The following is a 57,671-nucleotide window of genomic DNA, read 5'->3' as shown; positions in this document are numbered from 1 at the left end:
GTGATGACTCTCAAATACACCCTTGCCTCCTGGTGTGGTCATGACTGGAATATCGAATATCTCGGCTAACATTTTCACTTCTCGATATGCCCTGCTCGAATGCACGCCTTTGCCTAAAAATATAACTTTTTTGCCAGGACGGTTTATCAAATCTGCACACTTATCCAAGTTTGGAGCAACAGGATGGATAACCTCCGGCAAGTCCATTTCAAACTCAGTTATAGGTTCAGCCAAAACGTCTGCAGCTATAGATAGATGAACCGGGCCTTTCACTCCTGAGCAGGCTTTTTCTATGGCATGCTGAAAATAAGACTGAAACGTATCCGCTCTCTCCACTCTGGCGCTAAACTTTGTCACAGGCTCAAACATTTTCACAAGATCTGTACCGAACATCGTTGAGTCTTGACCTAAAGCTTTACCTGAATCTTGGATAGAGGGATGTCCGGTAATAAATAAAACAGGAAGATGAGAGGCTTTGGCCTGACCGGCAGACGTTAACAGATTCGTACCGCCTGGGCCAGATGTTCCAATCGCAACGGCCAATTTATTATTCATTAATGCATAGCCGGCTGCCTCGAATCCAGCCCCGGTCTCATGCTTGGACAACACGAACTCGATACCATTATGATGCAGATCAAGAATGAGTGGAGTGACTGGCTTTCCTGGTATGCCAAATACGTGGTTGATCCCCCATTTTTTAAAATGGACTGCTAATATCTCGGAAATCTTTTTCATGTTAACCACCTATTCCGTTTGACGATTTGATTTCTATTTCGTCGTTTAGTTGATAAAACGATTTTTCAAATTCATCGACAGAAAGAGGCTTGCTAAAATAATAGCCTTGAACAACATCGCATTTTTTCGTTTGTAAAAACATGAGTTGATCTTTTGTTTCTACTCCTTCTGCTACAACATCCAAATTTAAATTATGTGCCATCGAAATAATGGTACTGACAATATTTAAATCATTTTGATCTAACATGATATCTCTGACAAAGGATTTGTCAATTTTTAAAGTATGGATAGGGAATTTCTTTAAATAATTCAAGGAGCTGTATCCAGTCCCGAAATCATCAATGCTAATCCTTACTCCCAAAGCGTTTAATTGACCTAAAACGTTTATCGCACGCTCAACATCCATGGTCATCGTCTCTGTAATTTCCAGCTCCAAATAATTCGGATCCATTCCTGTTTCCATTAAAGTTTTGGAAATGACTTCAACCAAGTTATCCTTTAAAAATTGCTGAGAAGAAAGATTAATGGCTACTCTAAGCTTAGGAAACCCCATTTCAATCCAACGTTTCCTTTGAACACAAACCTCACTTAATACCCATTCACCAACTTGAGAGATTAATCCGTTTTCTTCTAGGATGGGTATAAATGTATCAGGCGCTACAATGCCATATTCCGGACTATTCCATCTTAGAAGGGCTTCCAAGCCAATAATGTTCTTATGAATTAAGTCAACCTGCGGTTGATAGTACACCATAAATTCTTTATTTTCCAAAGCCTCTCTTAATGCAAGCTCCAATGACAATTTATTTTTTTCATTTGAATGGGACTTCATATTTGAATCGAATAAGGTATAATTATTTCTTCCCAATGATTTCGACTTATACATTGCATTATCAGCATATACCATGAATGTTTCAGCGTCAGTCCCATCATTGGGATAGATGGCTATACCGATACTCGAAGTTACATGGAACTTGGAACCGTTAATGGTAAAGGGGGTGTTGAATAAGTCATTAATTTTCTTGCCTGTTTGAATGACCTCTGTGCGCTCACTTAGGCCATGGAATAGGAAAATAAATTCATCTCCGCCCATTCTGAATACTTTCCCTGTGTCCCCCAAAAATTGTGCCAGCCTAGCGGAAACTTGCTTTAACAGAATATCGCCATTGGAATGTCCAAAAGCATCATTAATGGTTTTAAAGTGGTCTAAGTCCAAGAACATGAGTACCAGATCAATATTTTCTCCAGAGGTTAGAGAGGATGAAATAAGATTATTTAATGTTTCATGAAGAGAGCGTCTATTTGGCAAGGATGTCAATTCATCATGATAGGCCAAATAATTGTGCCGTTCTTCATTTAAATAACGTTCCGTAATATCTCTAAGCTGAGAGTATGCACCAATAAAGCTGCTGGTTTCATCATAGATGGGTTGAGCGTCGAATAAACAAACTACTTTTTGATGATCTACGGTTATTAAAATCATTTGCACATTATCAAAACAAGATTTGTTTTGTATAACTTGTTTCATATGGTTACTTATTAGACATTCCGGGTTCTGCAGACTTCTATCCATGATGTTGGCGTCTTTGAGAATACCGAAGGAGTTGACCACAAAATCGTTTACTGAAGTAATGATACCATCGGCATTGGTAATGATAATGCCATTTCTATTTTTATTAACCATAATCTGATTTAACATATTTAGCTTTCTATTCTGTTTCCTAAGTAATAGCTCTCTCTCAATAGAGTCAACTACTGTAGACAACATGGTTAAGAAAAAGGGGTTATGCAACTCCGTTGCTGTCATAATACATATACTTCCGAGCAAATCGTTGTTATCTGTATAATGAAAGGCCACTCCATAGCATGCTGTGTCATGAAGAACCTTATGGTAATGATTTGAACCTACAAGCTGAACAGGATGACTTTGTTGAAGAGATAAGCTGATCACATTCGTGCCCATATCTTCTTGAGTAAATTGTGCGCCAACTTCTATACCTAATTGTTGAATTGTATTTCTAATGGTTTCATCGCCAACCATATGCAGCAAATATCCATTTGCATCAGATATGACAATAAGTACAGGCGTTCCGCTTAACGAGTTTAAAATCTTTTTTGAGAAAAAATCAACAACGGATAAAATCTCACTGTACGTGTTTCTTTTTTCCAGCAATTCTTGCTCTGACATAGAGCGTTTCGGTTTTCTAATTTCATTTGGATCCATTCCTGCTTCGACACATTTTCGCTTAGACTGAGTAATATAGTCCTGTTCATCGGTCGGTTGTATCATTAAATAATCACCCCCCAATTGCTTTTTATATTAGCAAAACTATTTTTCGGAAATTATAAGCTTTTCTAATCATTATCCTCACTATTATTCGACAAAAGGAGACTTTACCCTGCAAAACTGAAATCCGAATTTATGGACTCTTGTGATAAATGAGCCCCTCGGCTATTAGCCGGAGTGCCCGCTATTTCGGCTTTTCCTTGCTTTAAGTACAGTGAAGGGATACAATCGCAACATTTTTGATAAATTGCAGGTGAAAAGGCGGACCGAAGCGATCGCCCGTGCCAGAGAGCTCGGGCTGATTTGATCTGCAGTCTGTTCCGGTCTCAAGCAATGCCTAAAAACGCTGCTGAGGATCTTTTTTTATTTCAAAACATACTTAAGTATCTACACGGCCATCCTTTGCGGCAAATATACTAAACTCATCATCAAAGGCACTCTTTTGAGAAGATTCTGGAGGAAAGGAGTGATCATCATAAAATCAAACAGAAAAACGGCGGTCTTGCTGGGGCTGCTGTTCATATCCAGCTTTGTCTTTGGAATCCTTAGTTCTGTTCCTGCGTTGGAACAACCGGATTATCTAGAAAAATTGTCAGAGATTGAAGCGCAGGTTTTAGTTGCAACTTTTTTTCAAGCGGCAATGGCCGTAGTATATGCCAGTATCGCAGTTGTATTATATCCAATCGTTAAGACATACAGTAAAGGTTTGGCGGCGGGTTATTTCGGTTTCAGGTTGATCGGAGCGGGATTTCTTTTTGTTGGTATAGGGTCCCTGCTTCTTTTATTATGGTTAAGTCACCATTTTGCAGCTGCAGGCCAAGCCGACTCATCGTATGTTGAACTCATAGCTGAATTGCTCAGACAAGGCAGAGACATTCTGAATCATATTGGAATGATATTGCCCTGGAGTATTGGCGGCTTGATTCTCTACTATTGCCTATATCAAATCAGGCTGGTTCCACGCTGGTTATCGATAGGGGGGATGATAGGCTCTGCCTTTACTCTCGTGGCTACATTATTATTGATGTTGAATATCATAAAATTAGTGAGTCCGGTCTACTTTATTTTAAACGCACCCATCGCTTTTTGTGAGCTGATTCTTGCTGTATATTTGATCTTCAGGGGGTTCAATTCCATTAATATCAATCCAAACAAAGATGGATAGTTCGGACGATGAAAGCCATCGTTTACGCCGTTTGTTGATTCAATCCCATACGGGGCTCAGCTTGCTTTAGACGGCTGAGCCCCGACGCTTTTGGGTTGTATCTTTATTTTGAAAGCTGAATGGAGCCGATCCGTTCATTCAATTCGGACTGTAATTGCAGATGGAGCTTCTCTACGATCGAAAAATCTGTGGCCGCAACATAGTAGGCCTTAATTTGAGAATCGATAGCTTCGGCTTCCGCCAGATGGGAGGTAGCCTCTTTCATTTTTGCCGAATAGCGTGCTTTGATGTCGGCGATCGCTGCAGCATGAGCTTCGTCTGTCCCAGGAGCTATAGCCAGGGTATACATATCCAGAATCTCATCCCCGTCCCGATCTGGAAAGTATTCATGCGGAGCTGTACTGTCGAAGATAGCTGTTCCAAGCTGCGGGAATATCAGCATATCCAGACTGTTCGGATCAAAGCCGCAATGAAACACTTGAACTTCGATTCCTTTCGTCTCGGCAGCGGAGGCAAGCTTTTTCAGCAAAGTCGATTTGCCAGATCCCGCCCTTCCTTTGATGAAAATCCGTCTTTTCAGCCCAGCGGTTAAGCTTTGAATAAAATCGAATGCCCCCCTTGGAGTCGCAGCTCCAAAAAACAAGTGACGCGAATCGGTGGGCGTATCGCTTTCATGACCGGCGTATAATTGTTGAGTCAAATCCTGCGCTATCTGGTCAGCCTTTGAGAAATCCATATTATCGATATAAAACGTTTCCCACTCGTCATGAATCCGCAATGCCGCTGCGAACGTTTCATACGCTTCAGAATAGGCTCTCTCAAGCTTGCCTCTAAGAGCTTCTATCGTTATGTTGTGTTCGGGTGAAATAAGGCTGTTATTAACCGCTTCCTCGAACTGGACAGATACGATTTCCCCGGCCCCGCTTTCCGAAATTCCCTTGCAGACTCGCCCGTCGACAATACCAACCTTCAATTCCGTTAAAATGACGCCATCCAGTTCGTCGGGACGGAGAGGGGAGTGAAAGCATTGCACATGCAAGCCTTTATCCAGCAGGTTATCCGCCAAGCTTTGAATGACCGTCGATTTGCCCGTACCTTGGGGCCCTGTAAGGACGAATATCTGGTTCAGACCATTAAATGCGGATGTATACAAGAAATGAGCTCCGCGCGCAGTGTTGCCCTGGGCAAAATAGTGAGATGATTTTACTGCCAACTTGAAACACTCCTTTGTGCCTATTCCGGTTCCCAACAGAATAAGCATGATTGGGATAAATGCCTATTCATTTGTATATTCCGCATTGTAAAAAGTGGTGTTCGTCCTCGCCCATGTTTTTCGCTATTTGTGTTGTAAGCCCCCAATGATGCCCGGCAAAAATGTCTTTCACTCCTATAGGAAAACACTACAACACTTCCCAATTATTCATTATAATAGAGGGAATTAAGTGAATGAATGATATTTAATGCCATCTAATTATTCATAACTCCTCGCTGCTCCCAATGAGTAAAGCTGCCTATTAAGATTTCAAGATTAATTACAATTGAGAAACTAGGTGAATAATGAAAATGCTGCTGGAGGAGTTAAACAAAGAACTGGGCAAGTTAAAGGATGATGAAAATTACATCATCAAAATATGTGAAAAATTAAGAGGAGCTGATTCTAAAGCCGCGATAGAAGCCTATGAAGCAGCTACTCAATTTGTAAGAGAACATAATATGTTAACCTGTGCTTACCCATGGATTCTTTATAATAAAGGCTGGTTATCCTTTGATTCCACAGACTTTAAATCGGCGACCACTCTTTATGAAGAGGCTTACTATATTTTCAAAGAAAATAACAATATTGATGGCCAATTGGCGACTTGCAGTGCTTTTGTAAGCGGTTATTCGGTACAACAAAAGCTTTCCCAAGCCATTGAGCATGGTATGGAAGGGATAGAGCTTGCCGAAAAAGTGGGTAACTATGAGCGACTCACGCAAATCAAAGGGAACCTTGCAGCGCTGTATATGGAAATCGATGAGTATGAAAAGGCCAAAGAGCTATTAGACCAGATCGTCAACATACCTCGTGTTTATAGTAATGCGTTTAAAGTGGCTTGTTACACGAATCAAGCTGAATGTTGCAACCATTTGGGCGATCCAGATCAGGCAATCGTGTATATCACGAAGGCGCTTAAGCTAGCAGAAGAATACATTCCCAAAATGGTGCCCAATGTATTAAAAGAAATGGCTCATATTTACGCGACCAAAGGGTGCTACGATACAGCAGAACAATATTTCGTCAAGAGTGTCGAAATGGCGAAAGCGGGAGGAGCGCAGCTCTATCTTCAAGATGCGCTGTTGTACTGGGCAGAGCTGGATTTGGTACAAGGCCGATATAAGGAGACTGTTGCTAAGCTGCAACAAGTCGAAGAGGGGATAGAAAAAGCCAAATCTACAAGAAATTTAAATAAAGTGTATTGGAATATGAGCAAAGCCCTCAAAGGGCTGGGAAATTATGAACAGGCCTATGCGTATTTAGAAAAACATTTGGAATTAGAAAAACAAATGCAGGCTATTCGCAGTGCGGAGAGTATGGAGATGCTGAATCGAAAAAGAGAAGAGGAAGAGGGGAAGATCTACAAGTTTCTCTATAATCAGACTGAAGCATTGAATGGTGTGGGTCAAAATATCCTGTCTAACTTGGACAAGAAAAGTATCTTTAATATTGTTGCTAAGGAAATACAGGATTTGATCCAAGCGGATATTATTCAAATTGGCATTTATAACGAAGAGGAAGGGATTCTTCACAATGAGTTGTCTATCGAAAAGGGGCAACGTTTGGTCGTAGGGCCTAAGTCGATATTAGAGGATAGCTTCTGGGCATATAGTGTCAAACATAAGCAGGATATCTTTATTAAGGATACGGAAAAGGAATATAGCCGTTATTTTGAAGATTTCAAGGAATACTTAGAGAAGGTAAGGAAGAAGAAGGAGTATGTAGTAGAGACAATACCTTATTCGCTTATATTTGTACCTATTATTATGAAAGATAAGGTAATAGGGGTGATAAGTACTCAAGCTTATAAGAAAGATTCTTTTAACTTAAAGGACTTGAGTACGTTAAAGACTCTGTCTAATTATCTGGGGATTGGGTTAGAGAATGCCCGATTGTATATGGAGGTTGAATATGCATCCAAGTATGATGCATTAACCAAAGTCTTTAATCGAAAAGAGTTGTTCGAAGAAACAATCCAAATGTACGAGCAACTTAAAGAAAGCAATAACGCAGAAAAAGCACTATGTATCCTGATGATTGATGTGGATAATTTTAAGAGAATCAATGATGTGTACGGGCACCAGGAAGGAGATCGGGTGCTGGAGCGTGTGGCAGATCTGATTCAAGCTAGTATAGGTGAAAAGGATAAGGTAGGCAGATATGGCGGGGAAGAGTTTATGGTGGCAATCCCCGATGAAACATTAGAGCAATGTATTCAAAAAGCAGAGAGTATTCGATTAAACGTGGAGAAGGCAGCTATAATCTCAGCTCCAGGGATACCCATTCCTATTACCGTAAGTATAGGGGGAGCCAACCTTAATACAAAGAAGCATACCGTAGAGCAAATGATCAATTATGCGGATAAAGAACTATTCAAAGCTAAAAATTCAGGTAAAAATAACGTATGTGTATATCATCAAGATTTTTTGTGAAACGAAAAGCCACCAACACCTTTTCAGAAGGATATTGGTGGTTTTCGTTTTTAGTTTATCTGATTTCGAAGGAATTGAACGTTCGCTTCGTTTCTTTGTTATTTGAAGTAAGTTTAGGCCAGTAATTCTGCAGGCTGCAATTTGTTCCGCAAAACATACAGCATGATTGCGCCAACAAGGAATGCGACGGCATCCGCAATGACGAGCGACCAGACCACCCCGTGGAAGCCGTTCGTCTGATTGGCGATAAACAACACAGGAATCAGGGTCATTCCTTGAATAATTGACATCACAAATGCGGCAGTGCCTTGCCCTGTTGCTTGGAAGATCCCGATAAACAAGGTAGTCAATCCTGTAATGAACAAGGATAAGAATGTCACATGTAGAATGTAGCTGCCCATTTCAATTAATTGCGGGTCCGTTGTAAATAAACCAATCAAGTGGTCGGAAACCAAATAGACGATGATGCCAAACACGACTGCTAATGCCAAAATCGCTTTGATTGTAAATCCAATGGTATTCTTCATGCGTAATTTATTCGCTGTAAAAGAGAAAGCGATCAACGGCACGACTCCCTCGCATAAGCCCATGAGAATAAACTCTGGAAATTGCAGTAACCGTGATGAAATTCCGTAAGCCGCTACGGCCTGATCCCCATATTCAATAAGAAAATGGTTGAGGATGAGCGACATGGCACCCAAGAAGACACTCATGACAAAGACAGGAACTCCGATTTTGAATACATTGACCAGAATGTCCTTGGTTGCCTTGAACCATTTGAAGGAGACGGTTAAGAATTGGCTTTTATGTTTCATATGGAAGGCGTAGAAGACACTCGCAACCAGGTTAGAAATGACCGTAGCGGACGCAACGCCGATTACGCTCCAATGGAAGACGAAGATGACAAGCGCATCGAGTATAATATTCACGACAACGCTGAGAAGCATACCGATCATCGACGTCATTGCTGCCCCCTCCGAGCGAACGATATTCTCCAGCGTGAAGAATAATACGACGAATGGCGAGCCCAACAGCATAACCGTGACATAGTCCTTCGTGAATCCGAAGGATTCAGACGTTGCACCTAAGCCGTGAACGATTGAATCGATCAACGGGAGGCCGACGGCGATCACGATAAGACCGAGAACTAAGCTGCTGTAGAATGCGAATGAAGACACATGTTTGACATCGTCATATTTTTTCTCTCCTAGCAAACGAGAGATGAATGTACCGCTACCGATTCCAATCAAGTTGCCAAGCGCCATAATAATCGCGAATAACGGCAAAGTTAGTGCGAGCGCGGTTAACATGGCAGTATTGTGGAGCGTTCCGAGAAAATAGGCATTCAAGATGGAGTAGATGACACTCATTGACGTGCCTAACATCATCGGTACAGCGAAGTGAGCTACGGCTTTTGCGACCGGTGCTTTTTCAAAGTAATGAAGGTTTTCTGCATCCATACGGGTCACTTCTTTCTTCATTTTGTTTACCTAACAGTGTTAGATTGAACCTTACAGTGTTAGATGATATCATGAAGTTATGAACCTGTAAAGAACAATCTTACACTGTTAGATAAAGGGCGGATATGGATGAAGAAACAGCAGCCTCAAATTTCGGAGGACATGATTCTGGAAGCCTCTTGGGAGCTTCTAGGGGAGGAAGGCATAGAGAAATTCAGTATGAGACGATTGGCCGACCGGCTGGGGATTCAGGCTCCTTCTCTGTATTGGTACTTCAAGAGCAAGCAAGATCTCTACCAGCGTCTGGCCAACCAGGTATCGAAAATCATTCTGGAGGAGTTCCACTCTGATGGGGACTGGAAAGAGCAGCTGGCAGGGCTTGCGGAGACGGTACGGAGCGTGCTTTGCCGATACCCCTGCTCCACGCAGCTTATGATGATGACGCTGCCTCACGAGCCGGATTATATCCGGTTCACCAACCGTACGCTGCTCTGTGTGGAATCGACGCCTCTTGAGCAGGATCAGAAATTTCAAGCCGTTCTTACGCTTTTGAATTATGTCTTCTACTTTGTACTGGACGATTATCAGCATCAGCGCAATGTATCCACTATCCTTAAGGAACAGGGCGTGCTTCCGGGTGACGAGATGATCCGCCTTCTGGACTCCATGAGCGAGGCGGAAGCGGGCTTGTTCCGGAGGATGTTCAATAATGGCTTGTTCGAGCTGATGGGAACCGATGGGGCGTTTGAGTTTGGCCTCAAGCTGATTCTGTCGGGGATTGAGCAGGTAATAAAGGAGCAAGAGAAGTAGCTGAACCGTATCATAAGCAGTCGAAAATTTTTGTTGTGACAAGAATGCTGCTCTAAAAATAGAAGCTTGCTCAAAAGCCCTTCATTACTCTGAGGGCTTTTGTTATTGGTAACGTACATTTAGCGGCGAATGGACAAGGACAAATTGCAAATAATAAATGCAGCCGTCATAGTGTAGGGCAGGACTTATCAGGGAAGTAACTAACGAGGCTCACGGAGGCACACATTTTCTAGATAAGCAGCAAAGCTCTTGATATTCATCCGCATATGCCGATTATTGCCTTCGAGTTTGCTCATCATGATACCGCCCTCCATGATGGAAAGGGAGAAGGTAGCCAGTGCCTCTATATCGAGGTCTGCTTTAAACTCGCCGCTTTGCAAGCCTTGGGAAATGATTTTCTTTAGAGATTGCAGCGTGTCTATTAGCGCTTGCTTGGCTCTTTCACGTAAGCCTGGATGACTGTCGTCGCTATCAATAGCTGTGTTGAGGAGCGGGCAACCTCCAATGAAGGGCGGCGCTTCCACTACTTTCTCGTATACGCGCAAGTATGCCAGCAGCTTGCCGGAGGCCGTTTCTTGTTGACTGATTGCATGGGCAAGCTGGGCCCCTACAACATGGCCGGCATAGCTAAAGGCTTCATACGCAATTTCGTCTTTACTGGAAAAATGGCGGTAGATGCCGCCTTTTTTGATGCCTGTCAACTCTGTTATATCGGATAAGGATGAACCCGAATATCCTTTCTGGTTAAAAAGCTCAGCGGCCTTAGCAATAATAAACTCACGAGTTTTTTCGCCTTTCTCCATCATCATCCCCCTATTTAACGGTATTTGTACACACGTAGTATAACAAATGAATTTCCACCCTTGCAAAGCAATGCATCTGTAGTTAATATTAAAGATACCGATCGGTATCTTTTTTTTGAGTGACAAGGGGGATAAGAGTGGGCGCGACATGGTTTAAGGAATCCAGGCATGCTTGGATTGGATTGGGGTCTCTCTGGATTGTTGGATTTATTGGCGCATTGACCCGATTTAGCATGGCTTTTTTTCAGGTGCAAATATCGGAGGATTTACTCATTAGCAGGGGATTTATTTCAATGGCATGGTCAACCAACTTATTAATAACAGCTATATGCGCACTTCTGGGAGGCTGGCTTGTCGATCGTTACGGAACAAAGGAGGTGCTCTTTTTAAGTGCAATCTTGAGTACTATGGGCACTGGCGTTGTCTTGTTAGGGAACAATCCTATCGTCTTTTTTATTGGATATGGCGTTATCTCTGGATTAGCTGGCATTGGGGCAACGACGAGCTATTTATTGATGTTAGAATGGTTTAGGCATCACCGGGCTAAAGCAATGTCGCTGTTGGCGAGCGCATCTTCTGTAGGGTTAACGATTATTACGCCAATTTTCGTATCCGTTGGATGGCTGACTTGGAAGGATGCTTTTATAGCTTCTTTTGCCTTAGGCATTGTTGTGACATTGCCTGTAATTTGGGTGGGAATCAAGAGCCAGCAACAGAAAGATATGGGGAATCCCCAATCGGATCATGCAATAGAAGTTGAAGAGCCTGATACGCCTCTTACTTTAACTCCATCCTCCAAGACATTCATTCATCTTCCTATCTTTGTTGTGGTCGCATTTGCGCTTTTCACCTGTGGAGTCAATATGGGCTCCGTCGAAATGAATTTAGTAGCCATACATCAACTGGCAGAAGTGTCTCCAAGCATGATCGCGTTATCCATGAGCATACTTGGCATTATGGAAATTACGGGTTCACTCCTTTGCGGTTATTTTCTGGACCGATACAATAAGTTGGTAATGATGTCTATTTTGTATGGCATACGTATACTGGGCTTTGCTTTCCTCTTTATGCACCTGGGAAGTTCACCTATTGTTTTTGCGATAGCGTTCGGAATTACCTACTTAAGCGCAGTGCCGGGGGGAATCCTTGTCATCAATGAATTTGCCAACGGAAAAGGAAAACATGCCGGGATATTACTGTTCTTTCACCAGGGCGGTGGCATTGCGGGTGCATTAATCGGAGGTTTTTCCTTCGATTATTTCCGAAGTTATCAGAATTTGATCCTTGTTGACATCATAATTTGTATCCTTGTCACGCTGGGATACTTCGTATTATTCATGACACATAGAAGGGGTATTAGCATTCAAAATAAGAAGGCTGCAGCAAGCGGGGCTCTTTAACTTAGTGTATGAGAAAAGAAAAGCTCCACCTAAAAGGGGAAGAGCTTGCCATCGTTTTATGCTGATGCAGGATCTTGCCACACATTAAACTTGCTTCCGTCGGGGTCTTTGAATTTGAACTGTAAACCACAGCCGTCATGGTCAACTATGTGCTGCGGCATGTGATAAGTTCTCTCAGAGAACTCATCACATGCCGGATTGAATATTAATTGGGCTTCTTCTTTGGTTTCGGTTCATCATGAATGACGGAGTATTCTACGATATTCCCGTAATGATCGGCTTCGATAGCGCAGCAGCTTGTCATCATCTCTTTTACTAGCTCGCGGCCTCGCTGCACTCTGGATTTCGCTCCCGAATAAGAGATATTCAGATGTTCGCTTAACTGCTTCTGCGACATGCCCTGCAGCTCGGAAAGCTCAAGCGCCTCCCGATATTTATCAGGCATGCGAGTCAGGATGCTCATCATCCCTTCAGCGGCCTCCGAATTACAATCCGCGACTGGTTCTTCTTCGACAATGGTCGCGTTATCCAGAAGTGCCACCGTCTTTTTTTCCTTCCGGAAATGATCAATGATGCTATTTCTTGCGATTTGAAAAATCCATGCTCGTCTCTTTTCATCATCCTGTAGACGGGCCATCCCTTCATAAGCTTTCATAAAGGTCATTTGCACAATGTCTTCGGTATCAGTGTGATGATTCGTTTTATGCAAAACGAAATTCCGGACGTGCTCATAGTGTTCATCCCATAATTGCTCTAAATTCATCAGCGCGGTCCCCCACTCAACGAAATTTATTCAAAAAATGTTTCTCTAATTTGCGTCCATTCCGATTTGACTTCGTCTCCATTAATGTAAACCAAATAATGGAGGGAGTAAAGACGATGAAATACAACTTGCTTGGCAATACGGGAGTGCTGGTATCGGAGATAGGATTGGGAACAATGACATTCGGCGGCGGCGAGAAGTGGGGTGTTTTCGGCGGCCTGGGTGAAAAGGAAGCGGGCATTCTGGTCGATCAAGCGATGGATGCCGGTGTGAATTTTTTGGATACGGCCAATGTATACTCGGTCGGACAATCGGAAGAAATTCTCGGCAAGGCTCTGAAGAACAAAAGGCATCAAGCTTTGATCGCAACGAAGGTCAGAGGACGCACGGGATCTGGTCCGAACGAGCTCGGGTTATCTCGCTTGCATATCATTGGGCAAGTGGAAGCAAGCTTGAAGAGGCTCGGAACGGATTATATCGATCTGTATCAAGTCCATAACCCCGATCAATTAACGGACTGGGAAGAAACGCTTCGGGCTCTCGACGATCTGGTTCGGAGCGGGAAAGTTCGCTATATCGGCAATTCTAATATGACCGGGTGGAACATCATGAAAACTCGGGGTCTCTCGCAGCTTCACGGACTTCACGCTTTCAAGAGCAGCCAATCTTACTACTCTCTCGCCGCGCGCGAGATCGAACGGGAAATCATTCCAGTGCTTCAGGATCAAAATATGGGTTTAATCGTCTGGAGTCCGCTTTCCGGGGGCTTCCTGTCTGGCAAATACACGCGGGATAATCCGGGCAATGACAACGACCGGCATACGAACGTTCCGTTTCCTCCGGTCGACAAGGATAAAGTATTTCCGATTATCGACACGCTTCAGGATATTGCGGCAGTACGCGAGACGACGGTGGCTAGAATCGCTCTTGCTTGGGTGCTGAATCAGAAGGCCGTAACGAGTGTCGTTATTGGCGCAAAACGACCCGATCAACTACAGGAAAACCTTGCGGCAAGCGGGATTACTCTAACAAGCGATGAACTGCTCAGACTGGATGAGGTCAGCCGCATCCCGATCGAGTACCCGGCATGGCCATTCTTGGAGAGCGATGATTCGATCGTGAGGAAGCATGCGAAATACTAAACTAAAGGCAAGACCAAAGAGTTCATCGTAAGATGAGCTCTTTTTTGCTGCTTACATCAATACAATACTTGGGATTTTGCTCTATAGGTGTTACGCTTAGCCTTATAATAAGCGATGGCGATAATTAGGGTGACAAGAAGGATATAGGGATCTGTAGGAGTTATGGATGAGGGCACGATTGGGGTATATCGAGGGTTTTTTATTGGGGGAGTGAAGAATGAAACGTAAGTATGCTGATCTGTCTCATTGGTCCATTAAACCCGCGAAAAAATATACACAATTATATATAGATGAATTAGATTTTAAAGGACATATTTGCTTGATGCAATTTGAAAACGTAAAGAGTCCAATAACCTTTCGGATAGGACAAAATTATGAGCTCATCATTATTGATGATCAATATACATGGCTTGAACATATTCCGGATGAAGGACATCATATTTTGACAACCGTAATAAACAGTAAGGGTGAGGTTATTCAACATTATTTTGATATTATCGCAGAGAGCTCATTGACCGATGAAGGAATACCATACTTTGATGATCTGTATATAGATGTAATACTGCTGCCCAATAATAAAGTTTATATTTTAGATGAGGACGAGTTATTAGCAGCAAACAATGACAAGGTGATATCAGCAGAACAGTATGATCTGGCCATTAAGGAAAAAGAGATCGTTAGAACGACTCTATTGGAGAACAGAAATCGTTTAATTCATAGATGGAACAGAGATTATGAAGTGCTTAAAGGAATGGTTCCATAAAAATAACGAAGGAGGTGGCAGTTGCCAGCTCCTTTGAAGTTTTCACTGTTTTGTCCGTTATGGTGAATTGAAGCAGCAAGACTAGTGCTTATAATGACTTCTTCAATAAGTATTCTGCTAATTGATCGAAGGTGCCAGTGAATCCTTCTTTAACCATGTCTTTTGATTCATTAAAGGTACTGTCCTCTTCCTCAGTCGGGGATACTGGCATTAAAACCACTGTCAGGTTGGTCTTTCCTTCATCCTCAATGAACGTCATAGCAGTCAAGGTTCCCATAGGCCAATTTTCGTCAAAGGGTGCACGTACAGTGTTGCCTTCCTCATCAGCAAAGAAACTAATGTAAATGATTTTCTCAGGTGAGACAATATCACTGTATTCAAATTTAACCCACATTTTGTCGCCGTCTTCGGGCTTCTGGCTATAATGAAAAACCCCGCCCGAGCGGAAATCTGATTGAGAAACCTCAAATGTCCAATCTTTTGGCCCCCACCAGTTCTGAAGGTGTTCGGATTTGGTGAATGCCTCGAAAACGAGTTCACGTGGAGCATTAAAAGTATAAGTAATTTTGATTTGAGTTGACATTGTATTTCCTCCAATTTTACAGGCAGTGGTTTTCGTATTGGTCGTAATATAATTTGATTTTCATTATTTCCAAATTAACGTACTTATAAAGCAGAGTTAAAAAGGAAAGTCCACGGGCAGCATCAGTTGGGGGAGTTGTCAGATTGGAGCAGCAAAAAAAGGGCGGACAATCAGACCCGTCAATGGTCCAAGAAGCACACGCTAGACCTGCATCCTATTGCGCTCCATCCATGCCGTGGCCCAGTCGACCAACGGTCGTTGTTCCAAGAAGCGCACATCGGCGTTTCCTACTTTATGAATCTTCACGTTTTTTTCGTTATCGTATTGCTGCCCTAATTGAATAAAATCTTCGTCATCCACAGCTTGGGTCTTGTAAGTCACCCATTCGCGTATGCCGTTAATCTTCATGGCGCTGCTTTCCTCGGAGAACTTCTTGCCAGGGAAATTGGCCCTTGTTTCCGCCAAGTGCAGCGACGTGTTTTTGTCGTAGCCGACGCCAACCAAAAGCACGTAACCGTTTAGCTGGTACAGCTTATCGAGCGGGGAGCCTTCTCCAAAAATATTGCTCAAATCATGATTTTCCGTTAGGTATGACGCATGCTTGCCTACTGCTGCTATGGAACGCGCAGGGTGGTCGGACCTTTTGGCTCCTGGCCACTTGCGGAACATCTCGGCCACGACGCCCATACCGATTGCCGGGGTAACCTCTTTATCATAAGCGGGCCAGTGTTCTCTAATGGCAGGCCACCACTCTACAGGCTCCTCCCAGTGCACGCCTGTGGACGGGTCGAGATTTTTCCACGTTTGGGATGGCATGACCAGGGTTCCTGTTGCTCCGACGATTTCAAGCAGGGATCGAATGAACGTCTCGGCTCCGCCTACAACAAAACCAAGCTTGCTTAACGAAGTATGGACCATGATGGTTTGTCCTTCCATGAGTCCGCAGTCTTTGAACTTGTCGATGAGGTCTTCTTTGGTTAGAATGGCTTTTGTTTCAATCATAATCGGAATCTCCACCTTGTCATTTTAATGAAGAACAAAAAAACAACCCGGCTACAAGTAGCGGGGTTGTCTCTAGCAAGGCTAGCGAAGCAGTGCCCTAAAATTTCATTACTAACTATATTGTACCAGCCCTTTTTCTATGCGGCAATCATTAGGGAAAAATAAGAGTTGATTAACACATATTTAATTTTTGTTCTCTAAAATGGTATCGTAAGTATCTGTACATGTATGTAAACTGTACTCAAAGTAGCTACGGTTCAAAAATGAATGGGACGTCCATCTGCAGTTTTGCAGAAAAGAAAGGATGTAATTATGTATCAAGGAAAGTTACGAAAAATCACCATTATACTGTTAGCAGTATATACCGTTTTGACCTTATATTTTTTGTATATAGGTTTTAACCGAGCTTCCTTTCTTGAAGATTCTAGCATGCGATATAGTTTAATACCTGAAGGGATACCTTTACACTTTCCAATGGGACGGAGCTTTCAGCTTTGGTTTTTTGAGTTGGGCAACTTTGTAGCCTTTATCCCCTTTGGAATTGTCATCCCACTTCTGTTTCGTTGCCACTTCATTCGATTTATAACTTTATTTATTCTGTCCATTACGATTGTTGAAATCATACAAATGCTTTCTCGTTTAGGATCCTTTGATATTGATGATATCATCATTAATACATTAGGGGCGGCGGTAGGATTTGGGGCACAGCGGTTGGTGCGCCGTGATCGAGATAACTTCAAAGGGATCTGCCGAATCTTCTTAACAGCCATTGTACTTGCGATTGGAGTCATTGCTATTGTTGGTGGCATCAATCATTATTTAGAAAAGGGAGGCGGCGAAGTCGTAGCCCTGAATCAACTCGCATTAAAAGATGGGTCTGTACTGTGGGATGAAACCCTTTCAAGTTTCACTTCCGTTCAAAAAAAGGTTGAGCCTCAGATCAATGTATACAGTAGAAACAATACAAGAACTAATGAGTTTACGTATCTTTTAAATGGGAAATATACAAGAATGGCAGGCTATGCCGCAATACCGGATGATGTAATCAACGCAGCAAGCGATGGGAGAAGTGACATCATTTTTATTGCGGATGGCATAGAGATTTATTCATTAGGTTTATCAGCCGAAAGCGGATTGAATCAGGACACCTTTCAAATCCCCTTAAATGGAGTAAATGAAATTACCATTAAATTAATGAATGATGACCCAAACCCGGCTACAAATGCCGTGATGTGGGACGTTACTCTTACAGAAGTAAACACGGGACAAATGATTATAAATCGTTTGAAAGAAAAACTAAAATCGTTATTCTATGGGTAAAAAGGCAAACGATTTTTCTTAATAGAATCTGCCATGTACACCCATCCGATCAGCCCGCATAAAACAAATCCAAACGCATGCAGCGCTCCGTAAATCGGAATGAAATCGAATATGGTGAAGGAAAACATGTTTTTCAGTAACGGATAGAACATGGATAGGACAATAACCGAATAAAAAGCTATGCAAGAAAGGACTAAAAAGAAGGTTGCCTTATGGTGTAGAGAGTTTCTCCTTAAGTATGCAAGGAGATAAGTGGTATAAATTACAATATTACAGGCGAACATAGTGACGCCAATGTACTCAATCGGCTTTGAGAAAATCATACCGATAGCGATCAGAATGGGTCCGATGATATCGATGGCTACGACCCAGGGATACCAGTTTTTTTTCGTCATAATCCGTCCCAGCACACCAATAAAAATCGGAACGATAGCAGATGAAAAATGAAAGTGGACTGAGCTTAACGCGTGCGTAGCAGGATTAGCTTGGAAGAGGTTAACTTGATACTGATATAAGGTGAACCAAATGCCTCCTATAAAGAAATAAACGAGCCCCGCGCCAATCGCTATTTCCGCTGTTTGTCCCTTATGAATCACAATATTGATCAAGCCATAAATGCAAAGCAGCAATGTGAACAGCAGCCACCCAAGGGAGAGAGTCCCTGGTATTGCAGTGCTTCCTAACCCCCACATCTTACTGCTCATTACGGAGGCTAAGGTAAGAAGCGCTGCGGGAAATTGAAGCAGCTTAATAACAGCATAGATCTTCCTTTGATGTGCATTCTTTTCGTCATGGTTCAAAAGTAAAATCACAAGAGGTACAATGACGAAGGCTGCAAACAGCAGAAATTTTTCAACAAGCTCGAATTGGAAGTAATCCAGATAAAATATAAGGATTGTCATGATTCCACCGGGAATCGCTGGTCCGATCAATGATTTCATCATTTTCCTCAAGAGACTATTCATGGTGATTCCTTTCTAACTGCGCTTGGCGTAATACCTGCCTGCATCCGTTTGTGAAGCTTGCTTTATTGTAGATATTTGGTTCTCTTTTTAGTAGTGTAACACTTTTTTTGTAGAAAGACCCGTTAAGCTGAACCGTATCATAAGTGATGGCTTCAAGAAGAACGCCTTCAAAAGGAGGAAATATAAAACGCCCAAAACACCTCCCAAGAGGAAGTGTTTTGGGCGTTTAAGCTAAGGGTGTTTATTTAGACTCTGTGAGTCGGCCTACAAGCAGCCCGTACATCAATAGAGCGAACAAGGCAACGCCAGCAAGGATCCATAACACCGTTCCAAAGGAAACTACATCCATAAGAGATGCCGTATAGGTGATGCCGATAGAAGCGGCTACATTCAACACCAGGTTGTAGAATCCAATGGCTGTTCCTGACTTCTCTGCAGGAATGGAGCGTACACAGGAATCAAGCATAGGCGCGTACATGAATGCGAATGACCCCGCGAACAGAAGCATGGAGATCACATATACAGGAACCGAACCCCCAGTAAGGCCGGGCAAAGCCAAGCTGCATGCGATTAAGCCCATAGCAATGGAAACCGCTTGCTTATTGGATAATACTTTTGCTATTTTGCCAGACAGCGAGCCGACGATGATCGCCGTTACATAACCTGGTATCAGCAGCAGTGAAATCGTGTCGAGCTGAAGATCATACATCTTCTGAAGCAGGAATGGGAAAATAAAGATGTAGCCCAGTTGAACGGTATAAATCACAAAGGCGATGGCAAGAACCGCTGCAAACCGTTTGTTTTGGAAGAAGGAAATCCCGATGAACGCCTTCTTACTCTTGCTGATATAGCCAAGGAATAGTGCTGCTGTGACAACGAAGCTCACAATAAAGATCCAGTTGAAATCCGTCAAATACATCAACACTGAAGTCGTAATGGCGGATATGAGAATAAGGCCGATAAGATCAACATGACTCTTCCGAGATTGCTCCTTCGGCAAATATTTCAAAATGAAGGGAAGCAGGATCAACGACAGCAGCGGAATTAAGAATAACGTTGTCCAACTTAAATAGGTGGACACGAATCCCCCTGTAAGGGAACCGATAACAAGAGAAAGCGAATAGCTGCTTGTGCTAAGGCCCAGGAACTTTTTCTGTTCTTCTTTGGGCAGGTGTTTCATTACATAGATTACGTATAAAGTTTCAGCCGCGGCCAGACCAGCAGTCTGGATCATACGAGCAACAACAATGATTAGATAAGAGTCTTGAAAAATATACCCGATAATCGAACCAATGCAGATTAAGATAATCCCTGCAACCAGCAGCTTTCTGATACTGATGGTGTCGGCCAAAGAGGCATAGATGACCGCGCCGATGCCAATTACAAGTCCCGCTAACGAGGCTTGCAAGCTAACCATAGTTGCCGAGATTCCCAGATCATCGCCTATAGCTACTGAAACCAGCTTGAAGGAGTTATCGATGATTAAGGCAAAGACGAAAAAGAGCAGAATGACAGGGACGGCCCTTTTCGCTTGAAAGGATGGGGTAGTTTGTGGTGCTTGTTCAGTTATTGTAGCCATTCGCCACATTCCCTTCTTGGAATCAGATGATTAAGCAAGTTCCAGTGCAATTTCCATCATTTTAGTGAAAGCAGTCTGTCTCTCTTCAGTAGTCGTGGATTCATGTCTGAAGATATGATCGCTGATCGTCAAGATGCACAGTGCGTTAACGCCGGCTTGAGCTGCGTTCATATACAGTCCTGCAGATTCCATCTCAGCGCATAGAATGCCCATCTCGCTCCATCTCTTCAGCGCAGTTTGATCCGCATTATAGAAGATGTCACTGGAGAGCACATTACCTACATGAACCTTCTGCCCCTGCGCATCCGCGATCTTCTTAGCTTTTTCCAGCAGCTCGAACGATGCCGTAATCGAATAGTGGCCTGGGAGATTGTATTGATGTCCGTAATTGGAATCGGTTGCAGAACCCATTGCAAAAACAATGTCATACAGATTCAAATGATCTTGAATCGCCCCAGCGGAACCAATTCGAATGAGATTTTTAACGCCGAATACATGAATCAGCTCCCATGAATACAAGCTCATGCTCGGAGTTCCCATACCAGTTCCCATTACGGAAATTTTTCTGCCCTTGAACGTTCCTGTGTAGCCCAGCATACCGCGGACATTATTGAACTGGACGGCATTCTCCAAATAGTTCTCTGCAATAAACTGCGCTCTTAGGGGATCGCCCGGCAATAGAATCGTTTCGGCGATTTCTACGCCTCCAGGTTTAATATGCGGTGTTTCTTTATGGGATGTGCTCATGTCAAATCTCCTTTTCCTTACAAATTGGTATAGTTGTATATAAAGTTGTCTAATTGGTACATGGATAAAGTACCACATATCGCCGTCCCTTATCAACACATTTTTTCTGGAGGAATTTCCCGTATTGTATCCCTTAAGCCGATCTCCTATGCAAAAAAGGGCAGTGGTCTCTCCTGTATGGAGAAAGCACTGCCCTCAATGATCATACGTCCTAATTTTTCGAAGCGTTGATCACAATCTGGCTAAATTCTTTGGGAATATAATATTTATTGTATACCATAGGGTACTGTTCATTGACATATAGACTCTCCAGCAGCAAGTCACATCCCTCGCCGGCATCAAGTTTATATTTCTGAGAGGAGGTATTCATCACTGTGGAATGCTTGACCTCCACCGTTGCAGAGTTAGCGAGCTCATATACCTTATTCTCAAGCATGTCCAGCAGTTGCTCTTCATTTTGGAGATCCAGGTTCAATTCGGTTACGGCCTCAATAGCCATAAAGGTAAACCCATAAGCCACCGCCTGTCCTTTACTCATATACCAGCGCTCAATAGCTACCACCGCCGTGGCTTTCCTTTTCAAGACCTCTTTCGTGTAGTCACTCTCCAGGTCCAGTCTGAACTGGATGTCGACTTGGTCAATGTCCTCAGTATGGCACTTATAAATAGGATTTCCGATTTTCTCCAGCCCATCATTTCGCTGCATCATTCGAGATCGGGTCACAAAGTTCCCTTTACCATGAATACTCGTCACCAGCCCGTCATCCTGTAATAGAGCTAATGCTTGTCTTAACGTCATTCTGCTGACGTCGAACATTTTGGCAAGCTCAGGTTCAGTAGGCAATTGACTATTGGAGGGGAACACCCCACTCATGATCTTTTTGAAAAGTTCATCGTATACCGTAAGGTATAGCGGCTTTTTTTCCTTGGGTAGATGTCCCGGCTTTATTTCCATCGGTTCACACACCTATTCTCTTAATTCATCAGTTAGAGCATATTATAGCACACCTGTAATCGTTGAGTTTGAGTGGACTTGCGTTAAAGTGTACACATATAGCAGACAGAGCAACTCCGTTGCAGCTCCATAAGCACAGTCGCTTTCTACTAGACATGCAGCCTATTGCGTTCCATCCATGCTGTGGCCCAGTCGACCAAAGGTCGTTGTTTCAAAAGCCAGACATCGGCGTTTCCACTTTATGAATCTTCACGTTTTTTTTGGTATCGTAGTCCTGCCCCTATCCTTTTTCTCTGCAGCAATAGCTTTTACTTTGTTGTAGGAAGCTGAGAGCGCTTGTACTTGACAAATGAATTGGAATCAAGCAAAATTCTAACTAGTTAGTTTAGAAATAATTGGAGTTGTTCATAAGCATGCAAAAGAAGAGAAAAACGTATGATGCAGTCAGATCAAAAGAGATGATTCTTGACGCTGCAGAGGAGATGTTTGCTGAGCATGGGTATGCCGCCACTCGAATTGATTCGATAGCGAGCCTGTCGGGGTATAATAAAAGCCTTATATACCAGTATTTCCAGGACAAACTAGGGCTGTATACGGGTGTGATTAAACGGGCGGATCAGTTGGGCAATACCGTATTTGAAGGTTTGTTGGGGGGCAGCTTAGCAGACGCGGCAACGACCTCAGATCCGTCAAAATTCCGCCGAATGCTGGAAGAGGTCATACAGAACTCGTTTCAGTTTCTATTGGATCATCCGAGATATTTAAAAATATATGTATGGGAATCTGCGGAGGAGTGGAGAGTATGGAAATCCATTGCCTATTCGCCCGATGATATGATCCTGTTTCGCCGGCTTGCTGAGTCTGCAAAAGAAAACGGATTGATCCGAAAGGATATTGAACCGATCATGGTGCCGATTGTACTGATGAATCTGGTCATTCCATTTGTGCAGTCCTATCGTCGACTTAGCGAAATGTCTGATAACTCGATGATATCACTGGAACAATTTAAAGAACAGCTGGTCCTTCTCGTTGTTTATGGATTGATGGAGCCGTCCTTGTTGTAGACAGGGAGGCTTTTTACATCCCTAAATATAAATAACTAGTTAGATTAATTTGAGAGGAGCTTGAAAATGAAAAGATTTCAGGACAAAGTTGTTATTGTAACTGGCGGAGCAGGCGGGATTGGGGAGGCTACAACTCGATTGTTTGCAGAAGAAGGAGCTAAGGTAGTCGTGGCTGATTATTCTGATAGGGGCAAGGAGATATCCAGAGCACTCAATGGAAAGGGCCTGGATAGTATTTTTATACAAACGGATGTGACAAGTGAAGAATCGGTCATGCAAATGGTGGAAACCACGGTTCGCCAGTTTGGCAGGGTAGACGTACTTTTTGCCAATGCAGGGGTAGCCAACGATGGTCCAACCGACCTGGTTAATTATGAGGTATGGCAAAAAGTAATTCAAGTGAACTTATCCGGTGTGTTTCTTTGCAACAAACATGTGATCAAGCAAATGCTGGTTCAAGGCGACGGAGGGGCAATTGTCAATTGTGGGTCTGTTCATAGTTTTGTAGGGAAAGCCCGTGTAGCGGCATATGCGTCAGCCAAAGGAGGCGTTCATATGCTGACAAGATCATCGGCTGCGGCGTATGCCGCCCAAGGTATTCGTGTGAATACCATTTGTCCAGGCTATATTGAAACCTCTCTAATTAGTGGACTACCGAAGGAAGCGCTGCGATATTTGCAGGCCCAACATCCGGTAGGAAGATTGGGCACATCTGAAGAAGTAGGAAAGGCGGTTTTGTTTTTGGCAAGCGAGGATGCCTCGTTTATTACGGGAACCAGTTTGTTGGTAGATGGTGGCTATACGGCTGTATAAGCAACTTATATTTTATGCGAACATGGTTGCCGTGTCTCTGAATAAGTCCTAGCAATCCTCAATTGACAAAGAAACCACCATTCCATGAATGGTGGTTTTGAATTTGTGACGGCTCCGCTAGGATCTATAACGGCGTCCGTTCATATAGAAATCTTCCTCGCGGCCAACCCGGAAGGAAATCTCCAGATCAGGTATACCCAGCGAGCGGACATGCCTATCAATGGCCTCGGCCATTTTATCGCGCACTTCATCCCCGCGCTCAAACCACCATACGTCGATGAAAGGATACGAATCGGTATATTTTCCGTCAAATATAGCGGTGACGTGCAAGCATTCTAAAGTGAAATTATCCGTTCCGCATTGGCATATGGCAGCCATCTCTTCTACAAGAGGTATGCTAATGGAACGTATGCCCTCGGCTGGAACTCCTCTAAAAATTAATTGCGGCATCTAATATTCCTCCTATCGATCTAACTTTAGCTTTTTCATTTACTTATTGTATATGTACAAGTCAGCCTGTGGCAAATGGAGATAAAATTGAAGAATGGACTAATTTTTCTGATAAAACATACAGTACACGGGTACATGGTTGATTTGTGTTTCTCTACTCATCGTAAAGCCAAATCTCCGATACAACTTTATATTTTCTTTATTTTCAGTATCCAAAGCGACTCCTTGCGAGGTATCGTCTTCATTTACCATATTTAACAGGTGCAGCAGCATGGCTGTACCGAGTCCCTTTCCCTGAGCCTCCGGCTTTACTCCAATCATAACGAGGTAGTGATGCGTTAATGAGGGGGCAGCGGATCTTGTGATACGCATATAAGAATGAAGGAGATTCAAGGTTTTTCCTGATATTCGTGTACTCCATAGAATAGAATACATGATTGCGAAAAATACGCCTTTTATATTCTGCAGCTTATTTAATTGCGGTTTCTCAATGAGATAAGTGCCAAGCAAGCTTTCATTTTCAAAAATTCCCCACACCTCCTCATTGCAAAAAAAGCTCTTATCAAACATAAAGGAAACAAAAGCGGTTACTTTGTTTTTTGCTTTTTGGTCCAATTGCGAGTTGCCAAACAAGTGCAGGAATAAGGGATCTTGAGCAAACGCTCTGCTCATAAGTGACACGAATGCGGGTTTGTATGACTGTGTTAGCTTGGATATTGTATACGGAGAACTCATGTGTCTTCACCGATGTTGTTTATTGCTTTACCATAATGATCCACAGCGAAGCTAAATAACACTTTAAGCATAAATAATAAACAGATGGTCAGCATATAGGGCTGTATATCTGGCAGCAGTGGAATACCACCCAGGCCAATCGATAGAAGCAAGCCTGCAATTAGGAGTTGAGATGGTTTACCGTGTAGAGCATTCACGACCAATGCCCCTGCGATTGTATACGCCCAAACCCCAATGGAGTACCAAATATCTGTATTTAAAAGAAGTGCAACAAGCACAATATGAAAATGTATGGCAATAAATACGATACGATTCTTTTTTCGTGCTGCATAAAAGTTGCTGGTTGAAGGAGTGAAATTGGCCACACATCCGGAAAATATATCGAAAATGAATAGGAATGCCAGGGCGCCGCGCCACACCGGCAAATTTTCCGTTAGTTGGGGGAACATCAAATATAACGAAGCCGTTAATAGTCCTCCAAAAAGAAATATGGACAAAATAGACACAACAGATTGTTTTTCACCAAAAATATCATGTAGAAATAAAGGAATCCGCAGTTGTTTCAATGGAGTACACTCCCATCATAAAGTAATACTAGCTGGCACTACTTGAATTTTTGTAGTTATAGAGTAAAGCGAACCAATAACTACAAATCCATTATAGTTCAACAAAATGGAAATGAGAACAGTTTTGTAGTAAATTTGTTTAATTACTCTAAAAGTTAAGCTGCACATACAGTTAAGGTGAAGAAGATATCACCTGCAACTATGGTTCAGCAGAGCTCTTAAGTCAGGTATATAAGACGAGGATATGAGGACTGATTCCAATGTTCTCGTATGCTACAATAAGTGGAAACTATAGCATTTGGGAATTCAGGAACGGAGGGAAAGCATGCTTGAGTGGGATAGTGATATATGGGGAAAGCTGTCAGGTCCGTACAGTTCTGCTGACAACGTACCAGCGTTATTGCAGCAGCTGGCGCAGGAGTATAGCCAGGAGGTTTTTGACGAACTCTTTCAGGAGTATCTATTCCATCAAAATACGATCTATACGGCTACCTACGCGTCAATGCCGTATTTGGCACAGCTAGCCTGCTCTGCTTCGGATTCGGAAGTGCGCAAAGAGTTCTATATCAACTGCGGTATCATCGAGGCAAGCCGAGATGGGAGAGATGAGGCACCATTCCCGGCATCTTGGGCTGAACTGGCTGAGGATGTAGGAAGCACCGTTTGTACGGAATTATATATTGAATATATCGAGGCAATTGATAAGCTCCGGGCGCTTACAAAGGAAGTGTTCGCTTATGCAGCGCAACAAGCTATGGACGAAACAGAGAAGCGTTACATTTTGATTGCGGATGCTGCTTATCGCGGCTCATACAGTATAGCCAACATGCTGATAACATTCAGCGAGGGTGATGAATATGTCGCCGTGTGTCCGGCTTGCGAGGAAGATGTGTACATATGGACCGTTGAAGATCATTCAGGTATTCTTCAAGCCTATGCGGAAGATCCCGTCTTTCACACGGGTCAGGAACCACATATCATTGTCCCGGTTACATCATTTGCAGATGAGGAAGTACAAGCATTAGCGGAGCGGGCGGAAGCGATCGGAGAGCGAATATTGGCCGCGCATCTGCGTTATTTAGCGGGGGAAACCATATGTCCATCCTGCCGTGAGAACATTTCCGTATGGCCGTCTTTACTTCGCACCTTTACAGGGTAGAGCGAAAGATAAAGTGGACGGTAAAAAAGAAGAATCAATTGAATCATTAGGAGCTGTCACATCGCGACAAGCTCCTTTTTTGTGGTCTTGTTTGTTATATAAAGGGAAATAGAGGGGGGCGTCGAAATGCATAATACATAAAAAGAAAAATTTGGTTGTACTCAAAATGACCCAAGTGTGTAGGAGGATTAATGTACCGGATTCTCATTGTAGAAGATGATCAGCGAATTGCCGAGCTTTTATCCAATCATTTGGATAAATACGGATATCAGCCCATTATGGTGACTCAGTTTGATGCCATAGATCAAGCCTTTGAACAAATCATGCCTCATCTTGTCTTGCTGGATGTGAACCTGCCTAAATTTGACGGATATTATTGGTGCAAGCAAATCAGAAAAATTTCATCTTGTCCCATTATTTTTATTTCTGCTCGAACAGGAGAATTGGATCAGGTGATGGCCCATGAATGTGGCGGAGATGACTTTGTAACCAAACCTTTTTATTATGATGTCATTGTTGCCAAAGTGAAAAGCCAAATCCGACGTTCGTATGGGGAATTATCTAACGGAGCCGCTGATACGGAACGAGAAGTTCATTTTTATGGAATGACGTTTTTTCCAGAACGCCCAGAATTGCATTACGGACAGCAGAGATTATCGCTTATGAAAAAAGAAGCCGATCTGCTCGACCTGCTCATTAACAAATATCCACGCACGGTAAAGCGGGAGAAACTATTTGAACGGATGTGGGACGAAAAAGAATTCATCAACGAGAATACGTTGAATGTCAATATAGCTCGGTTACGCAAGAAGTTCACAGAGCTCGGGATAGAAAATGCCATCGAAACCGTCAAGGGCTTAGGCTACCGTTTGAACGTATCTTGGAACGAGGTGGACAACGAATGAGATTATTTGTAAGGGAGAATACATCCTATATCGTCCTTCATGTCATGCAGTTTATATTTTTATATGCGACGTTTCGCTGGTTGGATGTAACTGTTGTTGAAGGCAATATCGTGTATCTCTTTCTGGTGAGTCTTTTTATGCTGCTCATTTATCTTTCCTGTCGTTATGTGGTTGGACGCAGCGGCTATAAATGGTTAAGCAAGGTTTCTGATTGCAAAGATCCAAAGTCTTTCTTGCAAATGGACGTAACTTCACCGTTGCTGCGTACCTTCAAGAGAGGGCTTGCACGGCAATATCATTTAATGCAGAGCTGCAGAGAAAGAGCCACACAGGCAAAACAGGAGCAAATTGATTTTATGAACCGTTTTGTCCATTTGCTGAAAACTCCGCTTTCCGCATTGCACCTGATAGTTCAGGATCGTGAGGACTCGGATGGTTCGGAGGACATGCAAGTTGAAATCGTTCGTATGGAGTATCAGTTGAATATGATTCTGACCCTGTCAAGAATGTCCTCCTTCCGGCAGGATTTCTATATTGAAAGGATATCCATAGAGCCATTGGTGGTTGAAGTCATTAACGAATTAAAGAGCCACTTCATACACCATCAGTTATTCCCTTTAGCTGATGTACAGGAGAATGCCATCGTACTTTCAGATCGCAAATGGTTGAAGTTTATACTCATGCAGCTGCTTACCAATGCCATTCGTTATTCTGATGGTGGCAACCGATACATCAGAATTGTTGCGGATCAACAGGATGGTGATATGACATTGACTGTGAAAGATGAAGGCATAGGCATCTCCCCTCAAGACCTGCCTAGAGTATTTGACTTGTATTTTACGGGTGCCAACGGACGCAAATTTGGTGAATCCACAGGCATCGGCTTATATCTCGTTCGGAAAATAGGGGATGAGCTCTGTCACAAGGTTTCAATCCAATCCTCTTTGGGAGTGGGGACGGAGGTCAAGATTGGTTTTTCATTATCCAATCATCCAGAGTTGACAAGGTGACAAATATGTAATGTTGATGTTATCTAGAACGATAGCGGCATCCCTTCCTTTCTTATAACTTAAGAGTAAGAGAAGAAAGGAGCGAAAACATGCATGAATATGCTGGAGATCAGTAAGGTATCCAAAATATACGATGGGAAGGTCTCTTACCAAGCGTTAAGACATATCGATTTTATCGTGCCTAAAGGTCAATTTGTTGGAGTGATGGGCCCATCGGGGAGTGGAAAGACAACGCTGTTGAATGTCATTTCGACCATTGACCATCCCACCACTGGAGAGGTTGTCATCCATGGGAAAGTACCCCATCAACTGCCATCGGAGCAATTGGCTGTGTTCCGACGCCGCGAACTAGGTTTTGTGTTTCAGGACTTCAATTTATTGCATACGTTGACCGTACGGGAAAATATATTCCTGCCACTCGCTCTGGACGGAGTAGCTGTCAGGAACATGAATGGACGGTTGAACGCAATTGCTCCTATTCTAGGCATTACTGACATTCTCGACAAGCGTACCTATGAAATATCTGGAGGGCAAGCCCAACGCGCAGCCATTGCAAGAGCCATCATTCATGAACCGGCGCTGCTGCTTGCGGACGAACCCACGGGAAATCTGGACACCAAATCATCTCGTGATGTCATGGAGTTGTTTCGCAATATTAATCGTGAACTTGGAGCAACGATGTTAATGGTTACCCACGATCCAACAGCTGCAAGTTATTGCGACCGAATTATTTTCATTCGAGATGGTTCTGTATATAACGAGATTTATCGCGGGGAAAATCAGAACGACTTTTATGACAACATTATGGATGTGTTGTCCTTTCTGGGAGGCGATTCTCGTGACGTTTCGACAATTCGCCTTTAAAAATGTGCAAAGAAATTATAAAGCCTATTTGGCTTATTTTCTTAGCAGCACCTTTTCCATATTGGTCTTCTTCCTATTTGCTGCGAACCTGTTTCATCCGATGATTGGAGAGAATTTCACATCTGGACCCGTTCATTCTGTTCTGTCTGCAGGAGAAGTTGCGATATCCATATTTTCTTTATTGTTTATCCTATACTCAGTGGGAACTTTTTTGAAGACGCGATCAGGAGAATTTGGTTTGCTGACGATGTTAGGTGCTACACGTAAGCAATTGAATCGACTGATTTCATTGGAGAATATCATCATTGGAATTGCAGCAATGGGGACGGGAATCACCACCGGACTTTTTTTGTCGAAATATTTTTTAATGTTTGCTTCGATGATTCTAGAGATTCCAGAACTTGAATTTTACATGCCAGTGAAAGCCATTCTTGTTACCATAACCTGTTTTCTAATTATATTCGTCTTGATCTCAAAGCTCGCTCCGCTTGCAGTGAGATCCAAGGAGATCCTCGCACTCCTTCAAGGGAACCAAAAACCGAAAGAACCGCCTAAAGCATCCATATGGCTCTCTATAGTAGCAATAGTCTTGATTGCGGCAGGTTATATCATTGTAGTATTCAAAATAGCGATTCCTTTTGACTTAGGCATAATCGCCATACTGGTTGCAGCGGGAACCTACCTGTTCTATTCGCAGCTTAGTGTATTTACCTTAAGGCGATTGGCAGCCCTTCCAACATTATTTTTTAGCAAAATAAACTTGCTTTGGATTTCAGACTTGGTTCATCGTATGAAAGATAACGCTCGATTATTGTTTGTTGTCACGCTTACCTGCACGGTATCATTCTCGACAATGGCAGCTTTTTTTGCCATTTATCAGACGGTTGACGAGGAATACGCGAAGAGCTACCCCATTCCGTTCAATTATTTCTCCTATTCCTCAGACGTTCAGCGTGATCATCATCTTTCTCTCATTTCTTCTACCTTAGATGAAGAAGGACTTGCGTACAGGCCAGTCTCCGTACCGTTTCTGGAGTTCGACAGTGGTTCAAGTCAGAAGACCGGAGCCATATCCGCTCAAGGTTACAATCGTCTTGCAGAGTTGTTGAACCGAGATACCTTGCAGTTAAAATCTGGGGAAGCCATTGAGGTTTCCATCTGGACGAGCAAAGCGGATTCCCGTATAACCATCCAGGAGGATGCAGTACACTTGGGAAGCGATACACTTCGGCATGTCGGTGCCGTCCAAGACAACATATTTCCAGAAGGTTCGTTTAGAAATTTATATGTATTAAATGATACAGATTTTGAGAAACAGGATTCTGCAATAACCAAAGGTGTATATTATGGTTATTCCGTTCCGAATTGGACGGAGGCATCGATAGCAGCTGAGAAAATTGGAGCCCAAATGGAAACCGATTGGAACGCGTTCAGGTATCGTTCATCGCCGGACTGGTATCAGATGGATCAATTAACTTACAAGCTCATTCTCTTTGTAGGGGCGTTTATCAGCATCGTGTTTTTTATTGCAGCTGGAAGCATGATTTACTTCCGCTTTTATACTGATGTTCAGGAGGAAAAAGGGAAGTACCGTAACCTGAGGAAAATAGGTATGACGATCCGCGAGGTGAAGAAGGTAATTACGGTACAGATGGCGATCCTTTTCTTTATACCATTTTTAATTGCAGCACTACATTCCGTATTTGCCTTGCAAACTCTACAAACACGAATGTCTACCTCCATAGGCAGCTTCGCATCGATGATAATGATTTTCTTTTTTGTAGCGTTGTCTATCTATTTTCTGTTTCTTCGTTCTCGCTATTTGAGAAGTATATTAGAAGAGACTTAATCAAGTGCAGGTTATAGAGAAGAGCTTAGTCTAATGTAGGCGGTTGAATCTGCTGGTGCCGTTGGTGTTGCGTTCGTTAATCGCTTGGATGTTCAAGGAGCTGTCGCTGCGGCAAGCTCCTTCTTATTGTTCGCCGCCGATCAACTTGTTAAGTTGAGTCTTATTATAAGTGACGGCGAAATTTCATCAGGCTACTTAGCAGGATATTTGTTAAACTATGGTCGTGGGGCATAAGTTTATAAATGGCGGTGAGATAAATGACTACATTGAAGCATAGCGGATTCTATAAATTAAAATTCATCATTACGCCAGATGAGTTTCAAAGTGTGTTGAAGCTTTTCAAGCAGAAACAAGTACTATTTCGTCGAACGAACCATGACCGGACAGAGCATGATCAAAGTCAGGTATACGAGGCTTACCAGACTTTTTATCAATATTTTACCATGCCGGAGAAGCCTGACTACTTCCCTTTCTTTGTCTACTCTATTTCCCTTAAGATCGGCAATGAAAGCTCTGGGTTTTTCATAAGAAATGAAGGGGTCAGCTTTCCTTATAACGAACAATGGGCGGAAGATGAGCTGCCGAGTGTCATGCTTTCATTGCCTAAAGGTTATCAGATAGATCTGGAGGATGAAAAAGGGAAGTACTATATGTATGAGGATATTCGGGAGCATCAGCCGTTAACGTACGCATTTTTCAATGAAATAGCCAATGGAATTAAGATGATGACAAAGCTGCTTCGCTTTTCAGTTCCTGCAGGTGATACTTTGCAAGAGCAAAAGCCATCTGTTCGCATCAGCAAAAATGCGTTAGATGATATGGTAAACGCTTGGATTTTCAAAAAATACAAGCTTGTTACATGTAACTCATTCTCTAAGGAAAGGCACTAGTATAGTGTTATGGAGCATTTCAGGGTTTAGACCAGTTATATCTTTATTTTCCTGATTTTCAATGTCATCTCAACAGGATACAATTTTTTTGTTTTTCGAGATAACCTTACTATAATAAACGACATCTTTAAGTATAATGACCTTCTTATTTGCTAGTTCTTTTTTCCTTGTTCTATGAAAAATAGGACAATATATTGATGTCAATGGGAGATGATGGTACTATGGGAATAGTGAATATTTCACATTACTTACAAGGGGGACTCAGTTTTGGAAGGTCAAAGCAAGAAAAAACTTGGTTGTTTTAAATATTTTCTTATTGCAGTAGGTGTTATCATTGTAATAAGTATAATTGGATCACTATTAAAAGATCCTTCTACAGATACGGGAAGCAAACCTTCTTCTGAGAATGGCTCAACATCCAGTGCATCTAAACAACATGAGGAGCTATTCGCCGAAGCTAAAGGATTGTTTGGTGAAAAAAAATACATAGCTGCAATTGAAGCTATTGACAAAGCAATTAAAGGCGAAGAAAAAGAAGAGTACACGGCACTTAAAACAGAAGTTGAAGCTGCAATTACGGCGCGCAAAACTGAACTGGAGAGCGGTTTTAAGATTGAGGAAGATAAGGTTGAAAACATAACCTTTATTTCTCCTTCGTCCGGAGTTAAAAAAGGTTTAGTTTTTTATCCGTACATTGGGATCAATGATTCCAAGAAATATATGCTATTGCGTGTAGGGTATCAGGAAGATGCTTCAAAAGCCCTGTTTGTTTTCACCGGAATAAAAGTTAGAGCTGGTGAGCATTTAGAAGAGCTCAAGTTCAATGCTATGAATAAAATGAATAACGTTGATTTTCTAGGAAGCGGAATGACGGAACTCATTGATATTAGTGTTAACAAAAATGTTGAAAACCTTCTTGAATTGATCGTTAATAGCACAGATGATGTTCTAGTCAGATTTGAAGATATCTCGAATAAGACAACCGACTACACGTTAACAAGTGAGCAAAAACAAATCATTGCAGATATTGTCGAGTACTATAGCTATGTAGAAAAGTAGGAGTTGACGTTTTAAATAAACAACAACTCTGTAGAGTTTAATCTCTCTATAAGAAAGGGAAGGACGTACAATTTTAATTGTATGTCCTTTCCTGCTATTAGAGGATACAGATGTTTGAAAAGGTAGCTTTGTCTAAGTATTTGTGTATCAATATTTAGAAGTTTGAGCAGAAGCAATCTAACCTAATTGAAATTACAGCTATTATACTTAGGCAGCCTAATCTCAAAAACTGTCTCCATCACCGTTTCATTCATCAGCCGCACACGCCCCCCGGAGCAACACTTTAATTGTAATGATCAATTCCGATTCTTCCTCTACCAGCCCAATCCCCAAATAATGCCCATCCGCACGTAACGGACAGTTTTGTCCAGCAAGTTGCGCAAAGCGCGCTCGATAAGAGCGGTTTCCATCTTCTCGATATCCTCGTCCGGTTCGGATCGTCTCGGCATAGACCAAAATTATGGTTAACGGCGTTCGCAAAACGTGAGACAAGTTGGATAACAGCAGCCTGCGCCGATTCTCAAACTGCCCAATCTCAGCCGACTGATTCTGGATGTGCATGACCATTAAATTGTAGTGACGGGTCAATTGGCTGAACTTGTCCCGAGACTTGTCCTCCAGAACAATGACGTCACTGCGAATTCCGACTTGGTTCAGTCCGTTGTTCAGCTTGTGAATGCGCCGGTCGGTCGAAGAGAAGAAGCAGAGGGAAAGAAGATAGGGCAGCAGTATGGCTACCAGCAGAGGCAAGACGAACGCTAGCAAAGCTTCATTCGTACGCAGGAAAGAGTTCATTTAACCCGGCTTCATATCTCGCCAGCAGAACCATAGAGTGTCGCATCGTTCTCCACTACCCACTCCAGGCGGATCTTGGCTTGTATTCGTGCCAGCAGCTCAATTGGACTAAAAGTCTTGGTCATGTAATCGTCGGCCACCAGCGCAAACACATCAATTTTGTCAGGCTGCCCTTGCACCTTCACAATCGCCTGCCTCCCGGATTCCGCCTCGGCGATGTCCCAGCCCATGCGTTCCAGATGCAAGCGAATAAGCTCTTCATTAAGAAAAGTTCCACCTGTCTATGGAAGGATAATACATATATTCAGTAGAATATATGTGGTTACAACTTTTAGAATTGGAGGAAGTCATGCATGTTGGAATCTAACCAAGAAGAGTATATATTATCAAATAAAAAAGCTGGGATGATGCAGCGCCGCGCTTTTTTGGAAGATCTTCACTTCCTGTATATGGGCCATTTCTACCCACCGAAGAGGAACTAAACTTATTTGGCGATGTATCAGGTAAGAAGGTGTTGGAGGTTGGTTGTGGCAGTGGGCATTCTCTAAAATACATGGCCTCGAACGGAGCCTCAGAGCTATGGGGAATCGACTTGTCCGATATTCAAATCGAGACCGCACGGGCACTGCTCTCAGACAGTCATACAAAAGTAAATCTTTTTCAAGGACCGATGGAGAAGAACCCTGGCTTACCAATTGAGCATTTTGATATTGTATATTCGATCTATGCGATTGGTTGGACAGTTGATTTGGGGCAGACTCTTCAGAATCTGTATAGCTATTTGAAGCCTGGTGGGACATTTATATTTAGCTGGGAGCATCCGCTTCATAGTCTCATTAGCCAGAATGGGGAACAGATCGTTATTCATAAATCTTACCATGATGAAGGTTCAGCAGTGTGAACCATGGGATAGTCCGGCTATTATGAATCAACTGAAAATCAGTACGTATATTAACGAGCTAATTCAAGCGGGCTTTCAACTGGAGAAGGTCGTTGAAGATGTTGTAATCCAAGAGGAGATTAAATCGGGAGATCCTGCTGTGTGGTACACCCATAAGAAAGCATCTCTGGTTCCCCCAGCCTTTATTATAAAGTGTACAAAAAAATAAGGTTGTCGTTTAGTTAATTGGAAAGTAGAATAAAGTGAACTAACTTTTGGTAATAATTGGTGTTGACTCTAACTAAATAATAGGTTTCTTCCGATATAAACATAAACAGATCAATTCTCACTTTAATTAGGAGGTATTCCGATGACTTCTTTCTCTGCTGTTTCAAATACGGATAAAGGACTGAATAAATTAAATCCAAAAGCCGTAAAGGACAATGAAATGCAGGCACTCAATAAACAAAAGATAAAAATACAGGATGAGATTAATAGAGTAAACAACAACACTGAGATGGATTCCAAGTTAAAAATGGAGCGTGTTAAGACACTAACAAGTAGCATTCAACAAATTGACGCTAGGATTTCTGAGATCAGGATGGAGAATATGAAGAAGAGTCTTCCTGAAAAAAGTTCATCTGATTCAAAGGCCAACCCTTCAAAACCGGACCATGACCCTCAACTTGCTGTTATTATCGAAAAGAGCACTTCCTATTCCCAGTTAACTCAATCAGTGGGGCTACGAGCAAAGATGGATGGTGAAATTAAAACCTTAGAGGGTGGAGTTCGATTTGACCGCACACTCTTGGAAAGTAGCCTATCGAATGATAATGGCAAATCAATGATGCTCCAAAATGCTGAGGATACTGTTTTTAAAATGAAGCGTGAAATGGTGCAAGACATACACGCCCAACGTAACGTTGTGGATCAGAAAATTAAAGAACTTGTTTCAGAGATTAATGATACTGAGGAGAGCAGTGAAACCCATATAAATACGGTAGGGGATACTTCTGAAAATAAAGAAATCCGTAACAATACTTCTGATACCAAGGAGGAAGGAAGTAAAGCCACTTCTTCTGATCCGTCACGTTCAGAAGTTACTTTTATTGATATTCGGGTATAAGGAAGACCATTCAATTGAATTACAGCTTACAGAAGTCAGCGTTTCAAAAGCATAGTCATTTTTTCCTCGGCAAGAAATAAAACGGAGCTGAACAGATGGCGCAAGAGGTAATCGCCTTGGTGTGCGGGACATGCAGCAGTATATCGGAGCGCGTGAAGATGGAGAGTAAGTTCTTTGATATTGTTGGCTTCGAAAATGATGTTATGGAATGGTCGGATTACGAAAATGAGGTTCCTCCGCTAGATGAATCCCGTTGGATTCGGTCGGATCACCCGCCTGAGCAAGGTCAAGTTAGAACGGTGAAGGTAGCTCACCCATTTCATATGATGATAGGGGAACCTTTTTGGATGCTGTACACTCCGGTACTATCCAGCCACAACGGTTGGGATTCACATCCTGAAGAAATTGAGCGAGCTTCTTTTGTACAGTGCTCCATCGAACGTGTGCTTGAGCGAAATGACACTAAAGCGTGGTTACGAGTTAAAGTATTAGAAGTAGGGATGATTAAGGATTATAATCAATGTTTTCCGGTCCGAGATGGGAGCAGCGGGTACTTGGAGGACTTTGAAATGTTCGGGGAGCCTTATATATTCCATTACCGGAATTGGCTATTTATTAGTGCTGGCGCCCAGGGAGATCTCGGCGTATGGGGCTTAGTCAAACGAATAGATAGTCAGTATCATATGCTCGTATATGGAGACTGGGGTTTGCATAAGAATAATGCTTTTGGCGGTAACATTCTGTTGCCTAAACATCAGATTGAGGAATGGATCGAGCAGTCCATGCAGAATAATCGCTCCTAAAATTTGAACAGCGACAGCCCTGGACGAGAATTAAAGTCCTAGCTGTCGCTGTTTCATTGACCCAACGTTTTCGGGATCGTACGGATGAATAGCCTCGAACAAACACCAATACTACTTTAGAAAAGCAGCCGCTCAAACTCCGTTACTATTGCTCCTAAGCTAAGTTGCTGTTCTCCATCTACAGCCTCTACATTACTCAAAATAATAATGACGGCATCCTTCTCTACATATCTGCATAATACCGCCCGATAGCCGGGCCAGCCTCCGCCATGCATCGTCTTCTTGCCATAACGCGGGTCATCATCCAAAAACCAGCCGCAGCCGCAAGTCGTCTGCGCACCACTTAGCAGCACGAACGAATTTTCCATCGATGCCACATATTGTTCTCCCAGGAGCCGTCCTGCATGAAGCGCGCGATCGAAGGCCAATAAATCTCCAATGGTCGTATGTACCATGCCATCACCTTGAATGCCATCCAAGTAATACACATAGGCAAACGCCGGATCATTGTCAGGGAGGAAATAGCGTTGCTCTGCACGCATGTATCCCCAAGCAAAGGAATGGAGCTCCCTCGGCGAATAGCGACGATTCATGATGAAAGTTGAAGTCATGCCGGCAGGCTGGAAGATATGCTTCTGCATATATTCGGCATAGGGCATTTCCGCTGCTGCGGCAATGACCTCAGCCAAGCAGACATAACCCGTATTACTGTAGCGGCAATCCTCCATGGGTTCGAAGTAAGGAGCAAGCTTTTCTATTCGCAGCATATGTAAGACATCCGCATTTACGGCAATACGTGAGTGGTCCCAATACTGATCGAACCATTCCATATAGTCCGGGATGCCCGAAGTGTGATTTAATAGATGCTGGAGCGTCATATTCTCATAAGGGAAACCCGGGAGCCACTTCATAACGGGGTCCTGTAAGCTGAGTACTCCTTGCTCGCATAGTTGCAAAACCGCAAGCGCGGTCATCGGCTTGGATACGGAGGCGACTTCAAATATGGATTCGGAGCGAAGCTCTTCGCCCGTTACATAGTTAGCTTTGCCGTAGTATCCTTGGAACAGCGTCTCGCCACTAGCAGCAATTAGCACATTTCCTGAAAATCCGTCCTCAAGCTGCAATTTCTCCAAATAGCGGCTCATTTCTGCTTCCCAATGGGTTCGATCTGTTATTAGATGCTTCATCATTTTATGTTCTTCATGGCAGCGTCCAGAATTCGCTCACGGCCATTGATGGTGATACCGCCCATAACAAGCGGATCTACCGTATTGACGAACACGTGATTATTTTGAACGGCTGTAAGACCTCTCCAGACCTCGCTCTTTTGCAACTCTTCCAATATCGTCTCGTCCATATCATTCTCATACACATCATATTGAATAAATAGATATTCCGGATTGACATGGTACAGTTGCTCCAGAGAAATGACACTTTGCTTGGTAGTGCTTGTTATAATGGCTGGCATCGTCAGACCCAGTTCCTCATAGAGCACATCATTCAAGAAAGTTGTTTCCGGATAAATCATGAGCTCTCCGCCGCGAACACGAATGGCCAGCACCTCTTTATCCTTATATTGACTCAAATAGCCAATCGCCTCTTGCTTTTTCTTGGTATAAGCTTGGATGATTTGTTGAGCCTCATCCGATTTCCCAATTAGTGTACCTAGCAGCTCCAGATTGTTCTGCCAATCAGGGCCGAAGTGAGAGGTCGGAATCGTGGGCGCAATTTTTTGCAACTGCTTGAATACGACAGGGTCCTCCATATCGGAGCTTAGAATAACATCGGGCTTTAGTTCCAGGATGTATTCCAGGCTTTCTCCGCTTGTATCCAGCAAAGGTATCGTATTCTTCATCACACTATTGAAAAATCCCGGGAAAGGCTCTTCTTCATCGCCAATGGCGGTCGCGGCGAACGGCTCATAGCCGAGTGTCACCGCATCTTCCATGGATTCAAATGCGTTAAGAAACAGGATACGCTGAGGCTCCTTTGGAACGGTGTAAGTGTTGCCCAAGTAAGTAATCGCAACGGTATCGCCGTTGTCCTGACCTTGCTCCTTGCCGCACGCCCCCAATACAACAGTCAGCAGCAAAACGCATATTAGAAAAGCTAGCTTCTTCATTATGACGTCGTCCCTTCTTATCGATAGCTCTATGCCAATTGATAATAAATCTCATTATCAATGATAGGGATCGACACGGCGAATGTCCATGTAGAATAGTAGGTTAGGTTCATGTACATTTGTCGGCAAAATAACGCATAAGCTCTTCGATCATCAGGAGATGAGGCAGCGCTCCATAATCCCGCCATGGAAAGGGCTGGAGCAGATGAACGTGCTGGAGTCGAACAGCCCGGCATTCAAGCCAGCTGTCATGCTGCTGCAGCTCTCTCCACATCTCCATTGATTCATCATCCTCATAGATGAGCACAAAGATATGGTCCGCATTCCATTCCAATAACGTGTCCGCCTGAATGAGAGTTGCTTCTGCCATGCCCTCCATGCTCCAAGCTGCTGCCGGCTTGAAGCCAAGCTCCTCATAGACAACCTCTTGAATAGAGCGGTCGTGATAGAGGTAGCAGCCATCGTCCTCAATGAGCAAAAACACCATTCGCTCGTGCTGATAAGGCAGAAAGAGCTGCTTGGCTTGTTGAACCTTGTCATCGTAGTGGCTAAGCCAACGATGTGCTTCTAGCTCTGCACCTAGAGTGTGCGCGACAATATGAAGCTGCTGTCTCCATGTCTCCTCCGACCAGTCCAGAAGGACTAGCGGACCAAGTGCTTGAAGGGCTTCACGAGCATGAGCATCGGTTTGCTCATTCAATCCGATAATCAGATCATACTCGCGACCCTGCGTGAGCAAGGTAGTGATATTTTCGGCCACAATAGACGGACTTCTTCCCACCAGCAACTGGCACTCCACGAAGCTCTCATAGTATTTATAATAATAACTTCTCCATGTGGGGTGAATAGGAGCGGCCCTCGGGATATAATGCAGCGGTGCGAGGATGCCTAGGATGGAGCAATCCAATACGGCAATCCTCCGCTTTCTTGTTTGCATAAAGCTTGACGGTGCGACGCCGATCTCCTGCTTGAATTTACGACTGAAATAAAACTCATCCCGATATCCAACCTCATGCGCAATTTCCCGGAGCGTAGTGTCGCCCTGCGCCAGCCATTTCTTCGCCTGTTCGATTCGAATCTGTGTCAAATAAGAGATGGCCGTCATGCCAAATTTCTTGCGGAACAGCTCCATAAAATATTTTTCGCTAACCTCCATCATCTTGGCCAAATCCGCAATATGGATGGGTTGACCATAATAATGCTGCATGTGCTGACATACGTTATCCAATTGCAGCAATTGATCGCGCTCATCATAGCGGGCATGCTCCATTATGCGCTGCAGCAGTGTATAGAACTGTGCTTGTTCGCCTAATTTTGAGGCGGGGGTATGCTCTTTGGATAGTTTGAATAACTGCTCGCATGCTTCCAAGTGTACTCGGTTGAAAGGGAGATAAATCTTGTCGGGCAGCTGTGCCGAAGAGGGCTGCTCCGTTAGCGCCTGAAAAGAAATGGCGTAGACAGCACGACTGTCCTGCTGCCGCATGTGCAACTGATACGAATGCCCGGGGGCGCAAATATAAACTGAGCCCTTCCGCATGCCATACTCCACATCATTCATGAGCAAGCTTGTATCGTCATTGTTGGCATAAAACAATGTATGATGCTCTGATATCGCGCAGGTCGGCTTTGCCTTTGCTTGCGCATAATAGCAGCGAATATGGAGAAAGCGATAATGATAGTGTGCCAAATGATGAACGCTCATCCTAACCCCTCCTTTCCTAGCCTGGTATGCTTTACATTTTGGTGCGCATGAGCAGATAGAGGAAGTATGGCGCGCCAATGACGGCCACCACAATGCCTACTGGAATTTCAGAGGGCGGCAGCAGACCGCGGCCAAGCATATCGGAAAACAAGACAAGCAGTGCGCCAAGCAAGGCGGATACGGGAATTGCGACCCTATAGTTGGAGCCGACGATTTGCCTCGCCAGATGAGGGGCCAGCAATCCCACAAAGCCGATTCCGCCGCCGACGGATACGACTGCACCGGCCAGTCCAGCCGCAACGATCAACAATATTCTGCGTTCCCGTTCCAAGTGGGCGCCAAGACCTGTAGCCAGTTGATCTCCCAAGCGAAGCACATTTAACACTTCGCTTTTGCGATAAACAAACGGTATGAGCAGGATAATCCATGGCAGTAGTGTCAATACGTAATTCCAGTTGGTGCCCCATATGCTTCCTGTCAGCCAGTTGGATACAAATTGATAATTTTCGGGACTTAGCCGAAGAGTAAGGACAATCATCGCTGCGCTTATTCCCGTTGCCATCGCAACCCCGGTCAGAACCAGGGTGATTGGTGTGACGCCTTCATGTTTTGTGAATGCAAAGAGGTAGATAAGAGCAGCTGCCACGATTGCGCCAATGAAGGCGAGAAACGGAATAACAAAGATGGACGTCTGCGCTGTCGCAGGCATAAAGGTAATAAATAATACGACGGCAAAGCCTGCTCCTGCATTAATACCCAGAATGCCGGGATCGGCCAGATCATTTCGCGAAATGCCCTGCAGCACGCAGCCAGAGATGGCAAGCCCGGCTCCAATGAGCACCGACAGAACCATGCGCGGCAGGCGGAAATCGAACAGAATCAGATTTTGATTCACGGTGCCATTGCCCATAAACGTGTGGAACACTTCGATAGGCGTTAATTTGCTATAGCCCACATTCAAACTGATCAAAAAAGTGAGGACAATAAGTAGGGCCAAGCCAAACATTATACGAAGATCTTTCTTCTTCTTCTTTTGCAGACTCGGCGGCAGGAGGGTGTTTATAGTTTGCTTCATCATGCTTTCCTGCCCTTCTTTGCCAAATAGAGAAAGAAAGGAACGCCAATTAAAGCGATTAGTGCGCCTATTGGTGTTTCATACGGTGGATGGATCACTCTTGCTCCGAGATCGGCAAGCACAACTAACAGGCTGCCCAGAACCATCGAGCACGGTATGATCCACTTATAATCATGGCCGACCAGCCATCTGGCAATATGCGGCGCGATAAGACCGACAAAGCCTACTGCCCCGACAATAGATACAGCGGAGCCCGCTAATACTAAAATAACAAGCATTGCCCACGCCTTGACGCGAGTTGATTTTTGCCCCAGTGCTAAAGCGACCTCAGGCCCCAAGCTAAGAATGGTAATTTGCTTGGAAAGGATATGGGCAATGAGCAGAGCTAGTAATACCCAAGGAAGCATAGTGGTAATATGCACCCATTTTGCTGAAGAGACGCCGCCCGCATACCAAAATGCAAGGTTTTGTCCGATTTTGAAGTGGAGCGCAATGCCTTCGCTAAGTGCGCCGAGCAGTGCGCTGACAGCAGCGCCGGCCAGTACTAGGCGCATAGGGGTTAATCCGCCAATGGCAAAAGAGCTTAGCCCGTACACCAGCAGCACGCCAAGCCCTGCACCGAGGAAGGAAAACAAGATTAAGCCGCTATAAGAAACACTGGGCAAAAGGGCGAAGCACAAGGCCATGACAAAGCCCGAGCCTGCATTAATGCCGAGTAAGCCGGAATCGGCCAGCGGGTTGCGAGTCATTCCTTGCATTAAGGCCCCGGACACAGCAAAGCATGCCCCTACCAGCACCGCTCCGAGCACACGTGGAATTCGTATTTCTTGAATAATATGATGGGTTGTAAGATTGAAATCAAAATGAAAGACAGCATTCCATATCGTAGAATAATCCATGCTTACCGCGCCATTGGATATCGATAGCATCATGGCAAGGAGCAGGCCCATCAAGCCAAGGACTAGTATACCTATCGCACGCACGGGATAGGTAGCGGTCTTTAGCTCCCGAAATTTCTCTTCTGATAAGGTAAAAGGTTGGTTCATCGACATTTTCGTTTTCACTCCGTCCCGGTCTGCACGTTCATCCGTTAACATAGCTGGTAGGCCTGACAAATAGGCTTTCCGCTAAAGGGACAGGCCGAAATGCTGGCGTCAATTTGGAATAGCTGCTTTAAATTCTCCTTCGTCATGACGGCTTCAGGAGGTCCGTGCGTGATCACTTCTCCGTGCTTCATTGCTACCATATAGTGCGAAAAGCGGGCCGCATGATTGAGATCGTGAAGGACCATGACAATGGTTCTGCCCTGTTCCTCATTCAATCGTTGCAGCAAAACTAATATTTCTAACTGGTGTGCCATGTCCAGATAGGTCGTTGGTTCGTCGAGCACGAGCAAATCGGTTCCTTGTGCCAGGGCCATAGCAATCCACACCCGCTGCCGTTGTCCGCCGGACAATTCATTCAACTGAGCATCTTTAAGCTCTTCTAACCCAGCTACGCTAATCGACCAATAGATGGCCTCGAAATCTTGTCTCGTTAACGAGGAGAAGCCTTTATGATGCGGGAATCGTCCATAGGAAATGAGCTCGAATACAGTTAATCCGCTGGGAGCCTCGGCTGTCTGCGGCAGCACAGCCATCTGTCTCGCAATTTCTCTTGTATCCATGTCATGCAGCAATTTCCCATCCAAATGAATGCTGCCCCGCTGAATATTGATCATTCTGGATACGGATTTCAGCAAAGTCGATTTGCCGCAACCATTAGGGCCAATAATGGTTGTTATTTTTCCTTTTGAAATATCGAGACTTAGCTGCTCCACAATATTTCGTTTGCCATAGCTGACCGTGATGCCATCTGCCCGTATCATTACTGTATCCCCTCTCCATGCTTCTTCATTGCTAGTGAAAATCATTATCAATTGGCAGTATTATACTAGAATGACGGACTGGAAATGTCAATCCAGTAATCATGGCTGCTGTGTTCACAAACGAAATTTGCTGAACCTGGGCGTAACGACGGGGCGGCTGTCAATGGCAGCCGTAATTTCAGAGCTTCCCCCGCTGGATATTCAACGTGTTGTTGCTGAAGAGGAGCTCGTTAAAAAAGACCCTGAGAGCCTAACGGAAACAAGATTTTATTGTTTTCCAAAACGACATCCGTTAGCGGTAATTTTTAGGGCCGCCTCTGAACGTATAGGTTATAATAGGCGCAATGGATAACCAGGGCCGTATGGCCTTGAATGGTAAAAATGAATAAGTTACGGGGTGATGGCAAGTGCCTCAAATAGAACAACAAGGGTCGCTCCGCACCGTGAAGGCTGCGATCGAGACGATTCAGCAGGCTGATTTTTTGCTTATGACTGAGCTGAATGTATGGTTTGTGCTCTCCGGTTACTTGGAGATTATGCGGGGCAGGGCGGATATCCTCATTCGAACTGGCGATATCTTCGTGCTCAATAAAGGCGATATGGTTCGCGTCAAAGGCAGCGAGGGCAATGCGACGCTTAAGGTTCAGCTGCTAACGAATGCGTATCAAGAGGAGCTGCCGGCATTCAAGCTCAACATGCCGCTATCCCTGGTATACAAAAAAGAAGGTTACGAGTTCATGAAGCAATGTATCGCTTCTTTGTATATCGAGACAGCCTATCCGTCGAATGGGTCCAGCTACATGATCGAAGGGTACGTCAACCGGCTGATCGGGCTGTTGCACCGATATCTCCAGCCCGCACATGAACAAGAGCAGCCGCATGCGGCTTCCGACAAGATCATGGAGATCGTATCGTATATCAATGCCCATTATGCCGAGAAGCTCAGCCTGGACGAGATAGCCGAGCGATTCTATATAAGCAAGTATTATTTGGCGCACTCTTTCAAAAAGCATCTGGGCATCTCCATCGGGAACTACATCAAGGAAGTTCGGCTGTTTCACAGCTCCCGCATGGTGGAGCAAACGATTGAGAAGATGGTTACGATTGCTTTACTGAACGGTTTTCCCAATGTGCGATCATTCAACGAAGCGTTCAAAGAGAGGTTCAAGCTGACTCCGGCAGAATATCGAGCAGAACGCCAGAAGGAGAGCGAGCATCATCGCTCAGAGTCCGTAATGTCTCAGGATGCGTTCGCGCTGTTATCGCCTTATGTTCCTCTAGGGGAATTCGCTCCCGCATCGCCGTTGTCGCCGGATCGGATTGACGTGCAGCTGGATGTTCGGCGGACGATCGGCAAGTACGCGAAGGCGAATCATGTGCTTAAAGTGAAGGATGGGCTGGCAGAGGGCCAATTGCTCGAGGTGCGTCAGCGTCTCGGCGTGAAGTGGGTTGCCGTCTCCCGTGTGCTGCAGAAGGTGGATATTGAGATTCGTGACGGCAAGCCCATTTATAACTTTAAAGAGCTGGATCGCATGCTGTTGCAGATTGTGTCCGCAGGCATGGTCCCGTATATGCAGTTCCATTCCATCGATTACGAGGATTGGCGGGAGAAGGGGCTCTCTAACGAGCCATGGTTTCAGACGATGTTCGCTGAGCTCTGGCATCATCTGCGGCAAAATTATGGGACAAGCCCGGACTGGATCTACGAGTTCCGCTGCTTCTACGAATTCGAGCATAGCGGGGAGCTATGCCGCCCGCTAGCGGATGCGATCGCGATATTCAGCGCCTGTAGATATATCGTGATCCACTTTCCTATGGCTCCCGCCGATGCAGTGCCACTCGATAATGACTTGTCAGACGCTATTTATTGCATCGATGATCTGACATGTATGCGCAAGATTTCGCGTGAGGCCGCGATGGAGCATCTGCTCGACACTGCTTATCTTCGTATGATTGCCGAGCAGGGGAATCGCAAGATTCAACATCAGATCTTAGACCAGATGCTGGTGTATGAGCAGGATGATGATTTGTCGGCTTATTCGGATTTGGTGCAGGCCAACGCGAGTATATGGCATTACATCAACTTTATGAATTCGGATGTTGGCGCGGGACACTACTATCCTCCGTTGTCGCTCGATACGGCGAAGCTGTTCGAATATTTTCCGGAAGAGCTGGCGGGCAAGCTGTCGCTATGCTATCCGGACGGCCGATACAGGGACAGCTGGTATGCGACCGAATTCGTTAACCGATTGTATGACGAAGTCGTGTTTCGCAATGAGGCCTGTATCGTGACGAAGCGGCAGGAGGATTACCGCATCATCACGATTTACCCCGAGCAAGAGATGCTGATTTATTTGAAGCACATCAACAAAGAAGCGCTGGAATCGACCTGGCATAAGGTGAAAAGTCCATACCTTTCGGTTAAGCTTGCGCTGGCTCCCTTGGAAGGGTCATATCGAATGGTGAAGCAACAATTAACGCCTGTACAGTCCGATGAGCGCAAGAGCCTCTCCGATTTGCGAAAATGCAAAAAATTGTCCTTCGACGATATCGCTTATTGGAATGGCGTCAATCGGCCTTCGAGAAGTGTGGAAATGCTGTATCTGAAGGGGAATTACACCATTGAGCTAGAGATTCCGTTATTCGGAATTATGATGATAGACTTAGAGAAGTCCAACGATGAGTGCTAAATATTGCTTTCGATGGAAGCGGTCAGCTTCCGATGATCGCAATATTTAGCTTTTTTTATGGCAAGATCCCCAAAGATAAAATGAAAGCGCTGTTATAAACTTGAAGGGATCATCAAGTCATAAGCTGGAGGGTGTCGCTATGTTGGATTATATGAAAAATAAACGAGCAGAGAAGAAGCAATTGGTGCAGCAAGTGAAGGCGGATAAAACCAAGCTTCGGATGCGCAAACAAGAGATCGCCGCATTGCCGGAAGCGGAGCGCCAAGCTGCTATCGAGAAGGATAAAGCATGGCGGCTAGAGCAGAAGCTGCAAAGAAAACAACTGATGCAGTCTGTGAGCCGCAAAGAGCGCAGAGCCATGAAGAGAGAAGCGAAGCGCTATCGAAAAGTGAAAAACAGACCACGCCGTCTGGCAGGCTGGTCGATTGTTGCGGCCGTGATTATCTTGTTGGTGGCGCAGTTCGGGCCTACCGTATCCAACATCGCGGACGCCTTGAGTGCGAAGCATATTACGGCTGTAACGGATACCCCGGAAGCGATCGCAGCTCGTGAGCATGGGGGGAAGGTCGCTGAAGAAATCGCGAATGAAGGCATTGTCCTGCTGAAGAACGAAGATGATCATCTGCCATTGCAGGATAAGAAGGTGAACGTGTTTGGACTTGCAGCGATGGATCTGCGTTATGGAGGAGGCGGCTCGGGCGGGGGAGACACTTCGCGCGCAGTCAATTTGTTCGAAGGTCTCCAGAATGCCGGTATTTCGTACAATACGGAGCTATACGAGTTGTATGAAGGGGTAGCCCAGAAGCATGGCGGCTCGTCAGGCAGCACCGGCATTATGCAGGTCGTCAAGGGCTTGATGGGAGCGAATTCAAGCGACGAGCCGAGCATTGAATATTTAACGCAAGAGGCTATTGAGCGAGCCAAAGCGTATTCAGACAATGCGGTCATCGTCATTGCCAGCGAAAGCGTGGAAGCAAGCGACGCGACAGTGGAGCAATTGCAATTGACTGCCAACAAACGCGCTTTGGTCGAGAAGGTGGCGCAAAGCTTCAAGAACGTCACCATTGTGATTAACGCGGGCAATGCGCTTGAGCTTGGATTCGTCGAGGAGTTCGAATCGATCAAGTCCGTGCTGTGGATCGGGACGCCGGGTCCATATGGTGCTAATGCGTTAGGCCATATTTTGGCGGGCAATATCAATCCATCGGGCCGTCTTACGGATACGTATGTGTACGACAACTCCACGGCACCGGCCAGCGAGAACTTTGGGGACTACGGCTACACGAATTTGAAATATTCGTTCCTGAATTACCAAGAGGGCATTTATGTCGGCTATCGTTTCTATGAAACGTATTATGCAGGTGACGAAGCGGGTTATCAGAAGACGGTACTGTACCCTTACGGCTACGGCTTAAGCTACACCGACTTCGAGTGGACGGTGCTTGATCAGAAGCTGACGGAAGAGATGATCGAGCTTCAGGTTGAAGTGAAGAACACGGGTGACACAGCAGGCAAGGATGTCGTTCAAGTGTATTATTCGGCGCCTTATATTCCGGGCGGCATTGAGAAATCGGCCATCGAGCTTGGCGCGTTCGCGAAGACGTCGCTCCTTGATCCGGGTCAATCCGAGGTGCTCACGCTTTCCTTCGCTGCGGAGGAGATGGCATCTTATGATATGAACGAAGCGGAAGCTTACGTCTTGGACCCGGGCACGTATACGATTAAAGTGGCGCGCAATGTCCATGATATCGTGGCAAGCTATGATCTTGAGCTGGGGAACAAAATCGTGTTCGAAGAAGATAAGGACACGGGAACCGCTTACGAGAATCGTTTTGATCTGGCCAAAGGAGAACTGACTTACCTGTCACGCCATGACTGGGCGGGCACATATCCTTCTGATGAGAATATCAGCCTTGAAGCGCCGCAATATGTGCTGGACGCGTTCTCGAAGAAGCCCGAGCCTTCGGAGCTGGAGATGCCGATGTTCGGCGCGGATAATGGCTTAATGCTGGCGGACTTGAAAGGGCTGGCCTTTGACGATCCGAAGTGGGATGCTTTCCTGGATCAGTTCACCTTGAACGAAATGTTCGAGTTTGTGGCCAATGGCGCCTATCGCACGATGGCTGTAGACCGTCTGGGCGTTCCGAAAACACTATTAATGGACGGACCTGCCGGCTTCAGCTACTTCTTCAAGCCGATTACGGCAGCGTCATATCCGTCCGAAATCGTCATTGCGTCAACCTGGAATAAGGATCTGGCGTATCAAATGGGCGAGGCCATCGGCAAGGAAGCGCGCGCGTACGGCATTCAAGGCTGGTATGCACCGGGAATGAACATTCACCGCACGGCGCAAGGCGGCCGTAACTTTGAATATTTCTCTGAAGATCCGCTGCTCTCTGGCAAGATAGCGGCAGCGATGATTAACGGGGCTCAAGACCAAGGGATTATTGCCTTTATGAAACACTTTGCGCTTAACGATCAAGAAACAAATGCACGCTCGGGCAACCTGATCTGGGCGAATGAGCAGGCAATTCGCGAGATTTATTTGAAGCCGTTCGAGATTACGGTTAAGGAAAGCAACCCACTCGGCGCGATGTCCAGCTTCTCGATTATCGGGATGAAGTGGGCAGGAGCGAACTCTGTCTTGCTGAACGATGTGCTTCGTAAGGAATGGGGCTTCGAAGGGTTCGTATCCAGCGATGCGGTCTTCGGCTTCATGAAAGCGCCGGATGCGGTAGTCGCGGGCAATGACTTGATGCTGGATGTGATGTCGTCGACGAAGAACGAGAAGCGGTTGGAAGATGCGTACAAAAAGGACCCGTCGGGTATCGCGCACGGTGTTCGCACCAGTGTCCATCATGTGTTGTACACGATTCTGCAGACGTACCTCTTCGAAAAGTAGCATAATGGAATCAAGAGAGCATAAGGGTACGGGGTGATAAGAATTGAAGCATAAAGCATTAATCGGACGAATGACATTGGAAGAAAAGGCGTCTCTCATGTCGGGCGCTAACTTTTGGAATACGAAAGCAATCGAACGTTTGGACATTCCGGGGATCATGCTGACGGATGGCCCTCATGGCTTAAGGAAGCAAGGCGGCAAGGCGGATCACTTAGGTCTTAATAAGAGCCTTCCTGCCACCTGCTTCCCGACAGCGGCCACGCTCGCCAATAGCTGGGACAGAGAGCTGATCTACGAAGTGGGGCGGACGATCGGCGGGGAAGCGGCCAGCGAGAAGGTAAGCGTGCTGCTGGGACCGGGGCTGAACATTAAGCGCAACCCGTTATGCGGCCGCAACTTTGAATATTTCTCCGAGGACCCTTACCTGACGGGCGAGCTCGCGAGTGAGATGGTCAAGGGGATTCAGTCGAACGGCATTGCCGCTTGCCCCAAGCACTTTGCGGTCAACAGCCAAGAGCATATGCGGATGACCATTGATGAGGTTGTCGATGAGCGCTCGCTTAGAGAGTTGTATCTGGAAGGCTTCAGACGAGTGGTGGAGAAGAGTCAGCCGAAGACGATAATGAGCTCTTACAATAAGGTGAATGGCACATTCGCGAACGAAAATACCTATTTGCTGCAAAATATTTTGTACGGTGAATGGGGCTTCGACGGCGTGGTCGTCACCGACTGGGGCGGCAATAATGACCGTGTAGCGGGCCTTAAGGCTGGCAATCAGCTGGAGATGCCCTCGACCAATGGCATAACGGATCGAGAGATTGTGCAAGCTGTCCGAAGCCGTGAGTTGGATGAAAAGGTGCTGGATGAAGCCGTCGATCGAGTGCTGGAGCTGGTGTTCACGACACGGCAGGATCAGCAGGCTGCGCCAATCGTTGACTATGAGGAGCATCATGCCAAAGCGGTGGAAGCGGCTAAGCGTTCTATCGTGTTACTGAAAAATGACGACGGCATTTTGCCGCTCTCGCCAGATAAGAAGGTGGCGGTCATCGGCGATTTCGCCAAGACTCCTCGTTATCAAGGCGCCGGCAGTTCGCTGATCAATCCCGCCAAGCTGTCCAACGCCTGGGATACGCTAAGCCGATCTGGCTTGCCGGTAATCGGGTATGCGCAGGGCTTCAAGCGAATGGGCGGAAGCAGTGCTCCATTGGCAAGAGAAGCCGTTGCGCTGGCAAAGCAAGCGGACATTGTGCTTCTGTTTCTGGGGCTGGACGAGAGCAGCGAAGCGGAAGGCGTTGACCGCGAGCATCTGGGCCTGCGCGAGAACCAGTTGGACTTGCTTCTCGACCTGACGAAGGTAAACGCCAATATTGTTGTTGTTCTATCAGGCGGCGGCGCGATCGAAATGCCGTTCGTTCAGGATGCGAAAGCCATCGTCCATACGTATCTGTCCGGACAAGGCAGCGCCGAGGCGTTAACCAGCGTTCTGACAGGCGAATATAATCCAAGCGGCAAGCTCAGCGAGACTTTCCCGATCCGCTATAGCGACGTATCGTCTGCTCCTTATTATCCGGGCCAAGAAGCAACGGCGGAGCATGTTGAGGGGATCTTCATCGGATACCGTTATTTCGATACGGTCGGGCAGTCTGTACTGTTCCCGTTTGGGCACGGGTTATCCTATACGACCTTTGCATATAGCGATTTAGTCGTAGATGGGATGAAAGTGTCCTTTACGATCACCAATACGGGAGCGGTCGCGGGCGAAGAGGTGGCGCAGCTGTATATCGAGAAGCTCGACTCTGCGATATTTAGAGCGAAGCGAGAACTGAAAGGGTTCGATAAGGTATTCTTGAAGCCGGGTGAAAGCAAGCACGTAACAATAGCGCTGGAAGAACGGGATTTCGCGTACTATCATCCCGCGATCTGCGATTGGGTTGTAGAGCCCGGCGCGTACCGCATCCAGATCGGAAGCTCGATCCAGTCCATTCATCTGGAGAAGAGGGTGACGATGGAGGGTGACTCCGTTCCGTGCGAGCACACGAAGGAGCAGTTCCCGAACTATTTCAACGGCGAAGTCCATAAGGTGACAGAAGCGGAATATTACCGCTTGCTAGGTTATCAACCTCCTTCGCCTTATTGGGACCCGAAGCGGGATCTTGGGCTTAACGATACCATTGCACAAGCCCGATATAAGAATTGGCTAGGGAAGGCGATCTATGGGGTTGTCCGTCTCGTCAATCGGTTCTTCCACGCGGTCAATAAACCGCTGCTAGCCAATAACGTCTTCTTCGTCATGAATATGCCTTTCCGCCAAATCGACCGTTTCACCGGCGGGAAGATCAGCCGCAAACAAATTTTGAAAGTGCTGAAATGGATTAATCGATAAACTATAAGAAAGGCCTCTCTGCATTTTGTATATGCAGGGAGGCCTTTTTATTTGATTGGGCATGGAAGCCTAATTGGAAGAGATTATACTTTAAATTTTTCGGCAAAAGCTTTTATTTTATCCGCGAAAATCCCTTTTAGTTGATCGGTACCCTCTTTTGGGGCAGCATAAGCCTTATAACCGCCAAATGATTCCATACAGACAGCGGCTTCCTTTAGATCGGCGGGAATATTCCGTTCTATAATATCTGCCGTTTCCTTGGGCTTTTCATTGCAAATAAAGTATCCCATTCTCTTTTGTAGCAGGGCGTCATGATTTTTTTTGATAAAGTCGCGAATCGGCTTGTATATCTTTCCGTCCCGGACGCCCGCACCCAAAATAATGTGGTCAAAATCCTCGATAATAGGCTTCTCCGTCTGAATATCACAAGTCGTACAATTTGGAATTTCCTCTGCCAGCACCTTTATGCATTGACCCGTTGCTCCTGTTTTTGTTGCGTAGATTACTAATACAGCCATTTGACTCATCCCTTATCATTTGCTTTATTTGGACGTGCATTTCCATGAAGATGATGAATTTGCTCCTCTAGTACGGCGCTTGCTTTGTTCAGAAATTGGCTAATAAGCTCGAGCTCCTCATCGGAGTAAGAGGACGCCAGCTTAACCATTGCTGCGTGGAGCTGGAGATACGTTTGACGGACTTCTTCCTTGTCTTCATATATCGGAACGATAATCACTTTGCGGCGGTCATGAGGATCCTGTTGTCTGCGCACAAACCCGTTTTTTTCCAGTCGGTCAATCAAGGAGGTCACACTGCCTGTTGTGAGACCGGTTAGTCTTGACAGCTCACCGGCGGTGACGGGTCCTTTTTCATGCAGAATGTCGACGGATAAGAAATCATTATTATAAAGCCCTAAGGAAGCAGCTACACTTTGCTGGTATAGTACCGTTCTGTTTCCCAGTCCGCGCATGCTCATCGTAAGGTTTTCCTGTTGCTCCGTAGGCTGTTCTGGATGGTTTGACAAAAAGGTAGTCCTCCTTGAGTCGTTATTTATCTTGATAATCAAGATACTTTATAATCAAGATACTTGATCGCGAGTCTGATGTCAAATATCTATTCGATTAAAAAACGGAGGCGTATTGTTTGCAGACGAGTAGCTCTAGTCAGCAGATAGCGAAACTTTCCATTCCATGGAAGCGTAAAGAAACTATCTCAATCGTTCGGAGGTATGCGGATATGGATAAGAAGAAAATGAGCGTTCTCAAGAAGTTGTACCATGCTACTAATTGCACCTATGATCGTGAGCGAGAAGTGAGCTTGTATCAGGAAGATTCACTAACAGATCGGGAGAAAGAGCTCTTGAAGGAAATGAATTGGCCGGTCAACCAATTGGAGTGGCTATCTCATGACTCTTGCATAAAGGAATTAATAGAGCTTAGAGGGGACAATCGGTTAACTCGTGAACGCATTATAGACGGTTTTGTCGCGGGTATAGGCGGCAGTTATCCCCGGGGGCTGTCTTCATTTATCAGCTATTACACCATGCAGAACATGCCGGAGCATGAGTTCCAAGAGGGCGAGCGTTATGCGGCTTGCAGAGTGTGCTCCTTTTCGAAGGAAAAGAAGGATGGATTTTGGGAAAATGCTTCCTACCTTCACTACGCCCTTTACTTAGGCAACGCGTATGGCTCCAACCTTTGGGGAGCGCTCCTCGACTTGAAGGAGCTGGCCGGGCAGCCCCCGGTTAAACCGACAAATGAGGATATGGATGTATTTCGGAGTCTGCTGGACAGCTTGGCGCGTTCGGGGCCGGATGAAACGCCGGGTGAATTCGAGAAGCGGCTGGCGGCAGAGAAGATCATGCCGAAAAACAAATACGTACGGCGGGGGATATTGAATTCGCTCGCTATAGCAGGGGTTATTCCAAACCTGCTGGTCCAGATTGATTTCGGCAGATGGACGGATTATGAGGTTATGGTGAGCCAAGAAGCGAAGCTTGCGAACACAAAAGGCCGCTCGGATATGGAAATGCCATGGGCAGCTTGGAGTGGAGAGCTTGGAGTGAATGGAGATGCGGCCAGAGAACTTTTTGGTGAGGTGTACGTTCAAGGATAGATTAATTCTTCCTGGCCACAATGAAATATTCCTGAGAGCGCGGATTTAAACAATCTGTCTCCACAATGGAGAAGCTCCCTCTTTTAATGGCATCGACGAGGTCGTTGATTTTATATGCTTGAATAGCGGGCATTAGACCCACTTTACCTGCAACGGACAACAGGCCTTTAAGCATTCTTTTTTCACCAACGCATGGTGTTGCCGAAATCAATAATGCTCCAGGCTTTAACAGCTCGTTTATTCTTTGCAGTACGACTTGTTCGTCCTCCAGCAAATGCAGAATATGAAAGGCCAAGATAGCATCGAATGAGCCTTCCTTGTACCGTTCATCGAAAATGGTCGTGTGAGCATAGTTGATATTGGCGATACTCCGATTGCGTGCCTTTTTCTCGGCAATATCAATCATATTTGCGGAAATATCGATGGCATGAAGCACCTGCACGTTTTCTGCGATTTCATTGGCTATTAATCCAGTTCCGCAGCCGTAGTCCATGACTATGTCGCTTGATTTGAGATGCTTTTTTGTTCGGTTGACGATGTTTTGGTAAGTCTGGGTATCTTTCATCTCGATTTGATCATACTTGCTTGCTGTTTTGTCCCAGAAGCGTTCGGATTTGCTCATTTTGGCGGCACCTTCTTTCTAAGGTATGGCTCGCTGGTTGAAGCGATATGGTCTCGGTATATTTGCAAGTATGGAAAAGGAGCAATTTTCAAGAAATATGGCTATGCATAATATTGTAAAGTAGAGGGAGTAGAAGCTCAAATCTTGGGAGAGTGTACACATGAACCATATTGAATGCATCGAGGCCTACAAGAGTGAACTACAGCAATATTCTGCAGAGCAGCTTCGTTACATATCCGCACCAAAGGTGTGGTCTCTTGGGCAAATGTACGATCATCTTATCCTAACGGCACTGGATTATCTGGACCAAGTGGAAGGCTGCGCATCTGCAAGCGAAGAGCAGGCTGGCGGCAAGACAGATGCGGGGGAAAAGTTGTTTCGCGCTGGAGCATTCCCTGCGATCAAGATCAGATTGCCGGATGGGCCGGAGAACAACCCTAATAATTTGAGAAGCAGGGATGACTTATCGGAAGGGCTAGATCAAGTTCTCACGCGAATAGCGGAATGGGAAGGCCGATTAAAGGATATCCATCCGAATTATAAAGTAAGGCATGACGGCTTCGGCTGGTTAAATGCGCAGGAGTGGTTCAGTCTTATTGGTATGCACTCTCGGCATCATCTACGACAGCAGCGCGAGCTTGAAGCTGCGTATGAATTGGCAGGTGGGAGTGAGAACTAACCACTGAAAAGTAGCAGTCCCAAAAGGCGAAATAGTCGTGCCACACACCGCTAATCGCGCCGAAAGGGCAGAATCACGTAAATAGCGTTGTAGAGCAACGTTAAATGCTTGGAGGCGCCCCAAAAAGTGAAATAGTTGTGCCACACACTGCTAATCGTGCCGAAAGTGCAGTATTTCCAGAATTAAGGGGCGTCCTTCTCTAAATTGTAAGAGAAACCAGCCCAAAGATAGCGGTGCAGGGATTGGTATAAAACCGTCATATAGAAATCGTGTAATCACATGAGCTACTCCATAACAACAATCAAGCCGCTGCAGCATCTGCAACGGCTTTTCCATTCTCTTCAATTACTGATAAAGCCAAATCCCGGATACCGTCATAACCGCTGGCAGCGCGGATTCATCGATAGCAACATTGTCATACCAGCCGCCTACGGCGAGGTTAAGCACCAGGTAAAAGGACTTGTCGAACGGCATGTCCGGCTCCATACGGCGCTCGGCATAACTATGTCCGTCAACGAGCCAGCGGATAGAGTGTTCACTCCATTCCAGCGTATAATCCCGGAACTGATTGATGTTGCCGTCTTCAAGCTGGTGCGAATACTCGTCAAGCTTCTTATGATCCCAGTCCTTCCCGTAGTGCAGCGTACCGGATACCTGCTGAGGCAGGCGGCCCCTGGCCTCCATAATATCGATCTCGCCGGAAGCGGGCCACGGTCCGTAAGCCTGCTCCTGCGGCAACAGCCATATGGCAGGCCATAGACCTTGCCCGACCGGCAGCTTGGCGCGAATAACTAATTTGCCGTAGAGATAGGAGAAGTGGTCCTTTGTATCCAGACGCGCGGAAGTGTAGTGGAAGCTTCGCCCATCTTCCGTCTCGGTAAGCTCGCGCCGCGCACATAGGTTAAGACCTGCTTCATCGATATACAAATTGCTGTCATGATTCGTATAATATTGCTGCTCGCCGTTCCCCCAGCCCGGGTGGATCGGCTTTCCGTCGTTATCCAGCAAGTCGTTGCCGATGCGAATATTCCATGAGCTCAGATCTGTGCGGCTGTCCGAAAAATCCTGCTTCCAAATTAGCTTGTTCATCCCTGAACACTCCCTTCTGTTAATCCCAGAATACTGAAATTTGACCCTTGGTGGAACAAATCCAAAAAAATGGGATAGGGTCAAAAATCATGGCCTTTTTTTCCTATGCCTATTTTCATTACGATGAGATGGAAGGGGGCACAGAATATGTTCCAACAGAGGACAGGACTAGTTAAGTCATTGCTCAGGCAATGGCAGCTGCAGAGCATGGTAATCCCCGGGATTATATGGATGTTCATCTTTTGCTACATCCCCATGCTATGGCTGATTATCGGATTTATGGACTACAGCATTGCCAAGCCTATGCTGCAATCACCCTTTGTCGGGCTGAAGCACTTTGAGGAATTTATAGGGGATGACCGCTTCTGGCGCTCGATTCGCAACACGCTGGGCATGAGCGCAATCAAGCTGGTATTCGGTTTTCCGATTCCGATTTTCTTCGCTTTGCTATTGAATGAAATCAGGAGCATACGCTTCAAGCGTACGGTCCAGACGATTTCGTATTTGCCGCATTTTATCGCATGGACGATTTTCGGCGGCATTATGCTGAACTGGCTCGGTGAAGGCGGTGTCATGAACCAATTGATGATGGGCCTTGGCATTCAGGAGCGCGAAATTCTATACAACAGTGATCCGAAGTACTTCTGGTGGATTACGTATTTCTCCGATGTGCTCAAGGAAACGGGCTGGAGCGCGATTATCTATATTGCTGCTATTGCCGGCATTGACCCGGCGCTGTATGAAGCAGCAGAGCTGGATGGCGCCAATCGCTGGCAGCGAATGTGGCATATTACGGTACAGAGCATTCGCCCGACCATCGCGATCTTGTTCATTCTGGCAGTCGCCGGAATGCTGGGAAGCAACTTTGAGCAGATCTTCATGCTGAAGAACAACATGAACATGAGGATGGCGGAAAGCTTGGACCTGTACATTTATAACATGGGTCTCGTATCCGGGCGTCACTCCTTCTCGACAGCTGTGTTGTTCGCCCGCTCGATTGTGGCGCTGGGACTGTTGTTCCTGGCCAACTACATGTCCAAAAAACTGACAGGCGACAGCATATTCTAACGAAGGGGAGGCAGATTTATGGAATTACGCAGAAGAGTGCGGCGTATCGGAGTGTTTGAAGTCTGCAATACCCTGGTTATGCTGGCGGTTTGTTTTCTGACGCTGTACCCGATTTGGTTCGTATTTATCAACTCGCTTAATGCGCCGGAGAAGGCGATACTGGGTACGGTCAACTGGTTCCCGGAAGCGTTCTCGTGGGCAAGCTACAGCGTTGTCTTTAATG

At 45.1% G+C, this 57,671-nt stretch carries 53 protein-coding genes and 1 pseudogene (2 of these 54 running past the window's edge); 27 read left to right on the top strand and 27 right to left on the bottom strand.

Annotated elements, in window-relative coordinates; translation table 11 throughout:
* Together AC0YNW_RS22635 and AC0YNW_RS22630 are read right to left on the bottom strand one after the other, a co-directional pair.
* Positions 1-735, bottom strand: the 5' portion of a protein-coding gene (locus AC0YNW_RS22635; RefSeq protein WP_475833880.1) for a thiamine pyrophosphate-binding protein. Its footprint begins 894 nt before the window's first position; 735 of the gene's 1,629 nt are visible here — the first part of the coding sequence; its start codon is at positions 733-735; the stop codon falls past the left edge of the window.
* 1 nt (position 736) lies between these two features.
* Complete coding sequence (locus AC0YNW_RS22630) at positions 737-3,025, bottom strand: sensor domain-containing protein (RefSeq protein ID WP_475833879.1); 2,289 nt, start codon at positions 3,023-3,025, stop codon at positions 737-739.
* Between the two features lie 187 nt (positions 3,026-3,212).
* Between AC0YNW_RS22630 and AC0YNW_RS22625 the strand changes: the two are divergent.
* Both AC0YNW_RS22625 and AC0YNW_RS22620 read left to right on the top strand, forming a co-directional pair.
* A pseudogene (locus tag AC0YNW_RS22625) lies at positions 3,213-3,329 on the top strand (helix-turn-helix transcriptional regulator); the annotation flags it as partial.
* Positions 3,330-3,488: 159 nt separating this feature from the next.
* Positions 3,489-4,187, top strand: a complete 699-nt coding sequence (locus AC0YNW_RS22620; protein ID WP_475833878.1) for a DUF4386 domain-containing protein — start codon at positions 3,489-3,491, stop codon at positions 4,185-4,187.
* A gap of 103 nt (positions 4,188-4,290) precedes the next feature.
* On the opposite strand, the gene AC0YNW_RS22615 is transcribed toward AC0YNW_RS22620, so the two are convergent.
* On the bottom strand, positions 4,291-5,400 hold the full coding sequence (locus AC0YNW_RS22615; protein WP_475833877.1) for a PRK06851 family protein: 1,110 nt from the start codon (positions 5,398-5,400) through the stop codon (positions 4,291-4,293).
* A 350-nt stretch (positions 5,401-5,750) separates the two neighbouring features.
* Between AC0YNW_RS22615 and AC0YNW_RS22610 the strand changes: the two genes are divergently transcribed.
* Positions 5,751-7,874 carry a diguanylate cyclase gene (locus tag AC0YNW_RS22610; RefSeq protein ID WP_475833876.1) on the top strand — a complete coding sequence of 708 codons (2,124 nt, stop codon included), beginning with the start codon at positions 5,751-5,753 and terminating at the stop codon, positions 7,872-7,874.
* 113 nt (positions 7,875-7,987) lie between these two features.
* On the opposite strand, the gene AC0YNW_RS22605 is transcribed toward AC0YNW_RS22610, so the two are convergent.
* Complete coding sequence (locus AC0YNW_RS22605) at positions 7,988-9,334, bottom strand: MATE family efflux transporter (protein WP_475833875.1); 1,347 nt, start codon at positions 9,332-9,334, stop codon at positions 7,988-7,990.
* Between the two features lie 129 nt (positions 9,335-9,463).
* On the opposite strand from AC0YNW_RS22605, the gene AC0YNW_RS22600 reads away from it, so the two are divergent.
* Positions 9,464-10,144: a TetR/AcrR family transcriptional regulator gene (locus AC0YNW_RS22600; RefSeq protein WP_387477111.1), complete on the top strand. Its 681-nt coding sequence runs from the start codon at positions 9,464-9,466 to the stop codon at positions 10,142-10,144.
* A gap of 200 nt (positions 10,145-10,344) precedes the next feature.
* Here the strand turns inward: AC0YNW_RS22600 and AC0YNW_RS22595 are convergent, their stop codons facing one another.
* Positions 10,345-10,953 carry a TetR/AcrR family transcriptional regulator gene (locus tag AC0YNW_RS22595; RefSeq protein ID WP_475833874.1) on the bottom strand — a complete coding sequence of 203 codons (609 nt, stop codon included), beginning with the start codon at positions 10,951-10,953 and terminating at the stop codon, positions 10,345-10,347.
* Positions 10,954-11,084: 131 nt separating this feature from the next.
* Here AC0YNW_RS22595 and AC0YNW_RS22590 point away from each other — a divergent pair, with 131 nt between their 5' ends.
* Positions 11,085-12,347 (top strand): MFS transporter, encoded by a 1,263-nt coding sequence (locus AC0YNW_RS22590; RefSeq protein WP_475833873.1) that lies wholly within the window; start codon positions 11,085-11,087, stop codon positions 12,345-12,347.
* 205 nt (positions 12,348-12,552) lie between these two features.
* Here the strand turns inward: AC0YNW_RS22590 and sigZ are convergent, their stop codons facing one another.
* Entirely contained in the window at positions 12,553-13,110 is a 558-nt protein-coding gene (gene sigZ, locus AC0YNW_RS22585; RefSeq protein WP_475833872.1) for an RNA polymerase sigma factor SigZ, read from the bottom strand.
* A gap of 116 nt (positions 13,111-13,226) precedes the next feature.
* Here sigZ and AC0YNW_RS22580 point away from each other — a divergent pair, with 116 nt between their 5' ends.
* Together AC0YNW_RS22580 and AC0YNW_RS22575 are read left to right on the top strand one after the other, a co-directional pair.
* Complete coding sequence (locus tag AC0YNW_RS22580; protein WP_475833871.1) at positions 13,227-14,252, top strand: aldo/keto reductase; 1,026 nt, start codon at positions 13,227-13,229, stop codon at positions 14,250-14,252.
* 217 nt (positions 14,253-14,469) lie between these two features.
* The gene (locus AC0YNW_RS22575) at positions 14,470-15,015 is read left to right on the top strand and encodes a DUF402 domain-containing protein (protein WP_475833870.1); all 546 of its coding nucleotides are present in this window, start codon (positions 14,470-14,472) and stop codon (positions 15,013-15,015) included.
* A gap of 88 nt (positions 15,016-15,103) precedes the next feature.
* Here AC0YNW_RS22575 and AC0YNW_RS22570 read toward each other — a convergent pair whose 3' ends face one another.
* Both AC0YNW_RS22570 and AC0YNW_RS22565 read right to left on the bottom strand, forming a co-directional pair.
* On the bottom strand, positions 15,104-15,598 hold the full coding sequence (locus AC0YNW_RS22570) for an SRPBCC domain-containing protein (RefSeq protein WP_475833869.1): 495 nt from the start codon (positions 15,596-15,598) through the stop codon (positions 15,104-15,106).
* Between the two features lie 201 nt (positions 15,599-15,799).
* Positions 15,800-16,600, bottom strand: coding sequence for an AAC(3) family N-acetyltransferase (locus tag AC0YNW_RS22565; RefSeq protein WP_475833868.1), 801 nt, complete (start codon positions 16,598-16,600; stop codon positions 15,800-15,802).
* A 312-nt stretch (positions 16,601-16,912) separates the two neighbouring features.
* On the opposite strand from AC0YNW_RS22565, the gene AC0YNW_RS22560 reads away from it, so the two are divergent.
* Positions 16,913-17,920, top strand: coding sequence for a VanZ family protein (locus tag AC0YNW_RS22560; protein ID WP_475833867.1), 1,008 nt, complete (start codon positions 16,913-16,915; stop codon positions 17,918-17,920).
* Here the strand turns inward: AC0YNW_RS22560 and AC0YNW_RS22555 are convergent.
* The 4 genes from AC0YNW_RS22555 to AC0YNW_RS22540 all read right to left on the bottom strand — a co-directional run bounded on the left by AC0YNW_RS22555 (position 17,911) and on the right by AC0YNW_RS22540 (position 22,166).
* Positions 17,911-18,861: a YndJ family transporter gene (locus tag AC0YNW_RS22555; RefSeq protein WP_475833930.1), complete on the bottom strand. Its 951-nt coding sequence runs from the start codon at positions 18,859-18,861 to the stop codon at positions 17,911-17,913. The two genes, AC0YNW_RS22560 and AC0YNW_RS22555, sit on opposite strands and share 10 nt — an antisense overlap.
* A gap of 265 nt (positions 18,862-19,126) precedes the next feature.
* Positions 19,127-20,464 carry an MFS transporter gene (locus AC0YNW_RS22550; protein ID WP_475833866.1) on the bottom strand — a complete coding sequence of 446 codons (1,338 nt, stop codon included), beginning with the start codon at positions 20,462-20,464 and terminating at the stop codon, positions 19,127-19,129.
* Between the two features lie 30 nt (positions 20,465-20,494).
* Positions 20,495-21,211, bottom strand: a complete 717-nt coding sequence (deoD, locus tag AC0YNW_RS22545; RefSeq protein WP_387477139.1) for a purine-nucleoside phosphorylase — start codon at positions 21,209-21,211, stop codon at positions 20,495-20,497.
* Between the two features lie 211 nt (positions 21,212-21,422).
* Complete coding sequence (locus AC0YNW_RS22540; protein WP_475833865.1) at positions 21,423-22,166, bottom strand: GntR family transcriptional regulator; 744 nt, start codon at positions 22,164-22,166, stop codon at positions 21,423-21,425.
* Positions 22,167-22,579: 413 nt separating this feature from the next.
* On the opposite strand from AC0YNW_RS22540, the gene AC0YNW_RS22535 reads away from it, so the two are divergent.
* Together AC0YNW_RS22535 and AC0YNW_RS22530 are read left to right on the top strand one after the other, a co-directional pair.
* Entirely contained in the window at positions 22,580-23,230 is a 651-nt protein-coding gene (locus tag AC0YNW_RS22535; protein ID WP_475833864.1) for a TetR/AcrR family transcriptional regulator, read from the top strand.
* 66 nt (positions 23,231-23,296) lie between these two features.
* On the top strand, positions 23,297-24,043 hold the full coding sequence (locus tag AC0YNW_RS22530) for an SDR family NAD(P)-dependent oxidoreductase (RefSeq protein WP_475833863.1): 747 nt from the start codon (positions 23,297-23,299) through the stop codon (positions 24,041-24,043).
* Between the two features lie 117 nt (positions 24,044-24,160).
* Here the strand turns inward: AC0YNW_RS22530 and AC0YNW_RS22525 are convergent, their stop codons facing one another.
* From AC0YNW_RS22525 to AC0YNW_RS22515, 3 genes are all read right to left on the bottom strand, one after another.
* Positions 24,161-24,493 (bottom strand): DUF1904 family protein, encoded by a 333-nt coding sequence (locus tag AC0YNW_RS22525; RefSeq protein WP_475833862.1) that lies wholly within the window; start codon positions 24,491-24,493, stop codon positions 24,161-24,163.
* A 99-nt stretch (positions 24,494-24,592) separates the two neighbouring features.
* On the bottom strand, positions 24,593-25,165 hold the full coding sequence (locus tag AC0YNW_RS22520; RefSeq protein ID WP_475833861.1) for a GNAT family N-acetyltransferase: 573 nt from the start codon (positions 25,163-25,165) through the stop codon (positions 24,593-24,595).
* Positions 25,166-25,224: 59 nt separating this feature from the next.
* Positions 25,225-25,794, bottom strand: coding sequence for a hypothetical protein (locus tag AC0YNW_RS22515; RefSeq protein WP_475833860.1), 570 nt, complete (start codon positions 25,792-25,794; stop codon positions 25,225-25,227).
* A 325-nt stretch (positions 25,795-26,119) separates the two neighbouring features.
* On the opposite strand from AC0YNW_RS22515, the gene AC0YNW_RS22510 reads away from it, so the two are divergent.
* The 7 genes from AC0YNW_RS22510 to AC0YNW_RS22480 all read left to right on the top strand — a co-directional run bounded on the left by AC0YNW_RS22510 (position 26,120) and on the right by AC0YNW_RS22480 (position 33,530).
* Positions 26,120-26,953, top strand: a complete 834-nt coding sequence (locus AC0YNW_RS22510; protein ID WP_475833859.1) for a hypothetical protein — start codon at positions 26,120-26,122, stop codon at positions 26,951-26,953.
* A gap of 191 nt (positions 26,954-27,144) precedes the next feature.
* Positions 27,145-27,858 carry a response regulator gene (locus tag AC0YNW_RS22505; RefSeq protein ID WP_475833858.1) on the top strand — a complete coding sequence of 238 codons (714 nt, stop codon included), beginning with the start codon at positions 27,145-27,147 and terminating at the stop codon, positions 27,856-27,858.
* Positions 27,855-28,868 (top strand): sensor histidine kinase, encoded by a 1,014-nt coding sequence (locus AC0YNW_RS22500; RefSeq protein ID WP_475833857.1) that lies wholly within the window; start codon positions 27,855-27,857, stop codon positions 28,866-28,868. Before AC0YNW_RS22505 ends, AC0YNW_RS22500 begins: the two co-directional genes overlap by 4 nt.
* 93 nt (positions 28,869-28,961) lie before the next feature.
* The gene (locus AC0YNW_RS22495; protein ID WP_475833856.1) at positions 28,962-29,732 is read left to right on the top strand and encodes an ABC transporter ATP-binding protein; all 771 of its coding nucleotides are present in this window, start codon (positions 28,962-28,964) and stop codon (positions 29,730-29,732) included.
* Positions 29,707-31,581, top strand: coding sequence for an ABC transporter permease (locus AC0YNW_RS22490; RefSeq protein ID WP_475833855.1), 1,875 nt, complete (start codon positions 29,707-29,709; stop codon positions 31,579-31,581). The genes AC0YNW_RS22495 and AC0YNW_RS22490 overlap by 26 nt, the downstream gene beginning before the upstream one ends.
* Positions 31,582-31,838: 257 nt before the next feature.
* A complete protein-coding gene (locus AC0YNW_RS22485; protein ID WP_475833854.1) occupies positions 31,839-32,471 on the top strand; it encodes a hypothetical protein in 633 nt (210 codons plus the stop codon).
* Between the two features lie 267 nt (positions 32,472-32,738).
* Positions 32,739-33,530, top strand: a complete 792-nt coding sequence (locus AC0YNW_RS22480; protein WP_475833853.1) for a hypothetical protein — start codon at positions 32,739-32,741, stop codon at positions 33,528-33,530.
* Positions 33,531-33,776: 246 nt separating this feature from the next.
* Here AC0YNW_RS22480 and AC0YNW_RS22475 read toward each other — a convergent pair whose 3' ends face one another.
* Together AC0YNW_RS22475 and AC0YNW_RS22470 are read right to left on the bottom strand one after the other, a co-directional pair.
* The gene (locus AC0YNW_RS22475) at positions 33,777-34,325 is read right to left on the bottom strand and encodes a histidine kinase dimerization/phospho-acceptor domain-containing protein (protein WP_475833852.1); all 549 of its coding nucleotides are present in this window, start codon (positions 34,323-34,325) and stop codon (positions 33,777-33,779) included.
* A gap of 11 nt (positions 34,326-34,336) precedes the next feature.
* Positions 34,337-34,570 carry a hypothetical protein gene (locus AC0YNW_RS22470; protein ID WP_475833851.1) on the bottom strand — a complete coding sequence of 78 codons (234 nt, stop codon included), beginning with the start codon at positions 34,568-34,570 and terminating at the stop codon, positions 34,337-34,339.
* 266 nt (positions 34,571-34,836) lie between these two features.
* Between AC0YNW_RS22470 and AC0YNW_RS22465 the strand changes: the two genes are divergently transcribed.
* The 3 genes from AC0YNW_RS22465 (at position 34,837) to AC0YNW_RS22455 (ending at position 37,134) form a co-directional block, all read left to right on the top strand.
* Positions 34,837-35,226, top strand: coding sequence for a class I SAM-dependent methyltransferase (locus tag AC0YNW_RS22465; RefSeq protein WP_475833850.1), 390 nt, complete (start codon positions 34,837-34,839; stop codon positions 35,224-35,226).
* 349 nt (positions 35,227-35,575) lie between these two features.
* The gene (locus AC0YNW_RS22460) at positions 35,576-36,331 is read left to right on the top strand and encodes a hypothetical protein (RefSeq protein WP_475833849.1); all 756 of its coding nucleotides are present in this window, start codon (positions 35,576-35,578) and stop codon (positions 36,329-36,331) included.
* Positions 36,332-36,489: 158 nt separating this feature from the next.
* On the top strand, positions 36,490-37,134 hold the full coding sequence (locus AC0YNW_RS22455; RefSeq protein ID WP_475833848.1) for a hypothetical protein: 645 nt from the start codon (positions 36,490-36,492) through the stop codon (positions 37,132-37,134).
* Between the two features lie 116 nt (positions 37,135-37,250).
* Here the strand turns inward: AC0YNW_RS22455 and AC0YNW_RS22450 are convergent, their stop codons facing one another.
* The 6 genes from AC0YNW_RS22450 to AC0YNW_RS22425 all read right to left on the bottom strand — a co-directional run bounded on the left by AC0YNW_RS22450 (position 37,251) and on the right by AC0YNW_RS22425 (position 43,900).
* Complete coding sequence (locus tag AC0YNW_RS22450; protein WP_475833847.1) at positions 37,251-38,324, bottom strand: serine hydrolase domain-containing protein; 1,074 nt, start codon at positions 38,322-38,324, stop codon at positions 37,251-37,253.
* The gene (locus AC0YNW_RS22445) at positions 38,321-39,256 is read right to left on the bottom strand and encodes an ABC transporter substrate-binding protein (RefSeq protein ID WP_475833846.1); all 936 of its coding nucleotides are present in this window, start codon (positions 39,254-39,256) and stop codon (positions 38,321-38,323) included. The genes AC0YNW_RS22450 and AC0YNW_RS22445 overlap by 4 nt, the downstream gene beginning before the upstream one ends.
* A gap of 109 nt (positions 39,257-39,365) precedes the next feature.
* Positions 39,366-40,958, bottom strand: coding sequence for a helix-turn-helix domain-containing protein (locus AC0YNW_RS22440; protein WP_475833845.1), 1,593 nt, complete (start codon positions 40,956-40,958; stop codon positions 39,366-39,368).
* A gap of 31 nt (positions 40,959-40,989) precedes the next feature.
* Positions 40,990-42,036 carry a FecCD family ABC transporter permease gene (locus AC0YNW_RS22435; protein ID WP_475833844.1) on the bottom strand — a complete coding sequence of 349 codons (1,047 nt, stop codon included), beginning with the start codon at positions 42,034-42,036 and terminating at the stop codon, positions 40,990-40,992.
* On the bottom strand, positions 42,033-43,079 hold the full coding sequence (locus AC0YNW_RS22430; RefSeq protein ID WP_475833929.1) for a FecCD family ABC transporter permease: 1,047 nt from the start codon (positions 43,077-43,079) through the stop codon (positions 42,033-42,035). The genes AC0YNW_RS22435 and AC0YNW_RS22430 overlap by 4 nt, the downstream gene beginning before the upstream one ends.
* Before the next feature lie 44 nt (positions 43,080-43,123).
* Positions 43,124-43,900: an ABC transporter ATP-binding protein gene (locus tag AC0YNW_RS22425; RefSeq protein WP_475833843.1), complete on the bottom strand. Its 777-nt coding sequence runs from the start codon at positions 43,898-43,900 to the stop codon at positions 43,124-43,126.
* Positions 43,901-44,307: 407 nt separating this feature from the next.
* On the opposite strand from AC0YNW_RS22425, the gene AC0YNW_RS22420 reads away from it, so the two are divergent.
* The 3 genes from AC0YNW_RS22420 (at position 44,308) to AC0YNW_RS22410 (ending at position 51,875) form a co-directional block, all read left to right on the top strand.
* Positions 44,308-46,590, top strand: coding sequence for a helix-turn-helix transcriptional regulator (locus tag AC0YNW_RS22420; RefSeq protein WP_475833842.1), 2,283 nt, complete (start codon positions 44,308-44,310; stop codon positions 46,588-46,590).
* 139 nt (positions 46,591-46,729) lie between these two features.
* Positions 46,730-49,492 carry a glycoside hydrolase family 3 N-terminal domain-containing protein gene (locus AC0YNW_RS22415; protein ID WP_475833841.1) on the top strand — a complete coding sequence of 921 codons (2,763 nt, stop codon included), beginning with the start codon at positions 46,730-46,732 and terminating at the stop codon, positions 49,490-49,492.
* 70 nt (positions 49,493-49,562) lie between these two features.
* Positions 49,563-51,875, top strand: coding sequence for a glycoside hydrolase family 3 C-terminal domain-containing protein (locus AC0YNW_RS22410; protein WP_475833928.1), 2,313 nt, complete (start codon positions 49,563-49,565; stop codon positions 51,873-51,875).
* Positions 51,876-51,958: 83 nt separating this feature from the next.
* Here the strand turns inward: AC0YNW_RS22410 and AC0YNW_RS22405 are convergent, their stop codons facing one another.
* Both AC0YNW_RS22405 and AC0YNW_RS22400 read right to left on the bottom strand, forming a co-directional pair.
* Complete coding sequence (locus AC0YNW_RS22405; protein ID WP_475833840.1) at positions 51,959-52,393, bottom strand: flavodoxin domain-containing protein; 435 nt, start codon at positions 52,391-52,393, stop codon at positions 51,959-51,961.
* A 5-nt stretch (positions 52,394-52,398) separates the two neighbouring features.
* Positions 52,399-52,899, bottom strand: coding sequence for a MarR family winged helix-turn-helix transcriptional regulator (locus AC0YNW_RS22400; RefSeq protein ID WP_475833839.1), 501 nt, complete (start codon positions 52,897-52,899; stop codon positions 52,399-52,401).
* A 212-nt stretch (positions 52,900-53,111) separates the two neighbouring features.
* Between AC0YNW_RS22400 and AC0YNW_RS22395 the strand changes: the two genes are divergently transcribed.
* Positions 53,112-53,990 (top strand): hypothetical protein, encoded by an 879-nt coding sequence (locus AC0YNW_RS22395; RefSeq protein ID WP_475833838.1) that lies wholly within the window; start codon positions 53,112-53,114, stop codon positions 53,988-53,990.
* A 1-nt stretch (position 53,991) separates the two neighbouring features.
* Here AC0YNW_RS22395 and AC0YNW_RS22390 read toward each other — a convergent pair whose 3' ends face one another.
* Positions 53,992-54,612, bottom strand: a complete 621-nt coding sequence (locus tag AC0YNW_RS22390) for a class I SAM-dependent methyltransferase (protein WP_475833837.1) — start codon at positions 54,610-54,612, stop codon at positions 53,992-53,994.
* 160 nt (positions 54,613-54,772) lie between these two features.
* Here AC0YNW_RS22390 and AC0YNW_RS22385 point away from each other — a divergent pair, with 160 nt between their 5' ends.
* Entirely contained in the window at positions 54,773-55,291 is a 519-nt protein-coding gene (locus AC0YNW_RS22385) for a DinB family protein (RefSeq protein WP_387477169.1), read from the top strand.
* A 345-nt stretch (positions 55,292-55,636) separates the two neighbouring features.
* On the opposite strand, the gene AC0YNW_RS22380 is transcribed toward AC0YNW_RS22385, so the two are convergent.
* Entirely contained in the window at positions 55,637-56,380 is a 744-nt protein-coding gene (locus AC0YNW_RS22380) for a glycoside hydrolase family 16 protein (protein ID WP_475833836.1), read from the bottom strand.
* 147 nt (positions 56,381-56,527) lie between these two features.
* On the opposite strand from AC0YNW_RS22380, the gene AC0YNW_RS22375 reads away from it, so the two are divergent.
* Both AC0YNW_RS22375 and AC0YNW_RS22370 read left to right on the top strand, forming a co-directional pair.
* On the top strand, positions 56,528-57,448 hold the full coding sequence (locus AC0YNW_RS22375; protein ID WP_120114101.1) for an ABC transporter permease: 921 nt from the start codon (positions 56,528-56,530) through the stop codon (positions 57,446-57,448).
* Between the two features lie 18 nt (positions 57,449-57,466).
* Positions 57,467-57,671 carry the start of a carbohydrate ABC transporter permease gene (locus AC0YNW_RS22370; RefSeq protein WP_475833835.1) on the top strand. Its footprint extends 680 nt past the window's final position, so the window shows 205 of its 885 coding nt (coding positions 1-205); it begins with the start codon at positions 57,467-57,469; the stop codon falls past the right edge of the window.

The sequence above is a fragment of the Paenibacillus sp. J31R120 genome (assembly GCF_056269225.1).
The sequence above is the reverse complement of the archived record's forward strand: the minus strand, read 5'-3'. Positions and strand labels throughout refer to the sequence as shown.

Bases quoted from the DNA above. Each gene is read 5' to 3' on its own strand.
- AC0YNW_RS22630 (WP_475833879.1), bottom strand. From the start codon at position 3,025: ATGATACAACCGACCGATGAACAGGACTATATTACTCAGTCTAAGCGA.
- AC0YNW_RS22610 (WP_475833876.1), top strand. From the start codon at position 5,751: ATGCTGCTGGAGGAGTTAAACAAAGAACTGGGCAAGTTAAAGGATGAT.
- AC0YNW_RS22605 (WP_475833875.1), bottom strand. From the start codon at position 9,334: ATGGATGCAGAAAACCTTCATTACTTTGAAAAAGCACCGGTCGCAAAA.
- AC0YNW_RS22600 (WP_387477111.1), top strand. From the start codon at position 9,464: ATGAAGAAACAGCAGCCTCAAATTTCGGAGGACATGATTCTGGAAGCC.
- AC0YNW_RS22595 (WP_475833874.1), bottom strand. From the start codon at position 10,953: ATGATGATGGAGAAAGGCGAAAAAACTCGTGAGTTTATTATTGCTAAG.
- sigZ (WP_475833872.1), bottom strand. From the start codon at position 13,110: ATGAATTTAGAGCAATTATGGGATGAACACTATGAGCACGTCCGGAAT.
- AC0YNW_RS22580 (WP_475833871.1), top strand. From the start codon at position 13,227: ATGAAATACAACTTGCTTGGCAATACGGGAGTGCTGGTATCGGAGATA.
- AC0YNW_RS22575 (WP_475833870.1), top strand. From the start codon at position 14,470: ATGAAACGTAAGTATGCTGATCTGTCTCATTGGTCCATTAAACCCGCG.
- AC0YNW_RS22570 (WP_475833869.1), bottom strand. From the start codon at position 15,598: ATGTCAACTCAAATCAAAATTACTTATACTTTTAATGCTCCACGTGAA.
- AC0YNW_RS22565 (WP_475833868.1), bottom strand. From the start codon at position 16,600: ATGATTGAAACAAAAGCCATTCTAACCAAAGAAGACCTCATCGACAAG.
- AC0YNW_RS22560 (WP_475833867.1), top strand. From the start codon at position 16,913: ATGTATCAAGGAAAGTTACGAAAAATCACCATTATACTGTTAGCAGTA.
- AC0YNW_RS22555 (WP_475833930.1), bottom strand. From the start codon at position 18,861: ATGAAATCATTGATCGGACCAGCGATTCCCGGTGGAATCATGACAATC.
- AC0YNW_RS22550 (WP_475833866.1), bottom strand. From the start codon at position 20,464: ATGGCTACAATAACTGAACAAGCACCACAAACTACCCCATCCTTTCAA.
- deoD (WP_387477139.1), bottom strand. From the start codon at position 21,211: ATGAGCACATCCCATAAAGAAACACCGCATATTAAACCTGGAGGCGTA.
- AC0YNW_RS22540 (WP_475833865.1), bottom strand. From the start codon at position 22,166: ATGGAAATAAAGCCGGGACATCTACCCAAGGAAAAAAAGCCGCTATAC.
- AC0YNW_RS22535 (WP_475833864.1), top strand. From the start codon at position 22,580: ATGCAAAAGAAGAGAAAAACGTATGATGCAGTCAGATCAAAAGAGATG.
- AC0YNW_RS22530 (WP_475833863.1), top strand. From the start codon at position 23,297: ATGAAAAGATTTCAGGACAAAGTTGTTATTGTAACTGGCGGAGCAGGC.
- AC0YNW_RS22525 (WP_475833862.1), bottom strand. From the start codon at position 24,493: ATGCCGCAATTAATTTTTAGAGGAGTTCCAGCCGAGGGCATACGTTCC.
- AC0YNW_RS22520 (WP_475833861.1), bottom strand. From the start codon at position 25,165: ATGAGCAGAGCGTTTGCTCAAGATCCCTTATTCCTGCACTTGTTTGGC.
- AC0YNW_RS22510 (WP_475833859.1), top strand. From the start codon at position 26,120: ATGCTTGAGTGGGATAGTGATATATGGGGAAAGCTGTCAGGTCCGTAC.
- AC0YNW_RS22505 (WP_475833858.1), top strand. From the start codon at position 27,145: ATGTACCGGATTCTCATTGTAGAAGATGATCAGCGAATTGCCGAGCTT.
- AC0YNW_RS22500 (WP_475833857.1), top strand. From the start codon at position 27,855: ATGAGATTATTTGTAAGGGAGAATACATCCTATATCGTCCTTCATGTC.
- AC0YNW_RS22495 (WP_475833856.1), top strand. From the start codon at position 28,962: ATGAATATGCTGGAGATCAGTAAGGTATCCAAAATATACGATGGGAAG.
- AC0YNW_RS22485 (WP_475833854.1), top strand. From the start codon at position 31,839: ATGACTACATTGAAGCATAGCGGATTCTATAAATTAAAATTCATCATT.
- AC0YNW_RS22475 (WP_475833852.1), bottom strand. From the start codon at position 34,325: ATGAACTCTTTCCTGCGTACGAATGAAGCTTTGCTAGCGTTCGTCTTG.
- AC0YNW_RS22460 (WP_475833849.1), top strand. From the start codon at position 35,576: ATGACTTCTTTCTCTGCTGTTTCAAATACGGATAAAGGACTGAATAAA.
- AC0YNW_RS22455 (WP_475833848.1), top strand. From the start codon at position 36,490: ATGGAGAGTAAGTTCTTTGATATTGTTGGCTTCGAAAATGATGTTATG.
- AC0YNW_RS22450 (WP_475833847.1), bottom strand. From the start codon at position 38,324: ATGATGAAGCATCTAATAACAGATCGAACCCATTGGGAAGCAGAAATG.
- AC0YNW_RS22445 (WP_475833846.1), bottom strand. From the start codon at position 39,256: ATGAAGAAGCTAGCTTTTCTAATATGCGTTTTGCTGCTGACTGTTGTA.
- AC0YNW_RS22440 (WP_475833845.1), bottom strand. From the start codon at position 40,958: ATGAGCGTTCATCATTTGGCACACTATCATTATCGCTTTCTCCATATT.
- AC0YNW_RS22435 (WP_475833844.1), bottom strand. From the start codon at position 42,036: ATGATGAAGCAAACTATAAACACCCTCCTGCCGCCGAGTCTGCAAAAG.
- AC0YNW_RS22430 (WP_475833929.1), bottom strand. From the start codon at position 43,079: ATGAACCAACCTTTTACCTTATCAGAAGAGAAATTTCGGGAGCTAAAG.
- AC0YNW_RS22425 (WP_475833843.1), bottom strand. From the start codon at position 43,900: ATGATACGGGCAGATGGCATCACGGTCAGCTATGGCAAACGAAATATT.
- AC0YNW_RS22415 (WP_475833841.1), top strand. From the start codon at position 46,730: ATGTTGGATTATATGAAAAATAAACGAGCAGAGAAGAAGCAATTGGTG.
- AC0YNW_RS22410 (WP_475833928.1), top strand. From the start codon at position 49,563: ATGACATTGGAAGAAAAGGCGTCTCTCATGTCGGGCGCTAACTTTTGG.
- AC0YNW_RS22405 (WP_475833840.1), bottom strand. From the start codon at position 52,393: ATGGCTGTATTAGTAATCTACGCAACAAAAACAGGAGCAACGGGTCAA.
- AC0YNW_RS22395 (WP_475833838.1), top strand. From the start codon at position 53,112: ATGGATAAGAAGAAAATGAGCGTTCTCAAGAAGTTGTACCATGCTACT.
- AC0YNW_RS22390 (WP_475833837.1), bottom strand. From the start codon at position 54,612: ATGAGCAAATCCGAACGCTTCTGGGACAAAACAGCAAGCAAGTATGAT.
- AC0YNW_RS22385 (WP_387477169.1), top strand. From the start codon at position 54,773: ATGAACCATATTGAATGCATCGAGGCCTACAAGAGTGAACTACAGCAA.
- AC0YNW_RS22380 (WP_475833836.1), bottom strand. From the start codon at position 56,380: ATGAACAAGCTAATTTGGAAGCAGGATTTTTCGGACAGCCGCACAGAT.
- AC0YNW_RS22375 (WP_120114101.1), top strand. From the start codon at position 56,528: ATGTTCCAACAGAGGACAGGACTAGTTAAGTCATTGCTCAGGCAATGG.